Consider the following 57,030-nt stretch of genomic DNA (forward strand, 5'->3'; position numbering starts at 1 on the left):
AGTTGTCCGCGAACGACAACACGTGACCGATGGCATGGCCCAGAGCGATTGGCGAGCGACTGGTTGAACTGAAATGCACATCTGCGCCAGCACGCTCTAAGCGTTCAGCGAGCAGAAATGGACGCCAGACGAATTCACTGGTACCGACCACAAGTACGCGCTCACCTGCTTTGACGTTCAGGTCCAGAGCCAGGGTGTCTTCTACGACGCGAATACCATGACGCCCCCAGTCACTCTCCGCCATCAACGGCCACTCACCAGGCTCGATGGTACCAACGGCCGGCATTTCCGGTAGCGGCGCCTCAGCGTCCTCGTGGAAGGTGTACGAACCCTGCAACAGCGATACCTGATGTGCCGAGTCCCCAATGGTTTTGCGAACAGCATCGCCGGACCAATCCGTCAGTACGCACGTCACCACGCGCTCGACCTGGGTCAGGCCGGCATCGACCAGCGCACGGTGAAGATTGATGAAAGTTTTGCCGGTGGAGGCTTCGTCGTCGACCAGCACCAGCGAACGGGCATTCAACATCATTTCCCGAACATCGGGATCGACAGGCAGATGAATGAGATGAGCGCTGGCGTGGCTATGCTCTTCTTCAAAACGGGCGAACAATTCATTGCCCGTCGGGTGACGTGTGCTGACCATGTAGACGGTGTCAGGGCGGGTCGCGCTGAAGGCACGATGTACGCCGGCACCCAAGCCAACTGCTGTTTCCGCCATGCCGATAACGAGCACAGGCCCTGGCAGATCTTCAGGTATTTGCGCCGCGAGACTGTGAAAGCTCGCGTTCATGATCGAAGGACGCACAGGGATATGGCGGCCCAGTACTTTGGACACGAATAGAAACGCACGCTTGGGATTACGGCGCTCGGCGAAACCGAACAATGAGCCCGGGTCGATCTGTGAGGCATCGACGGTGACATCGAGACGCCCGCGCATCAGTTGTGCGCTTAGCGCTTTTGTTACTGCGTTACTTTCCATGAAACAAATTCCTAGGTTAGCGTGAGGTCGATAACCTAACGTCTCGTCCGCAGCTTTCAAGTCAAAATAGGGGCTAAAAATTCTTGGCTTCGACGCGCCACATAGATGCTTGGGCCGAGCGAGCTAATTCAGCAGTGGTGAACGTCTTGCTGTTGGATGTTTGAGGTGCATCGACGCGGCACGCATCCAGAAAGGAGAGGAGCAACGACGCCTTAACCGCAAAATTCATATTTTGAGCATCAGGCATTGTCGACGTGACCAAACCGACTACGGCACCTGATGAATCAAACAAGGGAGATCCGCTAGAGCCTGGTTGAATGGCCGCGGTAAATTGCAAAAGGCTTGAATCGTTGTGGAGGCCAAACAACGCCGACACACCACCCTGGGTAACGTGCACACCGCCGCCGGCAAAACCTGACAACGGGAAACCCAAAGCAACAACAGATTCGCCTAGGTCACAGCCAAAGCCCTTTTTGAAGGACACTGGTTTCAATGTGGGGGATTCCATGACTCTGAGGAGAGCGATGTCGTTACGCTGATCGATTACGACTGGCTCCGCACGATAACGACCCTCAAAGGAGGAAATAGATATCTCACTCATACCCTCGATTACGTGGGCACAGGTGAGCACATGGTTCTGCGAAACAGCGAAGCCGGTACCGGTTGCTCCCGTGCGCGATCGATCAGGATCACCTGTACGACTGCGCCCTTTGGGATGAGCGTCATTGATATCGATGCCAATCCGACGCCCAAGGGCTGCCAACCCATAAGCCGAACCCTCAGCTAGGGCACGAAACTTCCATTGCTGATTACGGATGTAGAACTCGCCGATGATGATCGCCGCTTCACCGTTATCGTGAAGGTCCAATCGGTATTCGATCTGTTCGTCCACAAGCAAATGCAACGAACGAAGCTCGCTTACCGGGCCGGCTGCGGAAAATGTGTACGCGATAAGAAGCACCCGATCGCTGCCGGGCGGGAGGGCTGACAGGTTCAACTTACAACCAACCTTCGCTTGGTCGCCGCTCCACTCCATCCATGACTGTGTAGTCTGGAATAGTGCAGCCTCACCAGTGGGTTGGCGTTTGTCATTTACCGGCAGTATGGCAATCGCCGCGTACTCCCCGAAAGCCGAGGAGTTTCCGCATTCCAGAGTCCATTCACTCCGTGCACCTGATACCGCGGTGTTTACGCCTGGCGCGAGCACCATCATTCCTTGATTACTCCTTGAGTGCTAAAACCACCGCGCTGCAATGGTACCAAACTTCAGGTTTCTCGATGCCTCAGGATGTCATTTTGGCACTACAGCTGCAACGGTGACCCCTTTCACACGTACGTCTGGCCGCCAAACGGTAGCTGGCTCAGGGAGATTCAGGCGGCGAGTAGCAAATATGCCCGCCAAATTGACGCCAGCCTCCCGGGTATAACCAACGCCACCAGAGTAGCGCGGGTTGATTTCCAACAAGTGGGGTATACCCTGCGCATCATCCTTTGTCTGAACGTTCACAATGCCGTCACACTGGAAATGCTCGGCCGCTTTGAGTGCAAGCTCAACCGCTGCACCATCGTTTTCAAAAATCTGATGGACGCCGGTCTTCCTCCGGGCCACGAACGCGATCGCTCGGCCAGCCTCGCAGACCATATCGACCGAACACTCGCTCCCGGGCATGTAAGGCATCACAAGCATCGCTGGCGGCGTTGCTCTTTCGCTGTAAGCACGCATGTATGTAGCGAAATTCGCAACCCGTGCATCGGGATCAGCAAAGCAGCGAAAGGGATCAGCACCCTCTTTGAAACGCCAAAAGCCTTGGCCATAGATGCCGACTGCAGGTTTTACGCAGACCTCACCCGACGCCGAAAGAGTTTCGTAAGCAGCAAACATATCCTCAGCATTCGTAGCAGTGATCGCCGGCACGCAAGCCAAGCCAGCACGCTCTGCCTCAGCAGTAAACCTGCTCTTGTCATCAACGAGGTCGAAGGTTCGCATCGATGTCCCACCGGTTACCAGCACCAGGCCAGCTTCCTCGAATCGAGCCCGGGCCTGCTCAAATACACCCCCCAATCGACCTGCCAGGATTACTTTGATGCCATAGGTGCGTGCAGTCGAAATCACCCACGAGATCCGCTCTTCAGCACCACGAGGCTCGGTGAAACTAATATCTGCACCGGCCGTGATTTCAGGGCGATCGTCGCGATGCGAGGCGAAAATCTTCACCTCAGGTGGCAGCGCATCACGCGCACCTTGAATAATGTCGCGCTGGCTAGACTGCCCTTCGAGAAACCAAATCATGTTTTAACCTCACTTGTAGATGTGCACTGACAGTCAAACCCGATGACGGGGACTGACAGCATCCGATAAGTTCAACCGGAACATAACGAGTCCGGCCGTAGCGTCAAGGCAATGCAGCGCGTTGTTCCAGGAGAGCGTCATCACGAGACAAGCTCCCATCCACAATTTCGGTTTTCAGCTTTTAAACTGGACCGCTTGCATGCGGTTCCTGCGCTCGTAAAATAATTCGGGACGGTGGTGGTGAGGCAAAACTAGGCGAGGTCAGCCGGAGAAAAACAAACAGCATCGTCATTTTCGAGTCGAGTCCAGTTAAGAATGGGCACCGATCGCAACATTTTTCTAACAATTCTGCAGCGACATCAAGTAAATCGTCCACAGACATTCTATTTCAGCGTATGAAGCTGCAGGGCAACTGAAGCTCACCCCGTACCGTCCTCAAGTTTTGAACCAGTATCGACCCCGGGATAATCTATACCACCACCTGGAGTCCGGCGACTAAAGGGTCAACAACTACGCGATTGGGCAAAATTCCGCGTATCCACATTCCATGAAACGAGGACACCCGTGAAGGTCCATTTCCGCATAAGCCAAAACCCGCTCGCGCGCACCAGATGAGTGGCCGGGGATTAACAAACTCGAAGTAACTGCGTGCGGTAGTGTTGCGAAAAACTAAGCTCGTATGCAGGTCCAATCACGAAGTCTTTAAGGATGGTCTGAAGTAGCCATGTATTTCCCCGGCATACCACCTAGCGCAACTTTTAAACTCGCCAAATGATCAAAAAACAATCAATTCGACGAGTATTTCTTACGTTTTCGCCACCCGGACCCCACTCCGGTGGCCATTTCCCGCATTACAGGCGCACCTCTCCTGCATTCGTCAGTAAATGTCGGCGCGCCATCCACAGGTTCGACAGAGCGAACAGTGTCACCAGTTGCGCCGTGTTTTTGGCCAAGCCGCGAAAGCGCACCTTGGTGTAACCGAACTGGCGCTTGATTACCCGGAACGGATGCTCGACCTTGGCGCGCACCTGAGCCTTGGCCTTTTCAATCTTGCGCTTGGCTTTGTACAGCACGCTGCGCTTATCGAGTTTTTTGTAGGTGCTGCGGCGTGCCGCCACCTGCCAGATAACTTCACGTCCTTCATGCTCGGGCCGCTTTTCGACACCGGTGTAGCCTGCATCGGCGCAGACCACGTTTTCGTCGCCATGCAGCAATTTGTCCACCTGGGTGACATCCGCCACATTGGCCGCCGTGCCCACTACGCTGTGCACCAGACCCGATTCGTCATCGGCGCCGATGTGGGCCTTCATGCCAAAATAATACTGGTTTCCCTTCTTGGTCTGGTGCATTTCCGGGTCGCGCTTGCCGTCCTTGTTCTTGGTCGAACTGGGCGCATTGATCAGCGTTGCATCGACGATGGTGCCCTGGCGCAGCGACAGGCCGCGGTCGCCCAGATAGCCATTGATGACAGCGAGGATGCCGGCCGCCAGCTCGTGTTTCTCCAGCAAGCGGCGGAAGTTGAGAATGGTGGTTTCGTCGGGGATGCGCTCCAGGTTCAGCCCGGCAAACTGGCGCAGGATCGTGGTTTCGTACAGCGCTTCCTCCATCGCTGGATCGCTGTAGCCGAACCAGTTCTGCAGCAGATGCACACGCAGCATCGCCATCAACGGGTAGGCCGGACGGCCACCTTCACCTTTCGGATAATGTGGCTCGATCAAAGCAATCAAGCCCTTCCACGGCACCACCCGATCCATCTCGATCAGGAACAACTCCTTGCGGGTTTGCTTGCGCTTGCCAGCGTACTCGGCGTCGGCGAAGGTCATCTGCTTCATCGGGAAACTCGGTGGGTGGGGTCGCGGTATTTTGCCAAATCAGAAAGTCTTTTTCAGAGTTTCCTTAACAGCGCATCGTGGCCTGCACAGTGATGTATCTCATCAAATACGGCGAATATACGATGCTCATCGAAGAGCCTCCAAAACGCCTCATCCCGATACTCCATACCTTGATAGGTACACACAGCACCCACAGCGCCGATTAACCCATCAAGCCGTCTCCCGAGCACTTCGGCAAACGTCCGACGGAAGCCATCTACCACTTGTCGAGATGGAGCGAAACAAAGGATCAAATCAATTTCATTGCGCTCGAGCAGCACCTTGGCTAGCTCTGCTGCCATTCGCGTTTTTCCCGAACCTGGTGTTGCTTGGCAGAAGAAGTGAGGGTTACCGCGATAGTGCTCAAGCGCGGTTTCTATACATTCCCTTTGCCACTCTCGAAGAGATTTTGTCATGCCGCGGCAATTGCCTTGAGCGAGTTTTCAAGCGCACGAAGATGCCCCAGCAACCGAGAGCTGCGGTCTCGAACCTCATGGTATTCGCCTTGAAGCCGGGCTCTTAAAACAGGGATCTCCTCAAAGAGCTGTTTGTAACGCTCCGTTTCCCCCATTGAGGACAGGAGGTCTAGGCGAGTCTCTTTTAGCATTTCTTGAAGACGGCCTTGGTCGTCCGATTCATTTTGTGCTGATCGTGTTGGCAGCTCGACCAACGGACCTTCAACGCTTTCAGAGTGAAAAGGGGATGAGTTGTCAGGTCTTTGAAATCGGGAAGCAACCAGCACAAGGTTTATATGGGCCGGCATTTCCAACAGATGGAAGAGCTGTCCACGCTTACTGAGTTTCGGCGACTTCACAACCCAGCCGGCACGAATCAGTCGACGGATTTGCTCATAAACGTAAATCCGAACTGCGCCCAGCTCATAGCCAGGGAAGTCTAGAGTCGCTGCATAGGCATCTCGAAGCTGGCGAGTCGTGAACCGCTGATGTATTTCTTGGCAAAGCAAGTCGTACAACTGCCTGTCGAATTCGAATGAATCATGTTTCATGCAGGCACCCAGAGTTCCGCGAACAAAAATACGGATTATAGTCCGTGGCTGATTCGTCCGCAAACGCCCGATAGTGCTGCCTCAAGCAGGTTGAGGCAGCTATGGGGAAATTGGCGAAGGCCTTGGGAACGAAGATACGGGAAGCAAGGAAGGCTAAGGGCTTGTCCCAAGACGTCCTAGCTCTCGTCTGCAAGGTTGATCGTAGCTATATGGGGCGCATCGAACGTGGAGAGGTAAACATAACGGTCGAGAAGCTTTATCAGATTGCTTTGAGCCTAGGGTGTGAACCAGGGTCACTTCTGCCGACAGTGAACGAGCCCCATGAAAGACAGGACACCGTTTCCCCCTTACGATAAGGGATAGGCAAACGGTTATGTTTATGACTAATAGCAACGACAAGAGTGGGGAGCTTTTGGGCCAAGAGCGGCGGCGCCGCTGGAGCCCGGAGCAAAAACTGGCCATGGTTCGCGAGAGTCTTGAGCCAGGGCAAAGCGTTTCGGTGGTCGCTCGACGCAACGGCATCAATGCCAACCAGCTGTTCCTATGGCGCAAGTTATATCAGGACGGCAGTCTGTCGGCGGTCAGTGCCGGTGAAGCCGTTGTGCCCGCCTCGGAGCTGAGCGATGCGCTCAAGCAGATCCGTGAACTGCAACGGATGCTGGGCAAGAAAACGATGGAAGCAGAAATCCTCAAAGAGGCCGTGGAGATCGCCCGGTCGCGAAAATGGATTGCGCACTCACCCTTGTTGCCGGGGGACGACCAGTGAAGCTGGTCAGCGAATGTCTCGGTGTGGCGCGCTCGCAATTAACGGTTCGAATCAAGCAATCGGTATCGCTCAAAGTACGGCGCCGCAGGCCTGTGGACGATGCTGATCTGGTGGTTGAAATCCAGCAACAGATCAGCGAACTGCCCAGCTATGGCTACCGTCGTGTTTGGGGATTGCTGCGTCGTGCCCGTGAAACCCAGTCGCTGCCGGCGATCAATGTGAAACGGGTTTACCGGGTCATGCGCGATCACGACCTGCTGTTGGCGCGGCGCATCAAACAGCCCGGCGTGCCGCGTCGGCACGAGGGTCGTATTGCGGTGCAAACCAGTGATACGCGTTGGTGCTCGGACGGCTTTGAGTTCCGCTGTGAGGACGGCGCCAAACTGAGCGTGACCTTCGCCCTGGATTGCTGTGACCGCGAAGCCATCGGCTGGGTCGCGAGTCCGACCGGGTACAGCGGCGATGACATCCGCGACTTGATGCTGGAGAGCGTAGAGAAACGCTTCGGTGATCAACTGCCTGCAACGCCGGTTCAATGGCTAAGCGACAACGGCTCGGCGTACACCGCCGAACAGACACGCCTGTTTGCTCGACAGATCGGTTTGCAGCCGGTGACCACCCCGGTGCGCAGCCCGCAGAGCAACGGCATGGCCGAGAGCTTCGTGAAGACGATCAAACGTGACTACGTTGCGCACATGCCCAAGCCGGATCGAGAAACGGCGCTGCGCAACCTGGCAATTGCCTTCGAGCATTACAACGAGCAGCATCCGCACAGCGCCTTGAACTATCGCTCACCGAGGGAGTTCAGGCGCTTGGCAGCAGCATCAATTTGACGGGGAGTTGGTGTCCGGTTTTGTAGGGGCAAGTCCAGACAGCCAAAGATGCTAGCGATTGATAAGGTCAGGAATTGCCCCCTAGCAACCTCATTGAGGTAGAGACAAACCTTGACTTTAAGGATGCAACCTAACCTGAAAAGGCTTGATTTGGCGCTCCGCCAACTCTAACTCCCTTACGCGTTCCCATAGCTGTAGATTTTGTGTGAGGACCCGGTCGCGCTGCGCACGAACAGTTGCTAATTCAGTCGCCAAGGCATCAAGCTTATCTTCCAAACTGTCAATTTTTTTAGTGTTTGAATGACTGCCCCCCCGATTTGCCTCTGCACGAAAAGCCTCAATCCTGGCTAATATGGGCAAATGTGCGTTACGAGATTTCTTGAGGTAGCCACGATCAAATCCGGCTTCGAAACTTACAATGCTCGCGGTGATTTTCGAACGAGATAAGCCTACATGCTCCGCCACAACTGGCCTGCCTTCGAGAAGGCGCTGCAACGCCTCTTCACACTCAAGCAAACCACGACCAACTACTTTATTAGAACGCATAGCTACACATCCTTATCAATAAAGCGCGCCTTAAAGCTCAGGAGTCGTTCAAGATCCCCATTGGCTACTTGATATTCTCCCGAACCATAAGAATATAGCGTTAACTCTTCAGTCATAGCCTCAATGGCATGGCCAACTTTTTCAGGCTGTATTATTGCGCCTTCACATATCAAACATTCTGTGAAATCACCAAGCAAAAAATAATCACATCGACCAACCTTAGAACAACCACCTAAAAAAGTTGGCCGATAGCTAATCTCGCAATTCTTCACACGAATCAAAGTGTCTGCCCTAACATCCTCAATGCATACTTCACCATTCTTCAAACGAGCTTTCTGTTTCTCAATATAAGACCCCGTGCCTCCGAACAATGGTGCTTCCCTGAACAGCACATCGGACAGCAGTTGATTCGCAACAGCCATCGGCATCCCCATCTGAAACTCCAACGCAACATGCGAGTTGGGCAAGACAAAGCCATTACTTTTCGGATCGTAGTATCCAAAAATAGTCTTTAGATTTTGAAACCCATTACTGTAATAGCGAGCCATTTCGAGAGTCACTTGTTTGTATTGCGACTTCAAACTGGGCAACGAAATAAATCCACTATTGCTACCATAGAAAGCTAATGAACGGCGAAACTGGTGACCTGTCAGCGGCCAAGAACGACCTACCGCAAACTCTGGCTCACTGTAAAAGTCACGCTTCGTATCAGTTTGCGCCAACTCCTGTATGTCAGAAAGCTCAATCCTGACACCTTCTATTAGAGGAATTTTATTATAAAAATTCCCTAACTTCCCCACACCAACATCGGTATTGCGTTTTCGAAGGACTGCGGGATTTAGAAATAATGGACAGTCATTATCCACATCAATTTTATAGATACTTGCTAGTCCTCGACAAATTGCCTGCGCAATTTTTACAGCCTTGACAACTTCGCTCGGCGCGAACCACGATTCTGATTTTTTGTACCCTGTAAATTTTGTGGTCGTCGACAGAACTGAGACTGATCTCGCCAAGTCGCGAGTCACTCCATTATCATCAACGACCTCCTTTAAATAGATCTCATCAGACAAACAATCATACTGCATGCGCAGCACCTCTTGCTCTCTCATGCCTGTGTATAAGTGAATTACGTTTTTTACAATGTATTGCATTTTCAATAGCGCAGGGCTCAACCCTCTTTTATGAGAACAAGAAAAAACTCCAGAAAAAACCTCATTCAGACAATGAGCCTGAAGCACCTCAGTCATAATTGGTCTGTAATTAGCCTTTCCGCCAGGCAACAGACTTTTCTGAACATCATGAGCGAGCCCATAGAATTCATCGCAAAACTTAGATACAAAGCACTCCAGGCTTTCTACGCCTCGGTGAATCTGATCAAGCATATCTTGGAGAACGTTTATTAGCTCCAAATAGATCCTAGTTGGAATAACCGGATGTTGATTAGGCTCATGTCGACGCAATTCAATATCACGCGAACTAATAACGCGATAACCCAATCGATCATCACCAACAGAAATTAAATTGGCAAGCAAAGCTGATAGCATTTGCGGAAAATGTGGCTGCGCCCTCTCAGCAATAAACGCTGCCAAATAGACCGGGGTACTGAAAAGTTGTTGCAAGGACAACACACCAACTAAAGGCTTTTGGATTTGCTCATAACAAAACAACACCGCGCTCCGCAAAACCACCCAGCGCTGCTCTAATGTCTTTGCACTCAACCGCCCCAGACGACCACCTCCTGCGAAATATGCAAGACAATAGATAATGTATTTCACCTCATCGATCAACGCTTTGTTTTCGGGACCAATCGACTTTAAAATCTTATCAAATCTAAACTTCGTGACCCTCGTCGCTCCAAGTCGATATGGATTAAAGTCCCATATCCACTCTTTATATATTGCCGTTGGCGTACCATGTTTATTTCGACACAGAACAAACTCAGATGAGGGTTTAAAGTTTATATCCAGCATTGCAGCATCAGGAGCAACGGCACCCAAATTACCCATGGCGGCATATAAACCACTTACCGCAGAGGCACTCAAAATACAACCCCCATTGCTTCATAGCGTTGCAGGCGTCGCTCCCAAAATGGCGTTAGCACCCCAAGATTAAATACTTTATTCCTCATGGCAGATACTAACTGCGAAACAGACTCCGAGCGATTTGCAATTGCCTCTAAGATAAACTCGACCCGAATGGATAAGTCCTTATAGAGTACTTCTGCGTGACCACTATCCTGAGCAGTATTGCGTACAGCGTTAACCACATAATGGAGACTTAATAACTTATGAATATCATCTTCATCGGCGTGACAGAAATAATGAGTGCAATACAAACAGCCGTACTGATTACGACAATTCGGCTGAATCACCGGTGCTTCGGTATCGCTGACGGGAACTGGAAACCTGAACGAGTCACAATGACCAACGGCAATTGAGTCAAGTTTATCTGACGCTGTAACACTTCGCTCACGTACCATTTGAGCAGCTTTACGCACTGAATCCCAGTAAGTACCAAACTCACTTTCCTGCTGTTCAACAGTGGCTTCTGAGTACGACGAAATATTCACCCCACTGGAATGATTTAACGCCCGCGCAACTGTTTCCAGGGAGTACTTAGCCGCGTGATGAGCGGAACTTTTATGCTTACGCGCCTTGTTATAGGTTATTTTTGGATATTTGCCATCTACAAAAACGCCCGAAATCGATGAGTAAAACCTAGTTGCCGCAGCCCCGGCATCAAGATCAGAAAATGATAGACAAACAGCGCCTTTAGAAATCTTTATCTTGAAAAACAATCTATCAACATATTCTCCATTGAGAATCCAATCACGCAACTTAAAATACTCTCGAAGCAGTGTTAACCCTTTTTTTCGCCCTAAGACATATCCGGTCATCTTTCCTCTAGCACGAAATTTTACAGCCGTTAATTCTTTCTTCAATACTGACTTATCAATCCCCAGAGCATCCTCATAACTAAACTGTTCCAGTTCAGTAGGTGATGCACCTGTCATCAACATAAAAAGAGAAATATATGCTTTTACAGCAAAGGCGGCCATTTGCAACCGGACATAATTACGAGATTCAGAATTAGCAAATTCTACGCTAGCCTGCGCATCTGCTATAGCACGCTCTGCTTCACAAAGCCTAATTGTCTGACCTCTTCCAGCATATTTGGACATGTATTCTTCGACTGTTGCAACACGTCTTTCTGCCACGTTATAACAATCATGCCCCTGTCGAAAAGGACTATTCATTCCACCATTAGAAGGAAACTTAACAACTTCATAATTTCTTATCCGGACTACGCATGGAAATGGCTCTTGCTCAAGAATAAAATTACTGTAATCACGCGCAATGGCAATACATACGTCCGTAAAAAAGTGTACATCGGATTCTCTAGGCGGCTTTATTGCTTTTCTTTGCCTAGCAATTGGCACGGCACTACGAACTACATAATCCACTACTGATGAAAACTGGAGTCCAATTATGAACTGTAAGGTCTTCTGACATTTAGCGGCATGCTGAGGAGCAAAATCCCCTTTTCTGATTGAATCATTAAGATAAGATGTGTAGTCAGCGTATGCTCTAGATGCACAACTTACATCAGTAAAAACCTCCACATAACCATTGGCATTTAACCAATTCACGACAATGTGCAACACTCTAAACTGGGTTACTATCGAATTATCGCGCAAACCTATTAGAGAATCGAGGAGCTTCACCACTAGCTCACGCCTACTTTCCACAAGAGATGACTCGACAACCGATATAGTACCGGCATTGTCAAACTCCCTCGATCTAGCTTCGCCTCGCGTTGCATATGCGATACTCCCAATATCGATAGGCGACTTATACCCCTTTGCATTGGCAAGCTTTAGACGCAAGCGCTCCGGAAACACATGCTCCTGACTGATTTCATCTACCGTGATGACTTTTGTTTCACGAAATGACCAATCAACATGACTATTCATCTTGAGCACTCAGTATAAAACTTGAATAACTACCTAAAAATAGACTAGCCTCAAACTTTTCCTGCGCGACAGTTTTCTGAGGAAGCATCTTGAATAGTTGAAGGTAATGCTCTGTCATCTCTCGTGTGGCGTGGTGCATTCGCTCCATTATAAAATCAATATCATCTCCTGGACGCATAAGCCCCACAACAATAAGGGCCTGCAATCTTTGATAGAGCTGAAACCCAAAAGTCGCACGCAACCAGTGATACGAAAAGTCCTGAGGGTACTTATCAGATGTCTTTTGCAATATTTTTCGCTTTATTGTGTCTGTGACTTGGCCAATGGGTCTAGATTTGACAATAGGGTAGCGCGGATCATCTTTTGCCATGTAATAACACCCTCCCTGATCAGATAAAAAGACGTACATATCCTCGTCTTTTATCTGTATATTTGGGTAATATAAAGACAGAGCGGTTCTAAACTTATCTCGCCGTTGCCTCATCATCGGACTATCTCCAAGCACCCGTAACTCCTCAGCAAGTTGCTTTGGCACGTGCAAACGTTGGCTTCGGTCTTTCTTGGTATCCATCCCTGTGCCTGGACCGGCATGTAACAGATAGGTGCCATCTAACTGCAGCCTTTCTGAAATGAACCCTTTTAGATGCTTTAACCGCATCGTAAGCACGGTCTGCTTACGGGCGCCAGTCATCAAAGCCGTCAACAGTATAAGACGTTCTAGTGCTGACCACTCCTCACCTTCAATAACCTTCAAAAACTCAGCCAGCTCAACATTAGACAAAGGACGAAGATCTTCGTTGTCCTCTCGCACATACCCTATTGATACCAGCCTTCCTGGAACCGTTGATTTAGTTTGACTACGCTTTTCAGCCGTAATCACCCTAGCGGCCCCGTAAGCATTTTTAATTAAAAATTTTACCTCCTTGACTGTATCTACTCGCTGCAAGTCAATGTCATGCCAATTGGCACAAACAAATCTATAGAAATCAAATACCACGCCTGTGTATTGATTTACGACTGCCGAACTACGCCCACTATGATTTATCAAATGAGCAAAATACTTATATGTAGGTCTCAACACAGGGCGACGCCCCGAAAAGTCGAGCCAGTTAAGTCCTTCGCTTTCACAGTAGATCAAGTAGTCTAATAATTTGCTGGCTCGACGGCGCAGATCATCGGTAGGCCTATTGCTTAACGTTTTATTTTCAATCAAGGATAAAAGGTATGAATTGGCTTCATGCCAAGGCTCACCTTCCTTATGAAACAGAAACGGGAGATTGTAGATATCTCCCGAGGTAAACGAAGAGCCGATTTCCTCAACCTGGTAGAGCTGTTTGGTTTCAGCCCCTTCAAGTACCGATTTAATTGAGTCAACGGGCTGGATACCGACATGCAGGGTCGCGAAGGCGCTCTGCGCGTGAGGGATGAGAACGAGGCGACCTTCGTAACGCCGATTTGAGTAGGACATGACTCACCCTCAAAGGACTGAGTCAACCCTAGATGTTAAGCGCTAAAAATCAAGGCTTCTTGTCAATGTCTTTCTTGTTAAGCGATTCGACCCAAGGGTCTAACTTATGGAATAGCTTCGGATACCGCCCCTTGAGATCCTTTTTCACCTCGGCATAGGTGCTGCGCCAGAAGTTGGCCAGGTCCTGCGTCACCTGCACCGGCCGCCGCGCCGGCGACAGCAGGTGGAGCTTGACCACTTGCCGCCCGCCAGCAATTCGCGGCGTCTCGGCGAGGCCGAACAGCTCTTGCAAACGCACCGCGAGAATCGGTGGAAACTCGCTGTAGTCCAGACGAATCGATGACCCCGACGGCACACTGATGTGATGCGGCGCCAGCTCATCAAGCTTCTGCGGCAATGGCCACGGCAGCAGACTGCGCACGATGCTCGACAGGTCCAGATTGGCGAAATGACTCAGTCGCGAGACTTTGCCCAGATAGGGCATGAGCCATGCCTCCAGGGTTTTGAGCAACGTCGCGTCGCTGACATCCGGCCATTGGCTGTCGGCCTGTGTCGCCAGATCCAATTGCCGCAACAACGCGACTCGCGCCTGCCACTGACGCAGTTCCGGCGTCCACGGCAGCAACTCCAGACCTTTGCGCCGTACCAGATTGACCAGCGCCTGACTGCGCGCCGCTTCGTCAAGCCCGGTCAACGGTTCGCGGCTGAGGATCAGTTCGCCAACCTTGCGCTGACGCTCGGCGCGCAGCACGCCTTCGCGCTCGTCCCAGTCCAGTTGATCGACGGCACGCACTTGCTCGGCGAGCACCGAGTCGAACAGCGTCGGATCGAAATCCGCCGCCAGGTAAATCCGCTCCTCGCGCTGCCCCTGACGACTGCCGAGGTCGGCGATCACGATCCACGCCTCCTTCATCAGGCTGTCGGCTTCGGCGAACAGCGCAGCGCGACCATTGGCCAGCCGATATTCGGCGCCACCGGCACGCCGCTGTTGGGCGACGCGATCCGGATAGGCCAGCGCCAGCAATGCGCCAAGCCAGCGCGGATGATCGGGATCGCTGACGGGCTCGCTGGCCTTGCCGCGCAGGTAACCGCGATATTGCCGCGCCAGTTGCCGCGCACGTTGTACACCGCCCTGAGCACCACGCGATGCGCGCTCCTCGCCAGAGAGCAGCACCAGGCGGCTGTGCAGATCCGCCCCGGCGCCGCGCAAAATATCGCGTTCGCCGAGCAGTGCCGCGACATCGCACGCCATCTGCGCCAGCCCCAGTGCCTGGCCGCGCAGCAACAGATGAGCGATGCGCGGATGTGCCGGCAATTCAGCCATGGCCTGACCGTGGGCAGTCAGCGCCTCGCCTTCAAGTGCGCCCAGGCGCTGCAATAAATCCTGCGCCTGTGCATAGGCTGCTGCCGGCGGCACATCGAGCCAGACCAGTTCGCCCGGGGTGACGCCCCAACGTCCGAGTTGCAGCGCCAGACCCGCCAGATCCGCCGACAGAATTTCCGCACTGCCGTAAGCGGCGAGTTGCTCGTGCTGATCCTGCGACCACAGGCGATAACACACGCCCGGTTCCAGACGTCCGGCCCGGCCCGCACGCTGGGTGGCGCTGGCCCTGGAAATACGCTGCGTATCGAGACGGGTCATGCCGCTGCCCGGGTCGAAACGCGGCACCCGTGCCAGCCCGGCGTCGATCACCACCCGCACGCCGTTGATGGTCAGACTGGTTTCGGCAATGTTGGTCGCCAGCACCACCTTGCGTTGGCCGGCCGGCGCCGGGTCGATGGCGGCGCGTTGGGCATTCAGGTCGAGTTCGCCGTGCAGCGGGCAGAGCAAGACATCTTTACGCTCGCCGATGGCATCGCTCAGTTGCTGATGCACGCGACGGATTTCCGCCTGCCCCGGAAGGAACACCAGCAGGCTGCCGGTTTCATCGTGCAGGGCTTCGAGGACGGTCTGGGTCACGCGCTGGTCGATGTATTCGCCAGGCTGGAACGACCGCCCCCAGCGCATTGTCACCGGGAACATGCGCCCTTCGCTGCGCAGGATCGGCGCGTCATCCAGCAACCCGGCCAGGCGCTCGCCTTCCAGCGTGGCGGACATCAGCAGAATCTTCAGCGGCTGTTCAGCGCGGAACAGTTCACGACCGTTCAAACTCAGAGCCAAAGCCAGATCGGCATCAAGGCTGCGTTCGTGAAATTCGTCGAAGATCAGCAGACCGACGCCTTCCAGCGCCGGATCATCCTGCAGACGCCGGGTGAGAATACCTTCGGTGACCACTTCGATGCGGGTATCGGGGCCGACCTTGCTGTCGAGACGGATGCGATAGCCGACGGTTTCGCCCACCTTCTCGCCCAGTTCGCTGGCCAGACGTTCTGCGGCTGCACGCGCGGCGAGACGCCGTGGTTCGAGCATCAGAATGGTCTGCCCGGCCAGCCAGACTTCATTGAGCAAGGCCAAAGGCACGCGGGTGGTTTTACCGGCGCCGGGCGGTGCTTCGAGCACGGCTTCGTGGCGTGTCGCCAAGGCTTCACGCAGGGCGGGTAAAACTTCATCGATCGGCAAAGAAATCATGCTGGCTCCCAAACAGAGGCGCGAGTATAACGGCGAACTGCCAGGCGTTTGTCAGGGTCTTAATTCCACACAACGCTGCTTCGTTTTTAGATGACTCAGGAGATCCATCACATGCGCTTACCTTCTCGCCTGATCGGCGGTGTACTGGTCGCCACCCTGCTCACTCAACTCACGGCCTGCGGTTCGATTTTCTATCCGGATCGTCGCGGTCAGATCGACGGCAAGATCGACCCGGCGATTGCTGTACTGGACGCCGTCGGCCTGCTGTTCTACGTCATTCCCGGGCTGATCGCTTTCGCGGTCGACTTCACCACGGGCGCGATCTATTTCGAACCGGGCCACACGGCGCAGGTCGATCCGGCGAAACTCAAACAAGCGATCGGCCCGGACGGCCAGGTCGATAACCTCAAGTTGCAGGCTATTCTCGAAACTGAACTGGGCCGCAACCTGCCGCTGGACGATCCACGCCTGATCCAGCACAAGGGCAGCACCCAGCAACTGGCCATGTTCGGCCTGCAACCCGCCGCCTGATCCATAAGGAATTTCTGCACTCATGACCACCAGCCCCGAACACGCCCGCCTGCTGCGGCTGGCAACCCGCGCCTCGGTGGCGGTGGCCTGCACGCTGATCATCGCCAAAGCCATCGCCTGGTGGCTGAGCGGTTCGGTGAGCATGCTCGCCGGCCTCACCGACTCGGCGCTGGATGGCGTCACTTCGCTGCTCAATCTGCTGGCGGTGCATTACGCACTGCGCCCGGCCGATGAAGATCACCGTTACGGCCACGGCAAGGCTGAATCGCTGGCGGGCATGGCGCAGGCGCTGTTCATCGGTGGCAGTGCGGTGCTGATTGCGTTTCAGGCGTATGAGCGCATCAAGCAACCGGAGCCGCTGGGCGCTCCGTGGCTGAGTATCGGCGTGATCGTTTTCTCGCTGTTGCTGACCGCGGCGTTGCTGACGCTGCAACATCGGGTGATCAAGCAGACCGGCTCCAACGCCGTGCGCGCCGACTCGCTGCACTACCGCTCGGACATGCTGCTCAACGGCAGCATTCTGATCGCGCTGGTTCTCGCCGGCATGGGCTTTCATCAGCTCGATGCATGGTTCGGTCTGGGGATTGCCGGGTACATTTTGTGGAGCGCGATCCAGATCGCCCGGGAAAGTTTTTCGGTGCTGATGGATGAAGAGCTGCCGGCGGACGTCAGTCAGCACATGCTCGAACTGGCCTGCGGCGTACCCGGCGTGTTGGGCGCACATGATTTGCGCACGCGGATTTCGGGCAATCACTGGTTCGTGCAGTTGCATCTGGAGTTGCCGGGAGAGCTGACGTTGTCAGTGGCCCACGGCATCAGCGATCAGGCGGCGGATGCGATTCACGCCGCCTACCCGCGAGCCGAAGTGCTGGTGCACGCCGACCCGCAGGAAGTGGTCAGGGCTGAACGGGCGCAGACCCGGCTTCAGTAAGACACCTGATAACCGCGACTGCTCAGGCAATTGCCCTGAGCCTGGCGGTAGGCCTGCACCACTTCGGGCGCCGGTTGGTACGTCGCGGTACGTGGATCGAAACCGCTTTGCTGCACCGCGTACTGGTAGCACTGGTAACCGTCCTGCTGCACCTGTTCCGGCGACTGACCGTTGGCGGGATACGCCTCGACGTCATACCCCTGGGATTGCGGCTGCGGCGGTTGCTGCACCGGTGGCTCGACCACGACGTAATCCTGGGTGGCTTCCTGATACGCATAGTAGGAACCGGCCGCAAGAAACAGCAGCGCACCGCCGATCCACACTTCACGGGCGTAGTCCGGCAGGTACTGAATACGAATCCCGCGTGGCGGCTGCACGACGATGTAGCGCGGACCTTGCGGGCGATACCAGTAGCCGCCGGAATAGAAGTAATCCTGACCGCGATACGGCACGCGATATTCACGATCCGGGAAGCGGTCGATCACATGCCCCGGGCGATATTGCGGGCCAGGGCCCCAACCGTTGCCATGCCCGTCCGGGCGACCCGGCCAGCGATTGTCATCGGGCCGGTTGCCGGTTTGCCATTGCTGGTTGTGGTAACCATTCTGCGGACGCTCGTCGCGGTAGTAGCCCTGACGCGGTTCCTGAGTCTGGCGCACGGTGTCGGGACGTGGCTGGATCGGCAGGTTGTTCGCCGGTGGCGCCTGATGAACCGGTGCAGGCTGATTGGGTGCGCGGTTCTGGTTCTGCCATTGGCCGTTATTGTGCGGCTGGCCGTTGTGCTCGAATTGGCGGCTGTTGTCGCCGCGAATGATGTCGCTGTTCTGCGGCCGCGGCGGATTTTGCGGCGGCGGATTGTTTTGCCCATGGGGCTGACGCTCACCGCCATGCCCCTGATTGCCCTGATGCTCACCGCCGTGCCCGTTATTCTCGGGGCCACGATTCTGTGGCTCGTCGGCCAACGCTTGGGCTCCGACGCTCACACACAGCAAACCAACACCGGCCAGACGCCAGATGCGCGACTTCATGCTTTTCCTCACTGCGGGTATTAAGAGGGCTTGTAGCTAAGACCGGGAATACGCACACCGGGTTCTGCGACAGGTTATCAGTCACGAAACTTATTTATTGAGGGAAGCCGTACATCGAGGCACAAAAATCGCAGACAAGAAAAAGGGAGACCCGTCGGCCTCCCTTTAGAGAACTTCGTCCTGGCTCGACGCTTTTGACGTCGGCTCACCTCACGCCGTCTTCTGGACAGTGTGCAGCTCGGGGGCCGGCACATCCCCGGTGGGGGTGGCGGCCGCGGCGGGCCTGATTGGGCGGGCCGCAGTGGACTGTGTTACCGAGCAGTGATTCTGGTGATAAGAATAGGCCGCAACGCGCGACAGATGATTGCGAAGATTGCTCAAATAAACACCGCTTGCGCAATTTTTAACCCTGGATAGATAATCCGCCGCAATAGTTACAACCAAGGACTGATTCATGAGCAAACTCGACCGTTACGACCTGAGTATTTTGGCGGAATTGCAGCGCGACGCCCGCATCTCCAACCAGGAACTGGCCGAGCGCATCGGTCTGTCGCCCTCGCCCTGCTCGCGCCGGGTCAAACAACTGGAGGATGACGGCTACATCTCGCGCCAGGTCGCCCTGCTCGATCGCAAGATGCTCGGCCTGAGCCTGACCGCCTACGTGCTGATCGGCATGGACCGGCACACCCCGGAACGTTTCGAGAACTTCGAAGCAGCGATCCGCACCTTGCCGCAAGTGCTGGAATGCAGCCTGGTGACGGGCGTGGATGCCGACTATCAGTTGAAAGTGGTGGTGCCGGACATGGATCACTATCAGAAGCTGCTGCTGGGACACCTGACCCGGATTGAAGGGGTGACCAGCGTGCGTTCGAGCTTTGTGCTGAATCAGGTGCTCAACAGCACCGAGTTGCCGCTGACTCATCTGCGCAGCTAATCTGCACTCCCCCTGTAGGAGCTGCCGAAGGCTGCGATCTTTTGATTTTGCTTTTCAAGATCAAAAGATCGCAGCCTTCGGCAGCTCCTACACGGGACGCATGATAGAGGTTCGGCACACCGACGCAGATCAATGCGTCCTCAGCCGCCCCAGGCGTATAATCGCCGAGCCCTTTTTCAGCCCTGTGCGCGCCGGAGATGCCCGATGGATCCTGCAGTATTCGAAGAGTGGATGATGACTGGCCTGGTCAGCATCCTGATCATTTTCATGGGTTTCATCGTCTGGGATCTGGCGAAGAAGTCCAAGGCCGGGCGCTTCGGCTCGTTCATTCTGTTCTTCGTGCTGGGTCTGGGCGTAGCCGCGTTCATCATCAAGAGTGTGGTGATCGGCCTGATCGAATCCGGCGCTCTATAACCGCGCCGGCACTTCCTTCCACTGGCCCTGATCGAGCCCTTCAAGCGTCCAGTCGCCAATCCGCACCCGCACCAGCCGCAACGTCGGCAGCCCCACCGCGGCAGTCATCCGTCGCACCTGACGGTTGCGTCCCTCTCGAATCACCAACTCCAGCCAACGGGTCGGCACGCTTTTGCGAAAGCGTACCGGCGGATTGCGTGGCCACAGTTCAGGCTCATCCAGTTGCCGCGCCTCGGCGGGCAGAGTCATGCCGTCGTTCAGCTCGACACCGTCGCGCAGACGCTGCAGTTGTTCAGCCGTCGGCTCGCCTTCGACCTGCACCCAGTACGTCTTCGGCAACTTGTGTTTCGGGTCGGCGATCCGCGCCTGCAACTGACCGTCATTGGTCAGCAACAACAAACCTTCACTGTCGCGATCCAGGCGCCCCGCCGGATAAATGCCCGGCACATCGATGAAATCCTTGAGCGTCGCCCGCCCGCCTTCATCGCTGAATTGCGTGAGGACATCGAACGGTTTGTTGAACAGGATCAGCTTCGGCTCGGCCGGCGGCGCCTTGGCGACACGACGTGGCGCTGAGGGGGAAGGCTTCGCGCCAGGGCGGCGGGAAGGAGGACGCGGGGGACGGGACATGGCGAAAAGAACATCTGACGGTCAGGGCTGCTAATGCTAGTGCCCCGACCGCCAAATGACCACGACTAACCGTTAACGGAACGGCGGCTCGTCGAAGCTGCGCAGTTTGCGCGAGTGCAGCGAATTGAGTTCGGTGCGCAGCAGATCCACCGCCTCGATGCCGATCTTCAAGTGCTGACTGACCGCACGCTCGTAGAACGCGTTGGCCGAACCCGGCAGCTTGATTTCGCTGTGCAGCGGTTTGTCCGAGACGCACAGCAACGTGCCGTAAGGCACCCGCAGGCGATAGCCCTGGGCGGCGATGGTGCCGCTTTCCATGTCCACCGCCACGGCGCGGGACAGGTTGATCAACGGACGTTCCTGCGCCCAGCGCAATTCCCAGTTACGGTCATCGTAGGTCAGCACGGTGCCGGTGCGCAGACGCTTTTTCAGCTCCTCGCCCTTCTCGCCGGTGATATTGGCCGCGGCTTGTTGCAGCGCCAGTTGCACTTCGGCCAGCGCCGGGATCGGAATATTCGGCGGCACCACACGGTCGAGAATCCCGTCGCGACGCATGTAGGCGTGCGCCAGCACGTAGTCGCCGATGGTCTGCGACTGGCGCAGGCCGCCGCAGTGGCCAATCATCAGCCAGCAATGCGGACGCAGCACCGCCAGGTGGTCGGTGATGTTCTTGGCGTTGGACGGGCCGACGCCGATGTTGACCAGGGTTACGCCATGGCCGTCGTTGGCGATCAGGTGATAGGCCGGCATCTGGTAGCGGTGCCAGACCACGCCAGCGGCAATCGCCGAGGCTTCGCCGTGATCCATGCCCTTCTCGATGATCACATTGCCCGGCAGGACCATACGCACGAAACGCGGGTCTTTGCGCAGTTGTTCCAGGCCATGGACGATGAACTGGTCGACGTAGCGATGGTAGTTGGTCAGCAGTATCCACGGCTGCACATGGCGCCAGTCGCTGCCGGTGTAGTGCACCAGACGACGCAGCGAGAAGTCGACCCGCGCGGCGTCGAACAGCGCCAGTGGCAGCGGATCGGTGTTTTCCCAGTCGTAGAGACCGTCGGCGATGCCATCGGTGGCGGCGGACAGGTCGGTACTCGGAAACACTCGCGCCAGCACCGCAGCGGTGACGCCGGAGCCGGCCAGCTCATCGCCCTGCTCGACCACGTACGGGTACGGAATGTTCTGCTGACTGACGCCGACTTCCACGGTCACGGTGAAGTCGTGCATCAACGGCACCAGTTGTTCCAGCAGGTATTTGCGGAACGCCTTGGGGTGGGTGACGGTGACGCTGTAAGTGCCCGGCAGTTGCACCTTGGCATAGGCGCGGGTGGTCTGCGGGACTTCGCCCTGACACAGGTAGGTCAGACGCAGTTCGGGATAACGAAACAGAGCGCGCTGTTCGGCGTCGGGCTCGACGCGATCCTTGAGGTAACGCTTGAGCGCCGAGTTCAGCGCAGTGGTGGCCCGCTCATGCAGCTCGGCCAGACGATCCACGGCTTGCTCGGCGGTTTGAACGACAATAAACGCTTCGGTCACGATCAGCTTCCTGTGTTCTGACTTGCAGAGCTTCATCTTGCCTGCATCGTGGTCTCACGGGAACAGTGGCATGTTGGCAACCGCACAATATGTCGGTCACACACGGTCTCTTGTAGGAGCTGCCGCAGGCTGCGATCTCTTGATCTTGCTTTTAAAAAGATCAGGATCAAAAGATCGCAGCCTGCGGCAGCTCCTACAGGGGATTTGTGTGGGGTCAGAACCCTTGGGGGGTTGAGCGGGTGACGATGGCTTCGACGTCCAGGCCCCGCGGCAATGCGCCATAGACCCGGCCGCCACCGTTCAGACGGCTGGCAATAAACGCATCACTGACCGCCGCATTACCCGCCTCCAGCAACAACTTGGCTTGCAACCCCAGCGCTATATCTTCAGTCAGTTGCCGCGCGCGGTATTGAATATCGCCGGTGTCCTTGAACTGCGCCTGCAACTGTTGGATATGCGTGGCCAGACGCTTGTCGCCATGGCCGTTGCCCAACTCGCTGAACAGCACATCGAGCACACCCGGCTCTTTCGACAGTGCGCGCAACACGTCGAGGCACTGCACATTCCCCGAGCCTTCCCACGTCGAGTTGACCGGCGCTTCGCGATACAGCCGTGGCAGGATGCTCTCCTCGACATACCCGGCACCGCCCATGCACTCGGCGGCTTCGTTGATCATTGCGGGGGCACGTTTGCAGATCCAGTACTTGCCCACTGCCGTCACCAGCCGGGCGAATTGTGCTTCGTGGCGGTCATCCAGATGATCCAGCGCCTTGCCCATGCGCAGGCTCAGCGCCAGTGCGGCCTCGCTTTCCAGCGCCAGATCGGCCAGCACGTTCTGCATCAACGGTTGCTCGCTGAGCAGCTTGCCGCCGACCGAACGGTGCGCGCAGTGATGGCTGGCCTGAGTCAGCGCCTGACGCATCAGCGAGCTGGAGCCGACCATGCAATCGAAACGGGTCATCGCCACCATCTCGATGATGGTTGGTACGCCGCGCCCCTCCTCGCCGACCATCCATGCCAGCGCGCCGCGAAACTCCACTTCGCTGGAGGCGTTGGACTGGTTGCCGAGTTTGTTTTTCAGGCGCTGGATGTAGAACTGATTGCGCGTGTCGTCCGGACGATGGCGCGGCAGCAGGAAACAGGTCAGACCCTTGTCGGTTTGCGCCAGGGTCAGAAACGCATCGCACATCGGCGCCGAGCAGAACCACTTGTGCCCGACCAGTTCATAGGCCTGGCCCGGGCCACTGGCACCCACCGGGTAAGCCTTGGTGGTATTGGCCCGCACGTCGGTGCCGCCCTGTTTCTCGGTCATCGCCATACCGATGGTCACGCCGGCCTTGTGCGCCATACCGACATTGCGCGGGTCGTACTCGGTGGCAAGGATTTTCGGCAGCCACTGTTCGGCCAGATCCGGCTGCAAACGCAGGGCCGGGACGCTGGCGAACGTCATGGTCAACGGGCAACCGCTACCCGCCTCGGCCTGGCTGTGCAGATAGCTCATCGAGGCGCGGGCAACATGCGCGCCGTCCTGCGGATGAGTCCAGGGTGACGAGGTCAGGCCATGTTCGATCGCGGTGCGCATCAGCTCATGATAGGCCGGATGAAATTCCACCAGATCAATGCGATGGCCGTACCGGTCATGGCTGACGAACACCGGTTTGTTCTGATTGGCGAGGAACCCGGCGGCCATCAGCGGTCCGCCGGCCAGCGCACCGTAGGCATCGATCCGCGACTCGGCCCAACCGGCGCCAAAGCGGCGCGACCACTCCTGCAATGGCAGGTCGATGCGGTACAGGTTGGCGCCATCCAGCGATGGCGGCTGGTTGGTGACTTCGTGGGTTTCGGCGAACTGATGCAGGTTCATGACGCGGCTCCTTTGGTCAGCCAAGGAATCCAGTTAAGCACTGGCCCGTGACTGATCAAAGTGTCATATGCGCCGAACTGTCGGCGCTTTCACCCTGTTACGCGCTGAGCACCCGACGCTCCAGCGCCGTCTGCAGGTCTTCGAATTTCACCGGTTTGTTCAGGTAATCGATGCGCGTACCCGGCGCGCAATGCTCGCGATCCGTGCCCTGCGCCAGCATGAACACCGGCAGACTGGCGCAGCCGGGCAACGCATGAATCTGGCAGCACAGCGACGCGCCTTCGTGGGAGGGCAACTGGCAATCGATCAGCACCGCATCGAAGTTTTCCCGTTGCAGGCAATCGAGTGCCGCCGCGCCGTTGTCCGCCGTGCGCACGCGGAAACCGAGCTTGAGCAGCATGCCGCGCATCACCAGTTGATTGACGCTGTTGTCGTCGACCAGCAATACCGTGCAGTCCTGCGGCGCACGGATCCGCTCCTGCAGCGGGGCCGGGTTCGGCGCCGCTTCGACCGCCGGCAGTTCGAACTCGACGTCCAGCTGAAAACGGCTGCCACGCCCGGGTTCGGAACGATGGGTGAGCTTGCCGCCGAGCAACTCCACCAGTTGCCGACAGATCGCCAGCCCCACGCCCAGGCCACCGTATTCGCGGGTCATCGAGCCGTCGAGCTGGAAGAAGCGCTGATACAGCGTCGCCTCGCCCAGATCGGTGAAACCGATGCCGGTGTCGATCACCGCAAACGACAGCGCCAAGCGGTTTTCCGCCGCCGGCTTGCCGGTGACGCGCAGCGCCAGGCCACCGACCCGGGTGAACTTGATCGCGTTGTCCAGCAGGCACTCCAGGCACTGCGCCAGTTTTGCACTGTCGCCGTGCAAGCGATCCGGCAGGGTCGGCAGCACCTCGACCTTGAAGTCCAGCGACTTGCTCGCCGCGTTGCCGTCGAACTGCACGCGCAAGGCCTCGACCACCGCACGCAGGCTGAAGCTGCCCGGCGTCGCTTTCAGCTTGCCGGCCTGCAATTCGGTGAGGGTGAGGATGCCATTGACCATGCGCATCATGTCCCGCGCAGAACCGGCGGCGGTTTGCTGGTATTGCTCCAGTTCAGGCTCCAGTTCGACGGTCTGCATCAGTTCCAGCGAACCGATCACGCCGTTCATCGGCGTGCGCAATTCGTGGGTCAGGGTCGCGAGGAATTCATCCTTGAGCTTGTTGCTGTGCGCCAGTTGCTGGTTGAGCACTTCGAGTTTCTGCCCGGCATCGAACAGGGTCTGCGCCTGTTGCTCGCGCATCGCGTTGATGCGGTCGGCCAGCGCCAACGACAGCAGCGCAACTTCGATCGCCGAGCCGATCTGACTGGCGTACATGGTCAGGAATACGTTTGGCAGCAAGCCGAGCACCATCAGCGTGTTGACGATACCGCCGAGCAAAAACGCCGACCAGGCAATAATGAAGTAACGCGCTACCCGCAAGCCGCGCCACCAAGCGAGGATCCCGGCAGCGAAAATCACCACGGTGAACACCAGCGCCAACAGGGTCGCCAGGCGCAACGACAGCGCATAGCTGGTCATCAGCGACAGCCCGACCACCAGCGCACCGAACGCGATCAGGGCGATCAGCAAATGGTCGAGCCAGCGGCTGTGGGTTCTGGTCTGCAGGAAACTGCGGGCGAACTGGCTGCCGAACAGCCCGGCGCAACCGATGAAGAACGGCGTGGCGGCGTTGGCCCACCACGGATTGTCCGGCCAGAAATACTCGACCGCCGCGCCGTTCACCGACAGTTGATAGAGGCCGAACGAGGCGATGTAGAAGATGTAGTAAAGGTAGCTGGTGTCGCGCACGCTCAAGTAGATGAACAGGTTGTAGACCAGCATCCCCAGCAGCACGCCATAGATGATCCCCAGCACATACAGGCGCACCGGTTGATCTTCGAGGTACGCGGTGCTCGACCATAACGTCACCGGCGCCTGAATCGAACCTTCACTGGCCAGGCGCAGGTACACGGTTTTTTGCTGGTCAGGGGCGAAGGTCAGGTCGAACAGGTAATTGTTCTGACGGATTTCGCGGCTGGCGAACGGCAAGGCGTCACCGGTTTGCCGGATCAGCCGATAGTCGCCATTGGCATCGGCCATATAAAGGTCGAGGTGATCCAGCGGCGGATACGCCAGCTCCAGCAGCCAGGTGCGCTGCGCGGCCGGATTGTTCGGACGGTAATGCAGATCGATCTTCAGCCAGAACGCCGAGCGCGAGTAACCGGCATTGAGCGTGGCTTTGTCGTGGGGTTTGAAATTGCCCGCCGCCGCTTGAGCGCGAACGTCGGCGATGTTCGCCTGACCGCTTGGGTCTTCGAACACCTGCAAGGAGCGGCCCAGCGGGAGGCTCTGGGTATTTTCGTCGAACTCGACGGCGCTTGCGAGGAGGGGCAAGCAGAACAGCAACATCAGCAAATAGCGCATTGAAGCCCCAGCGTGGCTCGTCCGGTTGTGTCAGGAAGCCCCCCATTCCCTTTGAGTAGACGTAAAACCGGTATTACCTGTTATTGGTTTGGATCCAGACTAGCATAGCCGTTGATGGCCATTGAGCACCATCGAAATTTTTCCTGCAAAGGCTCTAGAACGGGCGTTTCAGAGCAAAGCTGCGGACTAGAGCTGTTGAGTTGGTCAACTCGCTACAACGGCGCATGTTGTGCATACCTCTGTGGCGAGGGGATTTATCCCCGATGGGTCGCGAAGCGGCCCCAAACCATGCAACCAGATTCTTTCAGACACGATTCGTAGAATGGATTTGCGACTGCTTCGCAGCGCATCGGGGATAAATCCCCTCGCCACCATTGCTACCCGACTAATGGCCGCAATGTGTCAGACAATCTCTAGCCAAACGCTTTCAGGACTGAACCCCAAAATCAGGTTTGGTGGTAAGCTCGCGCACCATGAATATCTACAGCTCCCGCCCCGTTGTCCTCTGTCTCTCCGGCCACGACCCCAGTGGTGGCGCCGGCTTGCAGGCAGATATCGAAGCCTTGCTTGCGCAGGGTTGCCATGCGGCTCCGGCCGTCACCGCCCTGACCGTGCAAGACACCGTCAATGTCACTGACTTCCGCGTCCTCGACCGTGAGTGGGTACTGGCCCAGGCCAATGCCGTGCTCAACGACTCCGAAGTCGCAGCGGTCAAACTGGGCATGCTCGGTTCGCTGGAAATGGTCGACACTGTGGTCGAACTGCTTTCTGCGCACCCGCACCTGCCGGTGGTCTGTGACCCGGTGCTGCGTGCCGGCGGCGGCGGACGACTGGGCAAGGATGAAGTCGGTTACGCGATGCGCGAGCGTCTGCTGCCGCTGTCGATCATTGCCACCCCCAACCTTCCCGAAGCGCGGATTCTTGCCGAACTGCCCGAAGGCACCGCGGACGAATGCGCGGAAAAACTCCTGCCGTTCGTCAAAAACCTGCTGATCACCGGCGGCCACGGCGACGAAACTGAAATCCACAATCGCCTGTACGGCCGTGACGGCCTGCGTGAAACCTTCTATTGCCAGCGTCTGCCAGGCAGCTATCACGGCTCCGGTTGTACCCTGGCCAGCGCTATCGCCGGTCGTCTGGCCCAGGGCGAACACCTCGCCAGCGCCGTGCGTACCGCGCTGGATTACACTTGGCGCACCCTGCGCGATGCCGAACAACTGGGCAAAGGCCAGTTTGTGCCGCGTCGTCTGCCGCTGGATTTTTGCTCGTAACGCCGTGAGGTCTGCCTGATGAAACTACGTGGCCTGTACGCCATCACCGACAGCCAGTTGCTGGCGGGCAAGTTTCTGTCGTACGTGGAGGCGGCGCTGGAAGGCGGCGTCACCCTGCTGCAATACCGCGACAAAAGCAGCGACGAGGCCCGCCGCCTGCGCGAGGCCGAAGCTTTGCGTGATCTGTGCGAGCGTTACAAGACGCAGTTGATCATCAACGATGACGCCGAACTGGCCGCGCGCCTGAACGTCGGCGTGCACCTGGGGCAGACCGACGGCCCGCTGTCGCCGACCCGCGCCCTGCTCGGCTCCAAAGCCATCATCGGTTCGACCTGCCACGCGCAACTCGAACTGGCCGAGCAAGCCGCCAAAGAAGGCGCGAGTTATGTCGCCTTCGGTCGCTTCTTCAATTCCAGCACCAAACCCGGCGCGCCAAGCTGCAGCCTCGATCTGCTCGACGAGGCCAAACGCAAGCTGCATCTGCCGGTCTGCGCGATTGGCGGCATCACCCTCGACAACGCCGCGCCGCTGGTGGCCCACGGTGTCGACCTGCTGGCGGTGGTCCACGGCTTGTTCGGTGCCCAGAGCACCGCCGAAGTGACCCGCCGCGCCCGCGCCTTCAACGAACTTCTGAAAATCTGATTTGAGAACCCGAACATGTCTCGTTCCGAAACCCTGTTTGCCAATGCCCAGAAACACATTCCCGGTGGCGTGAACTCGCCGGTTCGCGCGTTCAAGAGCGTGGGCGGCACACCGCTGTTCTTCAAGCATGCCGAAGGCGCCTACGTCACTGACGAAGACGACAAGCGTTATGTGGATTACGTCGGTTCGTGGGGGCCGATGATCCTCGGCCACAGTCACCCGGATGTGCTCGACGCGGTGCGCAATCAACTGCAACACGGCCTGTCCTACGGTGCGCCGACCGCGATGGAAACCGAGATGGCCGATCTGGTCTGCTCGCTGGTGCCGTCGATGGACATGGTGCGCATGGTCAGCTCCGGCACCGAAGCGACCATGAGCGCAATCCGTCTGGCCCGTGGTTACACCGGTCGTGACAGCATCATCAAGTTCGAAGGTTGCTACCACGGTCACTCCGACAGCCTGCTGGTCAAGGCCGGTTCCGGCGCACTGACTCAAGGCGTGCCGAGCTCCGCCGGTGTACCGGCAGCATTTGCCAAACACACCTTGACCCTGCCGTTCAACGACATCGACGCGGTTGAGAAGATGCTCGCCGAAGTCGGTCAGGATGTCGCCTGCATCATCGTCGAGCCAGTGGCGGGCAACATGAACTGCGTACCGCCGGCACCGGGTTTTCTCGAAGGCCTGCGTTCGCTGTGCGACAAGCATGGCGTGGTGCTGATTTTCGACGAAGTGATGACCGGTTTCCGTGTGGCCCTCGGTGGCGCTCAGGCGTACTACGGCGTAACCCCGGATCTGACCACGTTCGGCAAGATCATCGGCGGCGGCATGCCGGTCGGCTGCTTCGGCGGCAAGCGTGAAATCATGCAGCGCATCGCGCCGCTGGGCCCGGTGTATCAGGCCGGCACCCTGTCGGGTAACCCGCTGGCGATGGCCGCCGGTCTGACCACCCTGCGCCTGATCAGCCGTCCGGGCTTCCACGCCGAGCTGACCGATTACACCACGCGCCTGCTCGATGGCCTGCAACAACGCGCCGATGCGGCGGGCATTCCGTTCGTCACCACGCAAGCGGGTGGCATGTTCGGCCTGTACTTCAGCGGTGCCGACGACATCGTCACTTTTGAAGACGTGATGGCCAGCGACGCTGCGCTGTTCGGTCGCTTCTTCCACCTGATGCTCGAAGGTGGCGTGTACCTGGCGCCGAGCGCATTCGAAGCCGGTTTCACCTCGATCGCCCACGGCGAAGCCGAGCTGAAAATCACTCTGGACGCTGCCGAGCGCGCCTTCGCCGCACTGAAGTAATCGCCGTGCCGCTGACGTTGGCCATCGCCAGCGTCAGCTTTTACCTACACCCAAGCCGTTTTTCCCACGCCTCTGCTAAAAATCGGCAAGAAAGTGGGCGATATATTCCCCGCGCAGCAGAAAAACGAGTAAAGACTTTGTAAGGTTGGCCCTGCTTATTTCATAATGCGCGCTTATTGGATCCCTCGATGGGTCCGCGTGCCCTTCAGAGGTAAGTCGATTCCCATGAACCGCACCGGCCGCACCCTTGCCTTGGGCTGCCTGTTGCTCCTTCAGCCCCTGCTCGCGCATGCACAAGCAGGCGGCAACTCGTTGTTGATCCCGGCGATGGGTCGTTGCACCCTCAATACCCAGCCGCAAGACGTCACGCAGGCACTGGCCGCCTGCCAGAAAGCGGCGGACGAAGGGGATGCACAAGCGCAATACGAGTTGGGTGAGTTCTACTACGACGGCAAGAATGCGCCACGCGATCTCAATCAAGCCCTGAGCTATTTCGAAAAGGCCTCGTTGCAAGGCCACGCTCAGGCGCAGTTCAAGCTCGGCACCATGTTCTTCCACGGTGAAGGCGTGCAGGCCAACAACATTCAGGCGTACATCGTGCTGAAGATGGCCGCGGTCAACGGCGCCGAAGATGCGCTGGACACCGCCGACGAAGTCTCCGAAAAAATGTCCCGCGAAGACCTCGAAACCGCGACCCAGGTGCTGGGGCAAATTTTCCGTAAATACCTGATGGAACTGCAGAACGCCGATGGGCGTACGCCGTTTTCGCCATTGCCATAAGAGCTTTCGTGGCGAGGGGATTTATCCCCGATGGGTTGCGTAGCAGCCCCAAAACCCTGCAATCAAGTTCCTTCTGACATACCTTGCTGAATGGACTTGCGACTGCTTCGCAGTCGATCGGGGATAAATCCCCTCGCCACAAATCATTTCAAATCCAGATCCGGGCTTACTTCTCAGGCATCGGCATCGGAAACGGCATCACATTGCCGACCGCGCCGCGGGCTTCGCTGATTTTCGGGGTGCCCAGACGTTCCACCTCGTCGATGCGCACGATCGAATGCATCGGCACAAAGCTGCGCACCACGCCTTCGAACTGCGCCTTGAGCTTCTCTTCGCTCGGATCGACCACCACTTGCGTGCGCTCGCCAAAGACGAACTCTTCCACTTCCAGAAAACCCCACAAATCACTTTGATAGATCTGCTTGGCGTACATTTCGAACACCTGGCCCTGGTTGAGGAAAATCACCTTATAGATTGGAGCTTCGCGTTTGGTCATGGCGGGGGGATAACATCGGGGATAAAAATGAGGGCGCAAACTATAGCATAGCCACCGGACGCGCAGCGGTAGGAACCTGAGGGCTTGTTCCCTATAATGCCGGGTTCTTTGAATCACGTGACGACCCTACTCCATGGCCAAGAAGCTTTACATCGAAACCCACGGTTGCCAGATGAACGAGTACGACAGCTCGCGCATGGTCGATCTGCTGGGCGAACATCAGGCCCTGGAAGTCACCGCGCGCGCTGAAGATGCCGACGTGATTCTGCTCAATACCTGCTCGATCCGCGAGCGCGCCCAGGATCGGGTGTACTCGCAGCTCGGCCGCTGGCGCGAACTGAAACTGGCCAACCCGGACATGGTGATCGCCGTCGGCGGTTGCGTGGCCAGCCAGGAAGGCGCGGCGATCCGTGATCGCGCCCCGTACGTCGACGTGGTGTTCGGCCCGCAGACCTTGCACCGCCTGCCAGAAATGATCGACGCCGCGCGCAGCAGCAAGCTGCCGCAAGTCGACGTCTCGTTTCCGGAAATCGAGAAATTCGACCACTTGCCCGAGCCGCGCATCGATGGCCCGAGCGCCTACGTGTCGGTGATGGAAGGCTGCAGCAAATACTGCACGTTCTGCGTGGTGCCTTACACCCGTGGTGAAGAAGTCAGCCGGCCGTTCGATGACGTGATCGCCGAGATCATCCACCTCGCCGAACACGGCGTGCGTGAAGTGACCCTGTTGGGGCAAAACGTCAACGGCTATCGCGGCCTGACCCACGATGGGCGTCTGGCCGATCTGGCCGAGCTGATCCGCGTGGTCGCCGCCGTCGACGGTATCGACCGTATCCGCTACACCACCTCGCACCCGCTGGAGTTCTCCGACAGCCTGATCCAGGCCCACGCCGAAGTGCCGGAACTGGTCAAACACCTGCACTTGCCGGTGCAGTCGGGCTCGGATCGAATTCTGGCCGCAATGAAGCGCAACCACACCGCACTGGAGTACAAGTCCAAGCTGCGCAAATTGCGCGCTGCCGTGCCGGGCATCTGCATCAGTTCGGATTTCATCGTTGGTTTCCCGGGCGAGACCGAAAAAGACTTCGAACAAACCATGAAGCTGATTGCCGATGTCGGCTTCGACTTCTCCTATTCGTTCGTCTACAGCCAGCGTCCGGGCACGCCGGCGGCCGATCTGGCCGATGACACCCCGGAAGAGCTGAAGAAAGAACGCCTGAACGCCTTGCAGCATCGCTTGAATCAGCAAGGGTTCGAGATCAGCCGACAAATGGTCGGTTCGATCCAGCGCATTCTGGTTACTGACTATTCGAAGAAAGACCCGGGCGAGCTGCAAGGGCGCACCGAGAATAATCGTATCGTCAACTTCCGCTGCGATAATCCGACCCTGATCGGCCAGTTCGCCGACGTGCACATCGACGCGGCGCAACCGCACTCGCTGCGCGGCTCGCTGGTCCAATAACATCGCGCGCCTTCTGTAGTAGGACTGTTGTGGTGAGGGGATTTATCCCCGATGGTTGGCGCAGCCGACCCAACGCTGAAGTTGCGGTGAATCTGCCATACCAAGAGCTCTGGCTTTGGGGCCGCTCCGCGGCCCATCGGGGATGAATCCCCTCGCCACAGAGAACTCCACCCGCCACAGAAAGGCGCTCCAAACTCGCATCGATATTTAAGAGCTTTCGCACCCACGCCACTGGCGTTATCCTTGATTTCATCTTAATTGCCCCAGGGCGGCTAAATACGACCTTGAACGCACCCATAGAACCACATCGTTTTATCCTCGAGCCCTTTGAGGCTCGCCGCTTCGCCAATCTGTGCGGGCAGTTCGACGAGCATCTGCGCTTGATCGAACAGCGCCTGGCCATCGAGATCCGCAATCGCGGAAACCAGTTCGAATTGATCGGCGACCCTAAGCACACCACGTCTGCGGAAAACCTGCTGCGCCGCCTGTACCGCGAAACCAAGGGTACCGAGCTGTCGCCGGACATGGTGCACCTGTTCCTCCAGGAATCGGCCGTCGTCGAACTGGACAATCACGCTCCCGCTGAAGCCTCCGTCGCCCTGCGCACCAAGAAAGGCATGATTCGCCCCCGTGGCTTGAATCAGCTGCGCTACGTGAAGGAAATCCTCGGCAACGACATCAACTTCGGCATCGGCCCGGCCGGTACCGGCAAGACTTATCTGGCTGTGGCTTGCGCCGTTGATGCCTTGGAGCGCGAGCAGATCCGCCGCATCCTGCTGGTACGTCCGGCGGTTGAAGCCGGTGAGAAGCTCGGCTTCCTGCCCGGTGACCTGGCGCAGAAGATCGACCCGTACCTGCGCCCGCTCTATGACGCGCTCTACGAGATGCTCGGCTTCGAATACGTGGCCAAGCTGATCGAGCGTCAGGTGATCGAAGTCGCGCCACTGGCGTACATGCGCGGTCGTACGTTGAACAACAGCTTCATCATTCTCGACGAAAGCCAGAACACCACCGTCGAGCAGATGAAAATGTTCCTGACCCGGATCGGCTTTGGCTCCACCGCCGTGATCACCGGTGACATCACCCAGGTCGACCTGCCGCGCGGCACCAAGTCCGGCCTGCATCATGTGATCGAAGTACTCAAGGATGTTCCGGGCATCAGCTTCACCCACTTCCAGCCCAAAGACGTCGTGCGCCACCCGTTGGTGCAGCGGATCGTCGAGGCCTACGAACGCTTCGAGACCCGTGCCGAAGCCGCCAGGGAAACCTCGCGCGATGCTTGAGCTGGATCTGCAAATCGCCACCGAAGCGAGCGCCCCGAGTGAAACCGAGTTCCGCCAATGGTGCGAACTGGCTCTGCGCCAGCGCAGCGCCGACTCGGAAATGACCATTCGCCTGGTCGACGAGGAAGAAGGCCGCGAACTCAATCACACCTGGCGCCACAAGGATTACGCGACCAACGTCCTGTCGTTCCCGGCGGAAGTCCCGGACGAATTCCTCGACATACCGCTGCTCGGCGATCTGGTGATCTGCGTGGCGGTGGTCGAACGCGAAGCTGCCGAACAAGGCAAGGAACTCAAGGCCCATTGGGCACATCTAGTCATTCACGGCTGCTTGCATCTGCTCGGTTACGACCATATAGATGACGACGAAGCTGAAGAAATGGAAGCACTGGAACGCGAGTTGCTTGCCGAACTGGGCTACCCCGATCCGTACGCGGACGACGAAACCGAAACATCCCCTATCGTTACAACAAAGGATTCAGAGTAATCGCTATGAGCGAAGATCGATCGAGCAACGGGCAGAAGTCATGGCTGGGTAAACTGACCCAGGCTTTTGCCCACGAGCCGAAGAACCGTCAGGAGCTGCTTGAGCTGCTGCGTGATGCACATCAGAACAAACTGCTGGACAGCGAAGCGCTGGCCATCGTCGAAGGCGCCATTCAGGTGGCTGACCTGCAAGTACGCGACATCATGGTCCCGCGTTCGCAGATGATCAGCATCAAGGCGACCCAGACCCCTCGTGAATTCCTTCCGGCCGTGCTCGACTCGGCGCACTCTCGCTACCCGGTCATTGGCGAAAGCCACGACGACGTGATGGGCGTGTTGCTGGCCAAGGACCTGCTGCCGCTGATCCTCAAGGAGAACGGCGACAGCTTCAACATCAAGGACCTGCTGCGCCCGGCCACCTTCGTACCGGAGTCCAAGCGTCTGAACGTGTTGCTGCGTGAATTCCGCGCCAATCACAACCACATGGCTATCGTCATTGACGAATACGGCGGCGTGGCTGGTCTGGTCACGATCGAAGACGTGCTGGAACAGATCGTCGGCGACATCGAAGACGAGCACGACGTCGAAGAAGACAGCTACATCAAGCCGCTGCCCAGCGGTGACTTCCTGATCAAGGCCCTGACGCCGATCGAGAACTTCAACGAGTTCTTCGACAGCGAATTCTCCGACGACGAGTTCGACACCGTCGGCGGTCTGGTGATGAGCGCGTTCGGGCACTTGCCAAAACGTAACGAAATCACTGAAATCGGCGCCTATCGTTTCCGCATCCTGAACGCCGACAGCCGTCGGATTCATTTGCTGCGACTTACGCCAATCGCTCGTTAAATCTAAGGACTGAAATGCGCTGGACAACCCGCCCCGGCTGGCCCGGTAACCTGCTGGCCGTGGCGGCCGGTGCAATCACTACCTTCGCCCTGGCCCCGTTCAACATCTGGCCGCTGGCTTTGCTCGCGGTCGGCCTGTTTTACGCCGGCCTGCGTGAGCTGAAACCGCGTCAGGCGCTGGGGCGTGGCTGGTGCTTCGGTTTCGGCCTGTTCGGTGCCGGCACCAGCTGGATCTACTACAGCATCCACCATTTCGGTGGCGCATCGGTGCTGCTGGCCGGGTTCCTGATGCTGCTGTTCACCGCAGCGATCGCGTTCTTCTTCGCCCTGCCCGCCTGGGTCTGGGCGCGCTGGTTGCGCCGCAATGAAGCACCGCTGGCCGATGCCTTGGCGTTTGCTGCGTTGTGGGTCGGCCAGGAAGCCTTTCGCGGCTGGTTCCTCACCGGTTTCCCGTGGCTCTACTCCGGCTACAGCCAACTCGAAGGCCCGTTGGCCGGGCTCGCGCCGGTCGGCGGCATGTGGCTGGTATCGTTCGCTCTGGCGCTGACTGCAGCGCTGATCTACAACACGCCCCGTTTGTTGCAATCCGGTCGCAAGGGCTTTATCGCGGCTGGCCTGGTGTTGCTGGTCGGGCCATGGGTGGCGGGCATTGCGCTCAAGGGCCACGCCTGGACCAGTCCGTCCGGTCCGGCACTGAGCGTTGCTGCGATTCAGGGCAACGTCGAACAAAGCATGAAGTGGGACCCGGCGCAGCTCAATGCGCAACTGGCGCTGTACCGCGACCTGAGTTTCCGCTCCAAACCGGTGGACCTGCTGATCTGGCCGGAAACCGCAGTGCCGGTGCTCAAGGAGTCCGCCGAGGGCTACCTGAACATGATGGGTAACTTCGCCGCCGAGCGTAAATCGGCGTTGATCACCGGCGTACCGATCCGCGAGACGGTTCGTCACGAAAAACGCTTCTTCAACGGCATTACCGTGGTCGGCGAAGGCGATGGTACCTACCTCAAGCAGAAATTGGTGCCGTTCGGCGAATACGTGCCGTTGCAGGATCTGCTGCGCGGCTTGATCGCGTTCTTTGACTTGCCGATGTCCGACTTCGCTCGCGGTCCGGCGGATCAGCCGCTGCTGCAGGCCAAGGGTTATCAGATTGCGCCATTCATCTGCTACGAAGTGGTGTACCCGGAGTTCGCTGCAGGTCTGTCGGCACGCAGCGACTTGCTGCTGACGATCAGCAACGACACCTGGTTCGGCACCTCGATTGGGCCGTTGCAGCACCTGCAAATGGCGCAGATGCGCGCACTTGAAGCGGGCCGTTGGATGATCCGTGCTACGAACAATGGCGTGACCGGACTGATCAACCCGTTCGGGCAGATCACCGAGCAGATCCCGCAGTTCGAGCAGGGCATTTTGTATGGCGAAGTGGTGCCGATGCACAACCTGACGCCGTACCTGCAATGGCGCTCGTGGCCGCTGATCATCGTCTGTGTGCTGCTGTTTGGCTGGGCGCTGATGGCAAGCCGGATGTCGAAAACCCTTTAAAAGCAGTCCATAAACACTGTGGTGAGGGGATTTATCCCCGATCGATGACGCAGTCATCGCAAATCCATTGCACTCGATTTACCTGAAAGACCGAGATGCAGGTTTTGGGGCGGCTTCGCCACCCATCGGGGATAAATCCCCTCGCCACGGAAGCCCTCTCAAAACAGTGCTCTTAGCGGTAAAACAACGAATACCCCACCTGCCCCACCGCCTCATTCAGCAACTGTCCGCTCTGCCAGATCGACTTGAATTCCGGCAGCCAGCCACCAAACGGTCGCGCATTATCGGTCCCGAGAAACCCTACGGGCGCCGGCACCACCTCAAATCCTGCCTGCTGAAAACACCACACGGCGCGCGGCATATGCCAGGCCTGGGTGACCACGACCACGCGTTTTATGCCTTGGGGCAGCAAGATGTCGGCGCTGAATTTGGCGTTTTCCCAGGTTGTGCGACTCTCACCTTCCTGCCAGCGCGTGGTCACGCCGAAATCATCGCGCAGTGAATCGGCCATCAGCTTCGCCTCGGTCGGCGGCGTGCCGTAATGCAGGCCACCGCTGGTCAGAATCGGCAGCCCGGAGGCCTTGGCCAGTCGCGCCGCATAGCGCTGACGCTCCAGCCCCACGCCAGTCGGCTGATCCTCACCCCAGGCCAGATCACCGCGCTCGCGCCCGGAACCCAGCACCACAATGGCATCGGCCCGCTGCGCCAGGATTGACCAGGCATCACGGGGCAGCGGCGGCTCACGTTCCAGTGCCTTGGCGCCCCACTGCACGACCACCGGCAGGCTCATCAGCCAGAAACCACCCAACCCCAGGGCAAAGCACAGGCCGGCCAGTCGCGGCCGGGAACGGCGCAGCCACCAGGCGACCAGCAACAGCAGCAAAAGAATGCCGGGCGGCAACAGAAGTTGTTTGATGAAGTAACGAAAAGGCATCGGGGCATCTCCAGAGATGCCCGAAGCCTAAGAGTGTTAATGATGCGTTACAACCGACAGGCAGGATCCTGTTGGAAAAGATCCGTTATTTGACCTGCCATGCGTTTACTTGGCCTGTACAGAACGAACCTTGACGGTGTCTCTGCCGGGCGCCTTGTCCTTGAGCCAGATGACCTTGGCTGAATGTGCTGTATCGAGCTGTTTCACTGCCTGCGACAGGTATCCATGCGCTTCACGCTCACTGCGATCCAGATAGGCCTTGACCAGTTTGAACTCGGCGGGGCTCAAGCCACGCAATTCCAGTTCCACGGGGCGCTCGTCGCGCAGCCGGCCAGCGGTTTTGGCAGCGTCGAGCGCCATGCCCAGACGATCCATCAACCGTTCGTACAACTCGGGTTTCGTCACGTTTTTTTGCCGTTGCTCCACCATCCCTCACCTCATTGAAGATAAGACTCACTCCCCAATAAGAGCTTAGCTTCGCTGCACAAACCGGCTGAACGCCGCGACCAACGGCCCTCGCCACGGTTTTCGGGGGCCAGACAGCTGTAATCAGGGTTTCCCTAGGCCAAGCGCGGTCATGTATGCTACGGCGCTTCCTGTCATTCCACTTCCAGCCTGTCCGGAGCATCCCCCGGAGGGCGCGTTGAAGAGGATTAGGCCACCCCTATCCAGTACAAAAGTAGCCATGCACGAACAATATCAGCCCCGTGAAATCGAAGCCGCCGCCCAGTCGTTCTGGGACGAGCAAAAGTCCTTTGAAGTCAGTGAACAGCCAGGCAAGGAAACCTACTACTGCCTGTCGATGTTCCCTTACCCCAGCGGCAAGCTACACATGGGGCATGTGCGCAACTACACCATCGGCGACGTGATCTCCCGCTACCAGCGCATGCAAGGCAAGAACGTTCTGCAACCGATGGGTTGGGACGCCTTCGGCATGCCGGCGGAAAACGCCGCGATGAAGAACAACGTGGCGCCCGCCAAGTGGACCTACGAAAACATCGCCTACATGAAATCCCAGCTGCGCAGCCTGGGCCTGGCGGTGGACTGGTCCCGTGAAGTGACCACCTGCAAGCCGGACTACTACCGCTGGGAACAATGGCTGTTCACTCGCCTGTTCGAAAAAGGCGTGATCTACCGCAAGAACGGCACCGTGAACTGGGACCCGGTCGACCAGACCGTGCTGGCCAACGAACAGGTGATCGACGGTCGCGGCTGGCGCTCCGGCGCGCTGATCGAAAAGCGCGAAATCCCGATGTACTACTTCAAGATCACCGCTTACGCGGATGAGCTGCTGGAGAGCCTCGACGAACTGACGGGCTGGCCGGAACAGGTCAAGACAATGCAGCGCAACTGGATCGGCAAATCCCGCGGCATGGAAGTGCAGTTCCCGTACAACGTCGACTCGATCGGCGAAGCCGGCACCCTCAAGGTCTTCACCACCCGTCCGGACACCCTGATGGGCGCGACCTACGTTGCCGTGGCTGCCGAGCACCCGCTGGCCACCCAGGCCGCGCAGAACAATCCTGAGCTGCAAGCGTTCATCGCCGAATGCAAGGGCGGCAGCGTCGCTGAAGCCGACGTCGCCACTCAAGAGAAGAAAGGCCTGCCGACCGGCCTGTTCGTCGAGCACCCGCTGACCGGTGAAAAACTCCCGGTATGGGTCGCCAACTACGTGCTGATGCATTACGGCGACGGCGCCGTGATGGCGGTCCCGGCGCACGACGAGCGCGATTTCGAATTCGCCCACAAGTACAACCTGCCGGTGAAATCGGTGGTGCGCACCAGCTCCGGCGACACCAACCCGGCTCCGTGGCAAGACGCCTACGGTGAGCACGGCACGCTGATCAACTCCGGCGAGTTCGACGGTCTGGACTTCACCGGCGCCTTCGACGCCATGGAAGTCGCCCTGATCAAGAAAAACCTCGGCGCCTCGCGTACCCAGTTCCGCCTGCGCGACTGGGGCATCAGCCGTCAGCGCTATTGGGGCTGCCCAATCCCGATCATCCACTGCGCCACCTGCGGTGACGTGCCGGTGCCGGAAGACCAGTTGCCGGTGGTGCTGCCGGAAGACGTGGTGCCGGACGGCGCCGGTTCGCCGCTGGCGCGCATGCCGGAATTCTACGAGTGCAGCTGCCCGAAATGCGGCCAGCCTGCCAAGCGTGAAACCGACACCATGGACACCTTCGTCGAGTCCTCGTGGTACTACGCCCGTTACGCCTCGCCGCACTTTGAAGGTGGCCTGGTGGAAAAATCCGCGGCCGACCACTGGTTGCCGGTGGATCAGTACATCGGCGGTATCGAACACGCCATTCTTCACCTGCTGTACGCGCGCTTCTTCCACAAGCTGATGCGTGACGAAGGTCTGGTCAGCTCCAACGAGCCGTTCAAGAACCTGCTGACCCAGGGCATGGTAATCGCCGAGACTTACTATCGTCGCGAAGCCAACGGTGCCTACACCTGGTTCAACCCGGCGGACGTGGAACTGGAGCGCGACAGCAAAGCCAAGGTCATCAGCGCCAAACTGAAATCCGACGGCTTGCCGGTGGAAATCGGTGGCACCGAGAAAATGGCCAAGTCGAAGAACAACGGCGTCGACCCACAGTCGATGATCGATCAGTTCGGCGCCGACACCTGCCGCCTGTTCATGATGTTCGCTTCGCCGCCGGACATGAGCGCCGAATGGTCGGACTCCGGCGTTGAAGGCTCGCACCGCTTCCTCAAGCGCGTCTGGCGTCTGGCGCAGGCCCATGTGACCCAGGGCCTGCCGGGCAAGCTGGACATCGCCGGCCTGAACGACGAGCAGAAAGCCGTGCGCCGCGCCATCCACCTGGCCATCAAGCAGGCCAGTCACGACGTCGGCCAAAACCACAAATTCAACACCGCCATCGCTCAGGTGATGACGCTGATGAACGTGCTGGAAAAAGCCGCGCAAGGCACCGAACAGGACCGCGCGCTGATTCACGAAGGTCTGGAAGCCGTGACGTTGTTGCTGGCTCCGATCACGCCGCACATCAGCCATGAGCTGTGGAATCAACTGGGCCACGCTGACCCGGTGATCGATGCCGGCTGGCCTGCGGTCGATGAAAGCGCACTGGTGCAGGACAGCCTGCAACTGGTCATTCAAGTGAACGGCAAGCTGCGTGGCCAGATCGAAATGCCGGCCAGCGCCACCCGCGAAGAAGTTGAAGCGGCGGCCCGCGCCAACGAAAACGTGCTGCGTTTCGTCGACGGTCTGACCATTCGCAAAGTGATCGTTGTACCAGGGAAACTGGTTAACATCGTCGCCAGCTAAATTGGATTGGGCGTCAGGCTCGCCTGACGCACTGTAAAACCTTTCGGGCCGCAGGGTCGGCCCACATGGTTTCAAGGGGAGCAACACAATGATCAAACGCAATCTGCTGGTGATGGGCCTCGCCGTTCTGCTGAGCGCCTGCGGTTTCCAGCTGCGTGGCACCGGCACCAACGAACTGTCGATCAAGGAGCTCGATCTGAGCGCCCGTAACGCTTATGGCGAGACCGTCACCCAGCTGCGTCAGGTGCTCGAGTCCAGCGGCGTCAAGGTCTACAGCGGCGCACCGTACAAGCTGTATCTGGCTGACGAACAGGAAAACCAGCGCATCCTCAGCTACGCCGGGGCCGGCCGTACGGGCGAATACCAGGTCAGCACCGTGCTGAACTACGACATCGTTGGCGAACACAATCTGAACCTGCTGAGCGACAAGCTCGAAGTGCAGAAAGTGTTCATTCACGACGGCAACAACCTCGTCGGCTCCGATCAGGAAGCCAACGACGCCCGTCGCGAAACCCGTCGCGAATTGGTTCAGCGCATGATGCTGCGCCTGCAACAGCTGACGCCGGGCCAACTGCAGCAATTGCAGCAAGCGGCCAACGACCGTGCCCGGGCTGAAGCCGATGCACTGAAGGCGGCACAGAAGGCTGAAGCGGAAACCCCGCGTCAGTCGCCGCTCGAACTGCCGCAGCAGTAAGACGTACGGGGCGCTGAGGCGCCCCGTTCGCCCTCTCTTATGAAGCTCGCTCCCGCTCAACTCGGCAAACACCTGCAAGGCGCGCTCGCGCCCGTCTATATCATCAGCGGCGATGACCCGCTGTTGTGTCAGGAAGCCGCCGACGCCATCCGCAGTGCTGCCCGCCAACAAGGTTTCGACGAACGCCAGGTGTTCGCCGCCGACGCCAATTTCGATTGGGGGAGCTTGTTGCAGGCCGGCGCCAGCATGTCGCTGTTCGCCGAAAAACGCCTGCTGGAACTGCGCCTGCCTTCGGGCAAGCCCGGTGACAAGGGCGCTGCCGCACTGATCGAATACTGCTCACGCCCCGCTGAAGACACCGTGCTGCTGATCAGCTTGCCCAAGCTCGACGGCAGTGCGCAGAAGACCAAGTGGGGCAAGGCGCTGGTCGAAGGTCAGCAGACCCAGTTCATTCAGATCTGGCCGGTGGATGCCAATCAGCTGCCGAGCTGGATTCGCCAGCGTCTGTCGCAAGCCGGTTTGTCGGCCAGTCAGGACGCGGTCGAACTGATTGCCGCACGCGTGGAGGGCAACCTGCTCGCCGCCGCGCAGGAAATCGAAAAGCTCAAGCTGATGGCCGAAGGTGGGCAGATCACCGTCGAAACCGTGCAGGCCGCGGTGGCCGACAGTGCGCGCTTCGACGTGTTCGGCCTGACCGATGCCGTACTCAACGGCGAACCGGCCCACGCCCTGCGCATGCTCGAAGGCCTGCGCGGTGAAGGCGTCGAGCCACCGGTGATTCTCTGGGCGCTGGCACGGGAGTTGCGCCTGCTGGCCAATATCTCGCTGCAGTACAGCCAGGGCACGCCGCTGGACAAGTGTTTCAGTCAGGCGAAACCGCCGGTCTGGGACAAACGCAAACCGCTGATGAGCAAAGCCCTGCAACGCTACTCGGCGCCACGCTGGGCGCAGTTGCTGCTGGAGGCCCAGCGCATTGACGCGCAAATCAAGGGTCAGGCCGCTGGTTCGCCATGGATGAGCCTGAGCCGATTGGCGTTGTTGATGGCGGGCCAACGCCTTTCGCTGCCCGCCGAATAATCTGTCATACCGCAAACGACCCTTCGCGAGCAGGCTCGCTCCCACATTGAAAATCATTCCAAATGTGGGAGCGAGCCTGCTCGCGAAAGCGTGAGAACACTCCTACCTATCAGGGACTGGACAGACGTCCAACATCGGCAGATTATTTGCTCTGCAAAACCACTCACTCGAGAGAACCCTCATGAGCAAAAAGCCATCGAAACATGGCCCGAACAAGGCCAAATCCATTATTGCCCAACCCCTGTTCCGCAGCCGCCAGGAACGACCGACCAAGGGCAAAGGCAGCTACCGCCGCGAAGCCTTCCAGTCTGACAGCTGGGAGGCTTCTTACTTTCTGGCTGCCTGAAGCGCAGTGCCCCCCGGTCATGTTAAGGTCTGTACCTGAATCGTATCCCCTGGAACCGTGCATGCCCTTTCGTCTTTCCCGTCGTTGGCCCGTTCGCCAACTGATCGCTGCCTCCAGCTTCATTCTGCTTGTCGCCTGCGCGGAAAAACCTACCGCCGCCGATGCGCAACCTCTCCAAGCCGCCCCTGTCGCAACAGCCCCGGCAATCATTCCGCCGGTAGTGCCGTCCGCCGACCCTCTTGATCTTCAGCCCACTCAGACCTTTGCCGAATGGCAGGCCGGTTTCCGCAAGGATGCCCTGGCGGCCGGGATCCGCGCCGAGCTGTTCGATCGCGCGTTTGCCAATGTCAGCTTCGATGCCAGCGTGATCAAGGCCGACCGCAGCCAGCCGGAATTCTCACGTCCGGTGTGGGAATACCTCGATGGCGCCCTCTCGCCACTGCGAGTGCGCAAGGGCCAGGCGCTGATCAGTCAGTACGCCGACATCCTGCAAAGCATCGAACAGCGATATGGCGTCGATCGTCAGGCACTGGTGTCGGTGTGGGGCATGGAAAGCAATTTCGGCCAGTTCCAGGGCACCAAGTCAGTGATCAACTCGCTGGCGACCCTGGCCTACGAAGGTCGTCGTCCGGGCTTTGCCCATGCGCAACTGATTGCGGCGCTGCAGATCCTGCAACAGGGCGATATCACTCCAGAGAAGATGTTGGGCTCGTGGGCCGGTGCGATGGGCCAGACCCAGTTCATTCCGACCACCTACAATACCCACGCGGTGGATTTCGACGGTGACGGTCGCCGCGACATCTGGGGCAGCCCGGCCGATGCGCTGGCCTCCACCGCGCACTACCTGCAAAGCTCCGGCTGGCAGCGTGGTCAACCGTGGGGCTTCGAAGTGCAATTGCCGAACAGCTTCAACTACACCCTGGCCGATGGCGCGATTCGCAAAACTGTCGCTGAATGGCGTCAACTGGGCGTGAGCCTGCCCAATGGCATTCAGGCACCGGCCGGCTCGGAACAGTTGTCCGCCGCCCTGCTGCTACCCGCCGGTTATCGTGGCCCGGCGTTTCTGATCCTCGACAACTTCCGGGCGATCCTCAAGTACAACAACTCGTCATCCTATGCACTGGCGGTGAGCCTGTTGTCCGAGCGCTTCAATGGCGCTGGCCTGATCAACGGCACGTGGCCGAAAGATGACCTGCCACTGAGCCGCACCGAGCGTATCGAATTGCAGACCCTGCTGAGCGCGCGTAATTACGATGCAGGCACGGCTGACGGGATTATCGGCGCCAATACGCGCAAGGCGATCCGCAGTGCCCAGCAGGCGTTTGGCTGGCCGGCGGACGGGTATCCGACGCATAAGTTGCTTGAGAGCCTGCGTACTCAATAAAGCAAAATCAAAAGATCGCAGCCTTCGGCAGCTCCTACAGGGTAAACACTAATCCAATGTAGGAGCTGCCGAAGGCTGCGATCTTTTTGCGTCACCCGAGCATTATCGGGTGACCACATCCTGCTCCAGCATCAATTCCTTCTTCCCTGCGTCCAAGCGAACCAGCGCCCCCATCGGCAGCGTCAGGTTCGGATCACAATGCCCGCTGCGCCACCCCGACAGCACCGGAATCCGTAGCGGTTCGAAGGTCTGCTTGAGCAAGCGATTCAGCGCCTCGACATCGACACCAGCGACATCACCGACCAGCACCCCGCGCAATCGGGCCAGCTTCCCGGCCAGGCGCATCTGCGTGAGCAAGCGGTCGATCCTGTACAGCGGCTCGTTGACGTCCTCGATCAGCAGAATCACCCCTTCCACGTCGATTTCATAAGGCGTCCCCAGCGTCGAGGCAATCATCGCCAGATTGCCGCCGAGCAAGCGCCCGTGAGCGAGGCCCGGTTCGACCGTGGTCAACGGATAAGCCACTGGATGGCTCAGCACACTGCCCGCCTTCAACTGACCGCGCAGCATGGCGAAGAATGAGGTGACGGTCGGTGGTTCCTTGTCGCCCAACAGATCGGCGTTGAGCAGCGGGCCGTGGAAGGTCACGAACCCGGCGTAGCGACTGATTGCCAGATGCAGCGCGGTGATGTCGCTGTAGCCGACAAACGGCTTGGCGTGACGACTCAGCAGATCGTAATCGATCCGGTCCAGCAGGCGCGGCGTACCGTAGCCGCCGCGCAGGCAGATGATCGCGTCGACTTCGGGATCGGCGAAAGCGGCATGCAGGTCGTTGAGGCGTACGTCATCGCTGCCGGCCAGATAGCCATCCTTTTCGTAGACACCGGGGAACACCTTCAGCGCATAACCGCGGGTGCGCATCCACTGCATAGCCTTTTGCGTGTCCAGCGCGCCGGGGCCGGCGGGGGCAATCACGCCGATCAGCCCTTCGGATGGCAGCGCCGGTACGGGTGTATGCGGAAAAAGGCTGTGGGTCGGTCGAACGGTCATCCATGGTCTCCCTGTGAACTCATGCACACACAGTAGTCAGGTCCAGAGACAAACAAAAGGGTGCGTGGCAGGCGCAAACAAAAATACCCGCCGAGGCGGGTATTTTCGCAAAGCGCTCAGCGCCGGATCAGGAACCGAGCAGCTCGGCCTTGACCAGTTTCGCCTGCTCGTCGGCGTGATACGAGGAACGTACCAGCGGGCCGGAAGCAACGTTCTTGAAGCCCATTTTGTAGCCTTCTTCGGCGAACCAGGCAAAGGTGTCCGGGTGCACGAAACGCTGCACCGGCAAGTGGCTGCGCGACGGTTGCAGGTACTGCCCGAGGGTCAGCATGTCGATGTCGTGTTCGCGCATGCGCTTCATGACTTCGATGACTTCTTCGTCGGTCTCGCCCAGACCCAGCATCAGGCCGGATTTGGTCGGAATGTGCGGCATCATCTGCTTGAAACGCTGCAGCAGGGTCAACGACCACTGGTAGTCCGAACCCGGACGCGCGGCCTTGTACAGGCGCGGCACGGTTTCCAGGTTGTGGTTGAACACATCCGGCGGCTCGGCAGCGGTGATTTCCAGGGCGATGTCCATGCGACCACGGTAGTCCGGGACCAGGGTTTCCAGCTGCACGTTCGGCGACAGCTTGCGGATTTCGCGGATGCAGTCGGCAAAGTGCTGGGCACCGCCGTCACGCAGGTCGTCGCGGTCAACCGAGGTGATCACCACGTACTTGAGTTTCAGGTCGGCGATGGCGATGGCCAGGCTTTCCGGCTCGTTGACGTCCAGTGGCTTCGGACGACCATGACCCACGTCGCAGAACGGGCAGCGACGGGTGCAGATGTCACCCATGATCATGAAGGTCGCAGTGCCGCCGGAGAAGCACTCGCCCAGGTTCGGGCAGGACGCTTCTTCACAGACGCTGTGCAATTTGTGTTTGCGCAGCAGGCTCTTGATCCGGTCGACTTCCGGCGAAACCGGGATGCGTACGCGAATCCAGTCGGGCTTCTTCGGCAGTTCGGTGGTCGGAATGATCTTTACCGGGATGCGTGCAACCTTCTCGGCGCCGCGCAGCTTGACGCCGGCTTCAACCTTGGGACGCGGGGCCGGGCGCTCGGTCACGTCGAGCGTCGGGATCATGGTTTGCACTGCATCAGTAGTCATATCAGTCGATTCCGCCCGTCAGGGTCGTCTGCTCAGCATAGTCGAGGTGTTTGACGAGCTGCGCGCGCAGCCGGGCACTTACCTCGGCAAATTCAATCGATCCTGCGTGATCGCTCAGCTGGGTCATCGCCAGCCCGGCATAGCCGCAGGGATTAATCCGTCGAAACGGTTCCAGGTTCATATCCACGTTCAAGGCCAGGCCATGAAAGGAGCAACCGTGGCGAATCCGCAAACCCAGAGAAGCGATTTTCGCTCCGTCGACGTAGACGCCGGGAGCATCTGGCTTGGCGGCGGCGGTGACGCCGTAGCTGGCCAGCAGTTCGATCAGGCACTGTTCCATGCGCGTGACCAGATCACGTACGCCGAAACCCAGCTTGCGCACATCCAGCAACAGGTAGGCAACCAACTGGCCCGGGCCATGATAAGTCACCTGCCCGCCGCGATCGACCTGTACTACCGGGATATCACCCGGCAGCAGCAGGTGTTCGGCCTTGCCGGCCTGGCCCTGGGTGAACACCGGTGGGTGCTCGACCAGCCAGATTTCGTCGGCGGCATTGCTGCCGCGTTCGTTGGTGAAGCGTTGCATGGCATGCCAGACCGGCTCGTAAGCCATCTGGCCAAGTTCGCGAAAGCCCAGCGTGCCCGGCATCACAACACCATGTGCACGAAACCGGAAGCCCGCAGCTCGCTGTTGATGTTGTACAGCTGATCCTGGTCTGTCGCGACGATGTGCAACTGGATGGTGGTGTACTTGCCGTTGCTGCTTTGACGCTCGTCGATGCGCTCATCATTGATGGTCGCGTGTTTCTTGACGATGTCGATGATCTTGTCTTTGTTGCCGACGCCCGTATCGCTGATCACCTTAATCGGATAATCAGTTTGCGGAAATTCGATCTTTGGCGCCTTTACTTCGGTATCGGTCATGGCGTAACGGCCTCTAGAGCGCAAGCCGTGGTAACGCACATGGCCCCGCACCGGATCGGGGCGGGGCCATGCAGGTCAACACAAATCAGTTGAACAAGCCGTAGAAGAATAGACGGATGCTATCCCACATGCGGCGGAAGATACCACCCTCCTCGACAGCGTCCAGAGCGATCAGGTCGGCGCTGTGCACCACCTTGTCGTCCAGTTTCACTTCGACTTTACCGATCACGTCGCCCTTGGCGATTGGCGCGGTCAGTTGCGGGTTCATGGTCATGCTGGCAGCGAGTTTTTTCAGCTGGCCTTTTGGCAGGGTCATGGTCAGGTCTTCAGCCAGGCCGGCCTTGACCTGGCTGGTGGTGCCTTTCCACACCGGGGCCTGAGCCAGTTCGGTGCCCTTCTGATAGAAGGTCTGGGTTTCGAAGAAGCGGAAGCCGTAGGTCAGCAGCTTCTGGGTTTCAGCAGCACGAGCCACTTCGCTGTTGGTGCCGAACACCACAGCAATCAGACGCTGGCCGTCACGTACAGCCGAGGACACCATGCAGTAACCGGCTTCGTCGGTGTGACCGGTTTTCAGACCGTCAACGGTCTTGTCGCGCCACAGCAGCAGGTTGCGGTTAGGCTGCTTGATGCCGTTCCAGAAGAACTCTTTCTGCGAGTAGATCGCGTAGTGAGCTGGGTCTTCGTGGATGATCGCGCGCGCCAGGATCGCCATGTCGTGAGCCGACGAGTAGTGCTCAGGGTTCGGCAGACCGGTCGGGTTCATGAAGTGCGAGTTGGTCATGCCCAGATCGGCGACCGTCTTGTTCATCAGGTCGGCGAACGCGTCTTCGCTGCCGGCGATGTGCTCGGACAGCGCAACGCTGGCGTCGTTGCCGGACTGGATGATGATGCCGTGCAGCAGGTCGCTGACGGTCACTTGCGAGCCGACTTTGATGAACATCCGCGAACCGCCGGTACGCCAGGCGTTTTCGCTGACGGTCACCGGGTCGTTCTCACCGATCTGGCCACGACGGATTTCCAGCGTAGCGATGTACGCGGTCATCAGTTTGGTCAGGCTGGCTGGCGGCAGACGCTGGTCACCGTTGTTCTCCACCAGCACGTTGCCGCTGCTGGCGTCCATGAGCACGTAGGCTTTTGCAGCCAGTTGAGGTGGCGACGGCATCATCTCGGCCGCGAAGGCGGCTGGCGAGAGGAGCAGCGGGACTAGCAGACACAGGCGTTTGGCAAAGGTGGTGATGTTCATCCGTCTCTCGAAATCGCTAATGGAAACTTGCCCGAAGGCAAAACTATTCAGACAGCCTTCTAACGGGCCATCGCGTGTTCAGTTGCTCACTCCAGTCACCCTTGCCGGGCTTTTGTTCTTCGACGAGCCAACAACCTGGTCCACCCCCCAAAACCGCAAGTGAACCGTCAATCAAGTGCTACGTTTCTTACTCGGTGACCACGCTCGGCGAACCGAGGTTGGCCAGGCGCACACTGTTCTGCACCTGAGCGATTTCACCCGGCGATCCGATCGGCCCTAGGCGTACCCGGTGCAGGGTCTGCTGATTGCGCACGATCGAGCTGATGAACACCGGAGCGCTCACCATCCCGCTGAGCTTCGACCTCAGGAGTTCTGCAGCGTCCGGGTTGGCGAACGCGCCCACCTGCAGATACTGGCCAGACGCTGGTGCAGAAGCGTTTTTTTTTGCGCTGATCTGTACAGGGACAGTATCAGAGGCATGTTGCTGCGGCGGCGGGGTCCACTGCTCGATGGTACCGGCCGAAGCCGTGATCACCGGGGCGCTATTCTGCGCGACTTGCGGTTCGTTAAGCATCAGCGGCGCCGGACGGCCCTTCGCGGCCCACCATTGCTGCGGATCGATACCCTCGACCTTGACCCGCGCGGTGCCGATTTCGGCATAACCGAGCTTCTTCGCGGCTGCGTAGGACAAGTCGATGATCCGGTCCGAATAGAACGGCCCGCGATCGTTGACCCGCAGGATCACGCTCCGGTTGTTGTCCAGGTTGGTCACCCGCACGTAACTGGGCAGTGGCAGAGTCTTGTGGGCGGCACTCATGCCGTACAGGTCATACACTTCGCCGTTGGCGGTGTTCTGCCCGTGAAACTTGGTGCCGTACCAGGAAGCGGTACCCGAGGCGACGTAGGTCTTGGATTCCTGCAACGGGAAATAGGTCTTGCCCAGCACGGTGTACGGGTTGGCCTTGTACGGACCGGTGTGCAGGGTCGGCGTGGCGTCCGGGATGCGCGAAACATCGACATCCCACCACGGCGCGCCGTCTTTGTGCGCGCGGTTGATGTCCAGCCCCGGCTGTGCACGCACGGCGGTGGACGAGGTCTTCTGGGTTGGCGCGCGGCTGGTCGAACAGCTGGCGACCAGCACCGCCAACGCGGCGAATGCCACCAGCTTCAGGGGTTTATTGATAGGCAATGCCCGCATTACTTGACGCCCCGTGCTTTTACCAGCTCTTCAGACAGTTGATGTACGGCCATGGCGTACATCACGCTGCGGTTATAACGCGTGATCGCGTAGAAATTCTTCAGGCCCATCCAGTATTCAGGGCCGTTGTCGCCTTCGAGGCGAAATGCAGTAACCGGCATATCATCGCGCAGCGCATCATGACTTGACCAGCCCAGCGCCCGCAACTCTCCGACGGTTTTCGTCGGCTCGATGCCGGTGGTCAGACCTTCGTCGACCTGCTCGCCGCGCACGTCAGCGCGGCTCACCACCGGTTCCCCGGCGACCCAGCCGTGACGCTTGAAATAGCTGGCCACACTGCCGATCGCATCGTCCGGATTGGTCCAGATATTGATGTGACCGTCACCGTCAAAATCCACCGCGTAGGCGCGAAAGCTGCTCGGCATGAATTGCGGCAAGCCCATCGCTCCGGCGTACGAGCCCTTGAGGGTCAATGGATCGACCTGCTCTTCACGGGCCAGCAGCAGGAACTCACGCAATTCCTTGCGGAAAAATTCGGCACGGGGAGGATAGTCGAATCCGAGCGTGGACAACGCATCAATCACCCGGTAATTGCCGGTATTACGTCCGAAAAAGGTCTCGACGCCGATGATCGACACGATGACTTGTGCCGGTACGCCGTATTCCTGCTCGGCACGGGCCAGCACGGCTTCGTGCTGGCGCCAGAAGTCCACACCACGGGCGATGCGCGCGTCGGTGATGAACATCGGGCGATATTCTTTCCACTGCTTGACCCGCTCGGCGGGCTTGGAGATGGCGTCGAGAATCGCCTGTTTGCGCTGAGCCTCGCGAAACACGGCCATCAGTTGCTCGCCGGCAAAACCGTAGTCGCGGGTCATTTCGCCGACGAATTCGGCCACCTGTGGCGAGCCTTCGTAATCGCCGGCCAGCGCTTGCTGCACGCCGCCAAGGATGCCGACCAGGCCGACCCACGGCGCGTAACGAGTCGCCCAGCTGCGCATGACTTGCATTGAACTCTTCACCTTATTCAAACCTGTGCGATCCACTTGCGATGCGTATGAATCGACATCAAAACCCCAAACGCTGACAGCAGTGTCACCAGCGAAGTTCCTCCGTAGCTAATGAAGGGCAACGGCACCCCCACCACCGGCAACAGGCCACTGACCATACCGATGTTGACGAAAACATAAACAAAAAACGTCATGGTCAACGCACCGGCGAGCAATTTGCCGAACAGCGTCTGCGCCTGGGCGGTAATCACCAGGCCGCGACCGATCAGCAACAGATAGATCAGCAGCAGCGCGCAGATGCCGACCAGACCGAACTCTTCGCCGAGTACCGCGATGATGAAGTCGGTGTGGCTCTCCGGCAGAAAGTCCAGATGCGACTGGGTACCCAGCAGCCAACCCTTGCCGAACACGCCGCCGGAACCGATCGCGGCTTTCGACTGGATGATGTTCCAGCCAGTGCCCAGCGGATCGCTTTCCGGGTCGAGGAACGTGAGGATCCGCTGCTTCTGGTAGTCGTGCATGATGAAGAACCACATGGCGATCGCCACCGGCACCGCCGCAGCCAGCACGCTGAGGATCCAGCGCCAGCGCAGCCCGCCCATGAACAGCACGAACGCGCCGCCGGCCAGAATCAGCAGCGACGTCCCGAGGTCAGGCTGGCGCACGATCAGAATGAACGGCACACCGATCAGCATCAGACTGATACCAACGTGCTTGAGCTGCGGCGGCAGCGTGCGCTTGGACAGATACCAGGCAATCGTCGCCGGCATCAGGATCTTCATGAACTCCGAGGGCTGGAAGCGGATCACCCCGGGGATGTTGATCCAGCGCGTCGCGCCCATGGCGTTGTGGCCCATGATGTCCACCACCATCAGCAGCACCACGCCGACCACATAACCGAGTGGTACCCAACGCGCCATGAACCGCGGTTCGAACTGGGCGATGACGATCATCGACACCAGGCCGATACCGAACGAAGTGGCTTGTTTGCCCAGCAGATCCCAGCTCTTGCCGCTCGCCGAATACAGCACGAACAGACTGCCCGCGGCGAGAATCAGCAGCAGGATCAACAGCGGGCCATCGATATGCAGACGTTGCAGCAGCGTCGCACGACGACGCATCACATCCTCACTGGAGAGCATGCGATCAAAATTATTCATCACGGGCCGTAGCCTCCGCACTGATAGGACCGGCGTATTCGGCCTTCAATCGACCCTCCTGATCCAGAAGCCAGGCATCCATGACCTGACGCACGACGGGCGCGGCGACACCGGAGCCGGACTCACCGTTCTCGACCATCACCGAAACAACGATTTTCGGGTTGTCGGCCGGGGCGAAACCGACGAACAAGGCGTGGTCGCGGTGGCGTTCCTGAACCTTGGAACGGTCGTACTTTTCACCTTGTTTGATCGCGACGACCTGAGCGGTACCGGACTTGCCGGCGATGCGGTATTGCGCACCGATTGCCGCCTTGCGCGCGGTCCCTCTGGCGCCGTGCATCACTTGCTGCATGCCGTGATTGACCTTGGTCCAGTCCGACGGATCGCGCAGGACGATGTCCGGCATCGGGTTTTCATCTACCGGTTTGGCACCTTCGATGGTCTTGGCCAGGTGCGGCCGGTTCCAGATGCCTTTGTTGGCCACCAGCGCCGTGGCCTGCGCCAGTTGCAAGGGTGTGGACTGCATGTAGCCCTGGCCGATCCCCAGAATCAGGGTTTCGCCCGGGAACCACGCCTGTTTGCGCGTCGCACGCTTCCACTCGCGGGACGGCATCAGGCCGGGAGATTCTTCGAACATGTCCAGCGAGACCTTCTGGCCGATGCCGAATTTGTTCATGTAGGCCGACAACCGATCAATGCCCAGCTTGTGCGCCAGGTCATAGAAGTAGGTGTCGTTGGAACGCATGATCGCCGTGTCGAGGTCGACGAAGCCGTCACCGGTGCGGTTCCAGTTGCGGTACTTGTGATCGTAGTTGGGCAGCATGTAGTAACCGGGGTCGAACACCCGGCTCGACGCCGTCACCACACCGGCATCGAGACCGGCAATCGCCACCGCTGGCTTGATCGTCGAACCCGGCGGGTACAGACCGCGCAGCACCCGGTTGAACAGCGGCCGGTCGATGGAGTCGCGCAGCTCGGCATAAGCCTTGAAGCTGATGCCGGTGACGAACAGGTTCGGGTCGAAACTCGGCTGACTGACCATTGCCAATACTTCGCCCGTGTTCGGATCGAGCGCCACCACTGCGCCGCGCCGCCCGCCCAGTGCAGCTTCCGCCGCTTCCTGCAGTTTGATGTCCAGACTCAGGACGATGTCCTTGCCGGGAATCGGATCGGTCCGCTTGAGCACGCGCAGCACGCGGCCGCGGGCGTTGGTCTCGACTTCCTCGTAACCCACCTGCCCGTGCAGCTCCGGCTCGTAGAAACGCTCGATGCCGGTCTTGCCGATGTGGTGGGTGCCGCTGTAGTTGACCGGGTCGAGGGTCTTCAGCTCTTTCTCGTTGATCCGCCCCATGTAACCCACCGAGTGCGCAAAATGCGCGCCCTGCGGGTAATGACGCACCAACTGCGCGACCACTTCCACCCCGGGCAGGCGGAACTGGTTCACCGCGATCCGGGCGATCTGCTCTTCGGTCAGCTCGAACAGAATCGGCACCGGCTCGAACGGCCGGCGCCCCTGGCGCATGCGTTTTTCGAAGATCACCCGGTCCTCGGGCGTCAGCTGCAGCACTTCGACGATCACGTCGAGCACTTGCTGCCAGTCGCCGGAGCGCTCGCGGGTCATGCTCAGGCTGAAGCTCGGACGGTTGTCCGCCACCACCACGCCGTTGCGGTCGAAGATCAACCCACGGGTCGGCGGAATCGGCTGCACATGGACGCGGTTGTTTTCCGAGAGTGTCGAGTGATACTCGTACTGGATCACCTGCAAGTAGTACAGCCGCGCAATCAATACGCCGATCAACAGCATGACCGCAACAGCCCCGAACACGACGCGGCTACGCACCAGGCGGGCGTCCTTTTCGTGGTCCTTGATGCGGATCGGCTGAGACATGAGGGCAGGACTACTTGTGGTAAGGGTGACCGGACAGCACGGTCCAGGCACGGTACAGCTGTTCGCCGATCAGGATCCGCACCAGCGGGTGCGGCAAGGTCAGCGGCGACAACGACCAGCGCTGGTCGGCGCGGGCGCAGACTTCCGGCGCCAGCCCTTCGGGGCCACCGACCATGAAGTTGACCGTGCGCGAATCCAGCCGCCAACGGTCGAGTTCGACCGCCAGTTGCTCGGTGCTCCAGGGCTTGCCGTGCACTTCCAGCGTGACGATCCGCTCGTTCGGCCCGACCTTGGCCAGCATGGCTTCGCCTTCCTGGCGGATGAAACGGGCCACGTCGGCGTTCTTGCCACGGGTATTGAGCGGAATTTCCACCAGTTCCAGCGCCAGTTCGGACGGAAGACGCTTGGCATACTCATGCCAGCCTTCTTCCACCCACTTGGGCATGCGTGAACCGACGGCGATCAGTCGCAGTCGCACAGCAATCCCTTACAGCTGGTCTTTGTTGAGCTTGGTGAAATGCTCGTGGGTGTTTTCCGGGCTGTGGTGCTTGGCATCTGCCGCACGGCTTTGCTCGGCACCGGCCCACAGGCGCTCCAGGTCGTAGAACTGACGCGCCGAGGCAGTCATCATGTGCACGATCACCAGGTCGAGGTCGAGCAGCACCCAGTCGCTGTCGCCCTTGCCTTCTTCGCCCAGCGGCCTGGCGCCCTGCTTTTTGACTTCTTCACGGACCTTGTCCAGCATCGCGTTGATCTGGCGATTGGACGTACCAGTGGCGATGATCATGTAGTCGGTGATGCTCTGCTTGTCGCGCACATCGATGATCTGGATGTCTTGTGCCTTGACGTCTTCCAGAGCTGCCACGGCAACCTTGACCAGCTCGTCGCCCTTGAGCGGCTCGTTGGTGTTGGCGACTTCCGGCAGCGGTGCGCTCTTGAACGTGCCTTTGCGCTTAACTTTGCTTACGTCTTTGTCAGTCATATAAAACTCGTTTTGCTCGTATATTCGGCGGCTTGGCGATACGTGGATTCGTATCAGTGAAGCACGCCTTGTTCAGTTCGACGCACGGTAAAGACCGTGCGCATCGATGTAGGCCAGGACCGCGTCGGGCACCAGGAAACGTACCGACTTACCGCTGGCCAGCAGTTGACGGATCTGGGTGGCGGAAACCGCGAGCGGTGTCTGCCAGACGAATGCAATCTGTCCGCTCGGCCCTTTCAGGGCCAGCGGGTCGCTCACCGAACGCGCTGCCAGCAGGTTGCGCAAGGCATCCGGCGGTTCGCTGTCGGCGTCCGGGCGCTGTAGCACCAGGATGTGGCAATGCTGGAGCAACTCCTCCCAGCGGTGCCAAGTGGGCAGGCCGCAAAATGCGTCCCAGCCCAAAAGCAGAAAAACCTGGGTCTCGGCGGCCATTTCGGCACGCATCAACTCCAGGGTATCGATGGTCCAGGACGGTTTGTCCCGCTGCAATTCGCGGGCGTCCACCACCAGCGGCGGCACTCCGGCCACCGCGCACTCAACCATGGCCAGCCGATCCTGCGCCGACACTTGCGGCGTATCACGATGCGGCGGCCGGGCGCTGGGCATCATGCGCAGCTCGTCGAGCCCAAGCGCTTCAGCGACTTCCAGCGCACCGCGCAAATGGCCGATGTGCACCGGGTCGAACGTGCCGCCCAGTACGCCAATGCGTTGCGGGCGAGACTCGCTGCCGGTTTGCGGCGCTGTCAGGTCGAGGTCGGTCAAGTCAGACCGTCGCCTGGCCGCGCAACTGGCCATCACCGACCACGATGTACTTCTCGCAGGTCAGCCCTTCGAGACCCACCGGGCCGCGGGCGTGCAGCTTATCAGTAGAAATGCCGATCTCGGCACCCAATCCGTATTCGAATCCATCGGCGAAGCACGTCGGGGTGTTGATCATCACCGACGCCGAGTCGACTTCCGCGACGAAACGCCGGGTGTCGGCGAGGTTTTCGCTGACGATCGAGTCGGTGTGGTGCGAGCCGTAATGGTTGATGTGTTCGATGGCCTGGTCCAGCCCGTCGACCACGCGGATCGACAGGATCGGTGCCAGATACTCGGTGTTCCAGTCGTCTTCACTGGCCGCTATCGCGTCGATGATCGCCCGGGTGCGTTCGCAGCCACGCAGCTCGACGCCTTTCTGGCGGAACTGGGCAGCCATCGCCGGCAGGAAATCCTTCGCAACACTTTGATCGACGAGCAGCGTCTCCATCGCGCCACAGATGCCATAACGGTAAGTCTTGGCATTGAAGGCGATGCGCTGGGCTTTGGCCAGATCGGCGTGGGCACTGACATAAACGTGGCAGATGCCGTCCAGGTGCTTGATCACCGGCACGCGGGCGTCACGGCTGATGCGCTCGATCAGGCCACGGCCACCGCGCGGCACGATCACGTCGACGTACTCGGGCATGGTGATCATCGCGCCGACGGCAGCGCGGTCGGTGGTTTCGACCACTTGCACCACGGCTGCCGGCAATTCGGCCTCGGCCAGACCGCGCTGGATGCACGCGGCAATCGCCCGGTTGGAATGAATCGCCTCGGAACCACCGCGCAGGATGGTTGCGTTACCGGACTTCAGGCACAGGCTGGCGGCATCGATGGTCACGTTGGGCCGGGATTCGTAGATGATCCCGATCACACCCAGCGGCACGCGCATCTTGCCGACTTGAATGCCGGACGGGCGGAAGCTCATGTCACGGATCGCACCGACCGGATCCGGCAGTGCTGCCACTTGGCGCAGGCCGACGATCATCCCGTCGATGCGCGCGGGAGTCAGTTCCAGACGTTCCAGCAAGGCTGGCTCCAGACCATTGGCGCGACCGGCGGCCAGATCCTGTTCATTGGCTGCGGCCAGCTCGGCGCGAGCAGCGTCCAGCGCATTGGCAGCAGCCTGCAAGGCGCGGTTTTTCTGCGCGGTGCTGGCACGGCCGA

51 protein-coding genes and 1 pseudogene (2 of these 52 running past the window's edge) are annotated in these 57,030 nt (G+C 58.8%); 20 read left to right on the top strand and 32 right to left on the bottom strand.

What is annotated here, in order from left to right:
• The 6 genes and pseudogenes from ACYZUM_RS22535 to ACYZUM_RS22560 all read right to left on the bottom strand — a co-directional run.
• A protein-coding gene (locus tag ACYZUM_RS22535; RefSeq protein ID WP_042561216.1) for a phosphoribosyltransferase domain-containing protein crosses the window boundary here: on the bottom strand, positions 1 to 982 show its 5' portion. It extends 146 nt beyond the left edge of the window; 982 of the gene's 1,128 nt are visible here — the first part of the coding sequence; the start codon lies at positions 980 to 982; the stop codon falls past the left edge of the window.
• Positions 983 to 1,055: 73 nt separating this feature from the next.
• Positions 1,056 to 2,195, bottom strand: a complete 1,140-nt coding sequence (locus ACYZUM_RS22540) for a trypsin-like peptidase domain-containing protein (protein WP_042561217.1) — start codon at positions 2,193 to 2,195, stop codon at positions 1,056 to 1,058.
• A gap of 78 nt (positions 2,196 to 2,273) precedes the next feature.
• Positions 2,274 to 3,272, bottom strand: coding sequence for an ATP-grasp domain-containing protein (locus ACYZUM_RS22545; RefSeq protein ID WP_033896469.1), 999 nt, complete (start codon positions 3,270 to 3,272; stop codon positions 2,274 to 2,276).
• A gap of 851 nt (positions 3,273 to 4,123) precedes the next feature.
• The gene (locus ACYZUM_RS22550) at positions 4,124 to 5,104 is read right to left on the bottom strand and encodes an IS5-like element IS1384 family transposase (protein ID WP_010466230.1); all 981 of its coding nucleotides are present in this window, start codon (positions 5,102 to 5,104) and stop codon (positions 4,124 to 4,126) included.
• A gap of 65 nt (positions 5,105 to 5,169) precedes the next feature.
• Positions 5,170 to 5,559 (bottom strand): annotated as a pseudogene (locus ACYZUM_RS22555) (DEAD/DEAH box helicase); the annotation flags it as partial.
• Positions 5,556 to 6,149 (bottom strand): hypothetical protein, encoded by a 594-nt coding sequence (locus ACYZUM_RS22560; protein ID WP_033896466.1) that lies wholly within the window; start codon positions 6,147 to 6,149, stop codon positions 5,556 to 5,558. The gene ACYZUM_RS22560 and the pseudogene ACYZUM_RS22555, both read right to left, overlap by 4 nt.
• Positions 6,150 to 6,250: 101 nt before the next feature.
• Between ACYZUM_RS22560 and ACYZUM_RS22565 the strand changes: the two genes are divergently transcribed.
• Both ACYZUM_RS22565 and ACYZUM_RS22570 read left to right on the top strand, forming a co-directional pair.
• Complete coding sequence (locus ACYZUM_RS22565; RefSeq protein WP_095669281.1) at positions 6,251 to 6,505, top strand: helix-turn-helix domain-containing protein; 255 nt, start codon at positions 6,251 to 6,253, stop codon at positions 6,503 to 6,505.
• Between the two features lie 23 nt (positions 6,506 to 6,528).
• Positions 6,529 to 7,748, top strand: a protein-coding gene (locus ACYZUM_RS22570) for an IS3 family transposase (RefSeq protein ID WP_370467938.1) whose coding sequence is annotated in 2 segments (ribosomal slippage) — positions 6,529 to 6,874 and positions 6,874 to 7,748 — 1,221 coding nt in all. Because the reading frame shifts where the segments join, the coding sequence is not laid out codon by codon here.
• Between the two features lie 117 nt (positions 7,749 to 7,865).
• Here the strand turns inward: ACYZUM_RS22570 and ACYZUM_RS22575 are convergent.
• Genes ACYZUM_RS22575 through hrpB form a run of 5 tightly spaced genes read right to left on the bottom strand, consistent with a single transcriptional unit; the run spans position 7,866 to position 16,307 of the window.
• Positions 7,866 to 8,294: a hypothetical protein gene (locus tag ACYZUM_RS22575; protein WP_033896464.1), complete on the bottom strand. Its 429-nt coding sequence runs from the start codon at positions 8,292 to 8,294 to the stop codon at positions 7,866 to 7,868.
• A gap of 2 nt (positions 8,295 to 8,296) precedes the next feature.
• Positions 8,297 to 10,339 (bottom strand): integrase, encoded by a 2,043-nt coding sequence (locus tag ACYZUM_RS22580; RefSeq protein WP_235378426.1) that lies wholly within the window; start codon positions 10,337 to 10,339, stop codon positions 8,297 to 8,299.
• Positions 10,336 to 12,270, bottom strand: a complete 1,935-nt coding sequence (locus tag ACYZUM_RS22585) for a hypothetical protein (protein ID WP_143519838.1) — start codon at positions 12,268 to 12,270, stop codon at positions 10,336 to 10,338. The genes ACYZUM_RS22580 and ACYZUM_RS22585 overlap by 4 nt, the downstream gene beginning before the upstream one ends.
• Positions 12,263 to 13,738, bottom strand: a complete 1,476-nt coding sequence (locus tag ACYZUM_RS22590) for a site-specific integrase (protein WP_033896462.1) — start codon at positions 13,736 to 13,738, stop codon at positions 12,263 to 12,265. Before ACYZUM_RS22590 ends, ACYZUM_RS22585 begins: the two co-directional genes overlap by 8 nt.
• Positions 13,739 to 13,787: 49 nt before the next feature.
• A complete protein-coding gene (gene hrpB, locus ACYZUM_RS22595) occupies positions 13,788 to 16,307 on the bottom strand; it encodes an ATP-dependent helicase HrpB (RefSeq protein ID WP_108183894.1) in 2,520 nt (839 codons plus the stop codon).
• Positions 16,308 to 16,418: 111 nt separating this feature from the next.
• On the opposite strand from hrpB, the gene ACYZUM_RS22600 reads away from it, so the two are divergent.
• A complete protein-coding gene (locus ACYZUM_RS22600; RefSeq protein WP_025108718.1) occupies positions 16,419 to 16,838 on the top strand; it encodes a hypothetical protein in 420 nt (139 codons plus the stop codon).
• Between the two features lie 22 nt (positions 16,839 to 16,860).
• Positions 16,861 to 17,769, top strand: a complete 909-nt coding sequence (locus ACYZUM_RS22605) for a cation diffusion facilitator family transporter (protein WP_108183895.1) — start codon at positions 16,861 to 16,863, stop codon at positions 17,767 to 17,769.
• Here ACYZUM_RS22605 and ACYZUM_RS22610 read toward each other — a convergent pair.
• Positions 17,763 to 18,797: a DUF6515 family protein gene (locus ACYZUM_RS22610; protein ID WP_108183896.1), complete on the bottom strand. Its 1,035-nt coding sequence runs from the start codon at positions 18,795 to 18,797 to the stop codon at positions 17,763 to 17,765. The genes ACYZUM_RS22605 and ACYZUM_RS22610 overlap by 7 nt on opposite strands.
• A 454-nt stretch (positions 18,798 to 19,251) precedes the next feature.
• Between ACYZUM_RS22610 and ACYZUM_RS22615 the strand changes: the two genes are divergently transcribed.
• Both ACYZUM_RS22615 and ACYZUM_RS22620 read left to right on the top strand, forming a co-directional pair.
• Positions 19,252 to 19,731, top strand: coding sequence for an Lrp/AsnC family transcriptional regulator (locus ACYZUM_RS22615; protein ID WP_007909658.1), 480 nt, complete (start codon positions 19,252 to 19,254; stop codon positions 19,729 to 19,731).
• 204 nt (positions 19,732 to 19,935) lie between these two features.
• The gene (locus ACYZUM_RS22620; RefSeq protein ID WP_003228500.1) at positions 19,936 to 20,145 is read left to right on the top strand and encodes a DUF2788 domain-containing protein; all 210 of its coding nucleotides are present in this window, start codon (positions 19,936 to 19,938) and stop codon (positions 20,143 to 20,145) included.
• Here the strand turns inward: ACYZUM_RS22620 and ACYZUM_RS22625 are convergent.
• The 4 genes from ACYZUM_RS22625 to ACYZUM_RS22640 all read right to left on the bottom strand — a co-directional run bounded on the left by ACYZUM_RS22625 (position 20,140) and on the right by ACYZUM_RS22640 (position 26,627).
• Positions 20,140 to 20,775, bottom strand: a complete 636-nt coding sequence (locus ACYZUM_RS22625) for a pseudouridine synthase (protein ID WP_041065061.1) — start codon at positions 20,773 to 20,775, stop codon at positions 20,140 to 20,142. The genes ACYZUM_RS22620 and ACYZUM_RS22625 overlap by 6 nt on opposite strands.
• Before the next feature lie 72 nt (positions 20,776 to 20,847).
• The gene (gene amn / locus ACYZUM_RS22630) at positions 20,848 to 22,347 is read right to left on the bottom strand and encodes an AMP nucleosidase (RefSeq protein WP_161794895.1); all 1,500 of its coding nucleotides are present in this window, start codon (positions 22,345 to 22,347) and stop codon (positions 20,848 to 20,850) included.
• A 178-nt stretch (positions 22,348 to 22,525) separates the two neighbouring features.
• Positions 22,526 to 24,175, bottom strand: coding sequence for an acyl-CoA dehydrogenase family protein (locus tag ACYZUM_RS22635; protein WP_108183897.1), 1,650 nt, complete (start codon positions 24,173 to 24,175; stop codon positions 22,526 to 22,528).
• Between the two features lie 97 nt (positions 24,176 to 24,272).
• On the bottom strand, positions 24,273 to 26,627 hold the full coding sequence (locus ACYZUM_RS22640) for a hybrid sensor histidine kinase/response regulator (protein ID WP_142579974.1): 2,355 nt from the start codon (positions 26,625 to 26,627) through the stop codon (positions 24,273 to 24,275).
• Between the two features lie 473 nt (positions 26,628 to 27,100).
• Here ACYZUM_RS22640 and ACYZUM_RS22645 point away from each other — a divergent pair, with 473 nt between their 5' ends.
• The 4 genes from ACYZUM_RS22645 to ACYZUM_RS22660 all read left to right on the top strand — a co-directional run bounded on the left by ACYZUM_RS22645 (position 27,101) and on the right by ACYZUM_RS22660 (position 30,619).
• Positions 27,101 to 27,898 (top strand): hydroxymethylpyrimidine/phosphomethylpyrimidine kinase, encoded by a 798-nt coding sequence (locus ACYZUM_RS22645; RefSeq protein ID WP_108183899.1) that lies wholly within the window; start codon positions 27,101 to 27,103, stop codon positions 27,896 to 27,898.
• A gap of 18 nt (positions 27,899 to 27,916) precedes the next feature.
• Positions 27,917 to 28,540 (top strand): thiamine phosphate synthase, encoded by a 624-nt coding sequence (thiE, locus tag ACYZUM_RS22650; RefSeq protein ID WP_041065048.1) that lies wholly within the window; start codon positions 27,917 to 27,919, stop codon positions 28,538 to 28,540.
• A 15-nt stretch (positions 28,541 to 28,555) separates the two neighbouring features.
• Positions 28,556 to 29,839: a glutamate-1-semialdehyde 2,1-aminomutase gene (gene hemL, locus ACYZUM_RS22655; RefSeq protein ID WP_086793045.1), complete on the top strand. Its 1,284-nt coding sequence runs from the start codon at positions 28,556 to 28,558 to the stop codon at positions 29,837 to 29,839.
• Between the two features lie 225 nt (positions 29,840 to 30,064).
• Positions 30,065 to 30,619, top strand: a complete 555-nt coding sequence (locus ACYZUM_RS22660) for a tetratricopeptide repeat protein (protein WP_047296791.1) — start codon at positions 30,065 to 30,067, stop codon at positions 30,617 to 30,619.
• Between the two features lie 166 nt (positions 30,620 to 30,785).
• On the opposite strand, the gene ACYZUM_RS22665 is transcribed toward ACYZUM_RS22660, so the two are convergent.
• On the bottom strand, positions 30,786 to 31,115 hold the full coding sequence (locus tag ACYZUM_RS22665; RefSeq protein WP_003185742.1) for a DUF1820 family protein: 330 nt from the start codon (positions 31,113 to 31,115) through the stop codon (positions 30,786 to 30,788).
• Positions 31,116 to 31,248: 133 nt separating this feature from the next.
• Between ACYZUM_RS22665 and miaB the strand changes: the two genes are divergently transcribed.
• The 5 genes from miaB (at position 31,249) to lnt (ending at position 36,730) form a co-directional block, all read left to right on the top strand.
• Complete coding sequence (miaB, locus tag ACYZUM_RS22670; protein WP_108183900.1) at positions 31,249 to 32,577, top strand: tRNA (N6-isopentenyl adenosine(37)-C2)-methylthiotransferase MiaB; 1,329 nt, start codon at positions 31,249 to 31,251, stop codon at positions 32,575 to 32,577.
• A gap of 284 nt (positions 32,578 to 32,861) precedes the next feature.
• Positions 32,862 to 33,860 (top strand): PhoH family protein, encoded by a 999-nt coding sequence (locus ACYZUM_RS22675; RefSeq protein ID WP_097089326.1) that lies wholly within the window; start codon positions 32,862 to 32,864, stop codon positions 33,858 to 33,860.
• A complete protein-coding gene (gene ybeY, locus ACYZUM_RS22680; protein ID WP_041065031.1) occupies positions 33,853 to 34,347 on the top strand; it encodes an rRNA maturation RNase YbeY in 495 nt (164 codons plus the stop codon). Before ACYZUM_RS22675 ends, ybeY begins: the two co-directional genes overlap by 8 nt.
• Before the next feature lie 5 nt (positions 34,348 to 34,352).
• Complete coding sequence (locus tag ACYZUM_RS22685; RefSeq protein ID WP_003228526.1) at positions 34,353 to 35,192, top strand: HlyC/CorC family transporter; 840 nt, start codon at positions 34,353 to 34,355, stop codon at positions 35,190 to 35,192.
• A 14-nt stretch (positions 35,193 to 35,206) separates the two neighbouring features.
• The gene (gene lnt, locus ACYZUM_RS22690) at positions 35,207 to 36,730 is read left to right on the top strand and encodes an apolipoprotein N-acyltransferase (RefSeq protein WP_108183901.1); all 1,524 of its coding nucleotides are present in this window, start codon (positions 35,207 to 35,209) and stop codon (positions 36,728 to 36,730) included.
• A gap of 172 nt (positions 36,731 to 36,902) precedes the next feature.
• Here lnt and ACYZUM_RS22695 read toward each other — a convergent pair whose 3' ends face one another.
• On the bottom strand, positions 36,903 to 37,664 hold the full coding sequence (locus ACYZUM_RS22695; RefSeq protein ID WP_108183902.1) for a YdcF family protein: 762 nt from the start codon (positions 37,662 to 37,664) through the stop codon (positions 36,903 to 36,905).
• A 105-nt stretch (positions 37,665 to 37,769) separates the two neighbouring features.
• Complete coding sequence (locus tag ACYZUM_RS22700; protein WP_047296802.1) at positions 37,770 to 38,093, bottom strand: hypothetical protein; 324 nt, start codon at positions 38,091 to 38,093, stop codon at positions 37,770 to 37,772.
• Between the two features lie 256 nt (positions 38,094 to 38,349).
• Here ACYZUM_RS22700 and leuS point away from each other — a divergent pair, with 256 nt between their 5' ends.
• From leuS to ACYZUM_RS22725, 5 genes are all read left to right on the top strand, one after another.
• Complete coding sequence (gene leuS, locus ACYZUM_RS22705; protein ID WP_108183903.1) at positions 38,350 to 40,956, top strand: leucine--tRNA ligase; 2,607 nt, start codon at positions 38,350 to 38,352, stop codon at positions 40,954 to 40,956.
• An 88-nt stretch (positions 40,957 to 41,044) separates the two neighbouring features.
• Positions 41,045 to 41,650, top strand: a complete 606-nt coding sequence (locus ACYZUM_RS22710) for an LPS-assembly lipoprotein LptE (RefSeq protein WP_108183904.1) — start codon at positions 41,045 to 41,047, stop codon at positions 41,648 to 41,650.
• A gap of 39 nt (positions 41,651 to 41,689) precedes the next feature.
• Positions 41,690 to 42,727, top strand: a complete 1,038-nt coding sequence (holA, locus tag ACYZUM_RS22715; protein ID WP_108183905.1) for a DNA polymerase III subunit delta — start codon at positions 41,690 to 41,692, stop codon at positions 42,725 to 42,727.
• 181 nt (positions 42,728 to 42,908) lie between these two features.
• Positions 42,909 to 43,073: an alternative ribosome rescue factor ArfA gene (gene arfA, locus ACYZUM_RS22720; RefSeq protein WP_003228536.1), complete on the top strand. Its 165-nt coding sequence runs from the start codon at positions 42,909 to 42,911 to the stop codon at positions 43,071 to 43,073.
• A 61-nt stretch (positions 43,074 to 43,134) separates the two neighbouring features.
• On the top strand, positions 43,135 to 44,457 hold the full coding sequence (locus ACYZUM_RS22725) for a lytic murein transglycosylase (protein ID WP_108183906.1): 1,323 nt from the start codon (positions 43,135 to 43,137) through the stop codon (positions 44,455 to 44,457).
• 102 nt (positions 44,458 to 44,559) lie between these two features.
• Here ACYZUM_RS22725 and ACYZUM_RS22730 read toward each other — a convergent pair whose 3' ends face one another.
• From ACYZUM_RS22730 to ACYZUM_RS22790, 13 genes are all read right to left on the bottom strand, one after another.
• Positions 44,560 to 45,507, bottom strand: a complete 948-nt coding sequence (locus tag ACYZUM_RS22730) for a S66 peptidase family protein (RefSeq protein WP_108183907.1) — start codon at positions 45,505 to 45,507, stop codon at positions 44,560 to 44,562.
• 127 nt (positions 45,508 to 45,634) lie between these two features.
• Entirely contained in the window at positions 45,635 to 46,633 is a 999-nt protein-coding gene (gene lipA, locus ACYZUM_RS22735) for a lipoyl synthase (protein ID WP_160768663.1), read from the bottom strand.
• Between the two features lie 25 nt (positions 46,634 to 46,658).
• The gene (gene lipB / locus ACYZUM_RS22740) at positions 46,659 to 47,306 is read right to left on the bottom strand and encodes a lipoyl(octanoyl) transferase LipB (protein ID WP_025108695.1); all 648 of its coding nucleotides are present in this window, start codon (positions 47,304 to 47,306) and stop codon (positions 46,659 to 46,661) included.
• Positions 47,306 to 47,581 carry a DUF493 domain-containing protein gene (locus ACYZUM_RS22745; protein ID WP_027612895.1) on the bottom strand — a complete coding sequence of 92 codons (276 nt, stop codon included), beginning with the start codon at positions 47,579 to 47,581 and terminating at the stop codon, positions 47,306 to 47,308. Before ACYZUM_RS22745 ends, lipB begins: the two co-directional genes overlap by 1 nt.
• A gap of 85 nt (positions 47,582 to 47,666) precedes the next feature.
• Entirely contained in the window at positions 47,667 to 48,824 is a 1,158-nt protein-coding gene (locus ACYZUM_RS22750; protein WP_003228546.1) for a D-alanyl-D-alanine carboxypeptidase family protein, read from the bottom strand.
• 187 nt (positions 48,825 to 49,011) lie between these two features.
• Complete coding sequence (locus ACYZUM_RS22755) at positions 49,012 to 50,022, bottom strand: septal ring lytic transglycosylase RlpA family protein (RefSeq protein ID WP_041065003.1); 1,011 nt, start codon at positions 50,020 to 50,022, stop codon at positions 49,012 to 49,014.
• Positions 50,022 to 51,032 carry a lytic murein transglycosylase B gene (gene mltB, locus ACYZUM_RS22760; protein WP_041064999.1) on the bottom strand — a complete coding sequence of 337 codons (1,011 nt, stop codon included), beginning with the start codon at positions 51,030 to 51,032 and terminating at the stop codon, positions 50,022 to 50,024. The genes ACYZUM_RS22755 and mltB overlap by 1 nt, the downstream gene beginning before the upstream one ends.
• 17 nt (positions 51,033 to 51,049) lie before the next feature.
• Positions 51,050 to 52,153 (bottom strand): rod shape-determining protein RodA, encoded by a 1,104-nt coding sequence (gene rodA / locus ACYZUM_RS22765; protein WP_047296919.1) that lies wholly within the window; start codon positions 52,151 to 52,153, stop codon positions 51,050 to 51,052.
• A gap of 31 nt (positions 52,154 to 52,184) precedes the next feature.
• Positions 52,185 to 54,080 (bottom strand): penicillin-binding protein 2, encoded by a 1,896-nt coding sequence (gene mrdA, locus ACYZUM_RS22770; protein WP_041064994.1) that lies wholly within the window; start codon positions 54,078 to 54,080, stop codon positions 52,185 to 52,187.
• Positions 54,081 to 54,090: 10 nt separating this feature from the next.
• On the bottom strand, positions 54,091 to 54,558 hold the full coding sequence (gene rlmH, locus ACYZUM_RS22775; RefSeq protein WP_003185785.1) for a 23S rRNA (pseudouridine(1915)-N(3))-methyltransferase RlmH: 468 nt from the start codon (positions 54,556 to 54,558) through the stop codon (positions 54,091 to 54,093).
• A 9-nt stretch (positions 54,559 to 54,567) separates the two neighbouring features.
• Positions 54,568 to 55,062, bottom strand: a complete 495-nt coding sequence (gene rsfS, locus ACYZUM_RS22780) for a ribosome silencing factor (RefSeq protein ID WP_047296815.1) — start codon at positions 55,060 to 55,062, stop codon at positions 54,568 to 54,570.
• A 72-nt stretch (positions 55,063 to 55,134) separates the two neighbouring features.
• Positions 55,135 to 55,857 (bottom strand): nicotinate-nucleotide adenylyltransferase, encoded by a 723-nt coding sequence (gene nadD, locus ACYZUM_RS22785; RefSeq protein WP_108183909.1) that lies wholly within the window; start codon positions 55,855 to 55,857, stop codon positions 55,135 to 55,137.
• Positions 55,826 to 57,030 carry the 3' portion of a glutamate-5-semialdehyde dehydrogenase gene (locus tag ACYZUM_RS22790; RefSeq protein WP_108183910.1) on the bottom strand. Its footprint extends 67 nt past the window's final position, so 1,205 of the gene's 1,272 nt are visible here — the last part of the coding sequence; its start codon lies off the right edge, out of view; the stop codon is at positions 55,826 to 55,828. The genes nadD and ACYZUM_RS22790 overlap by 32 nt, the downstream gene beginning before the upstream one ends.

It is taken from the genome of Pseudomonas sp. m6p (assembly GCF_055760375.1).

What these genes read in the sequence shown, in the direction of transcription:
- ACYZUM_RS22610 (WP_108183896.1), bottom strand. Translation starts at nt 18,797, where the DNA reads ATGAAGTCGCGCATCTGGCGTCTGGCCGGTGTTGGTTTGCTGTGTGTG.
- ACYZUM_RS22625 (WP_041065061.1), bottom strand. Translation starts at nt 20,775, where the DNA reads ATGTCCCGTCCCCCGCGTCCTCCTTCCCGCCGCCCTGGCGCGAAGCCT.
- ACYZUM_RS22550 (WP_010466230.1), bottom strand. Translation starts at nt 5,104, where the DNA reads ATGAAGCAGATGACCTTCGCCGACGCCGAGTACGCTGGCAAGCGCAAG.
- ACYZUM_RS22585 (WP_143519838.1), bottom strand. Translation starts at nt 12,270, where the DNA reads ATGAATAGTCATGTTGATTGGTCATTTCGTGAAACAAAAGTCATCACG.
- ACYZUM_RS22575 (WP_033896464.1), bottom strand. Translation starts at nt 8,294, where the DNA reads ATGCGTTCTAATAAAGTAGTTGGTCGTGGTTTGCTTGAGTGTGAAGAG.
- ACYZUM_RS22750 (WP_003228546.1), bottom strand. Translation starts at nt 48,824, where the DNA reads ATGAACATCACCACCTTTGCCAAACGCCTGTGTCTGCTAGTCCCGCTG.
- ACYZUM_RS22560 (WP_033896466.1), bottom strand. Translation starts at nt 6,149, where the DNA reads ATGAAACATGATTCATTCGAATTCGACAGGCAGTTGTACGACTTGCTT.
- ACYZUM_RS22730 (WP_108183907.1), bottom strand. Translation starts at nt 45,507, where the DNA reads ATGACCGTTCGACCGACCCACAGCCTTTTTCCGCATACACCCGTACCG.
- ACYZUM_RS22645 (WP_108183899.1), top strand. Translation starts at nt 27,101, where the DNA reads ATGAATATCTACAGCTCCCGCCCCGTTGTCCTCTGTCTCTCCGGCCAC.
- arfA (WP_003228536.1), top strand. Translation starts at nt 42,909, where the DNA reads ATGAGCAAAAAGCCATCGAAACATGGCCCGAACAAGGCCAAATCCATT.
- ACYZUM_RS22620 (WP_003228500.1), top strand. Translation starts at nt 19,936, where the DNA reads ATGGATCCTGCAGTATTCGAAGAGTGGATGATGACTGGCCTGGTCAGC.
- ACYZUM_RS22745 (WP_027612895.1), bottom strand. Translation starts at nt 47,581, where the DNA reads ATGACCGATACCGAAGTAAAGGCGCCAAAGATCGAATTTCCGCAAACT.
- lipA (WP_160768663.1), bottom strand. Translation starts at nt 46,633, where the DNA reads ATGATCCCGACGCTCGACGTGACCGAGCGCCCGGCCCCGCGTCCCAAG.
- ACYZUM_RS22600 (WP_025108718.1), top strand. Translation starts at nt 16,419, where the DNA reads ATGCGCTTACCTTCTCGCCTGATCGGCGGTGTACTGGTCGCCACCCTG.
- ACYZUM_RS22545 (WP_033896469.1), bottom strand. Translation starts at nt 3,272, where the DNA reads ATGATTTGGTTTCTCGAAGGGCAGTCTAGCCAGCGCGACATTATTCAA.
- ACYZUM_RS22755 (WP_041065003.1), bottom strand. Translation starts at nt 50,022, where the DNA reads ATGCGGGCATTGCCTATCAATAAACCCCTGAAGCTGGTGGCATTCGCC.
- ACYZUM_RS22590 (WP_033896462.1), bottom strand. Translation starts at nt 13,738, where the DNA reads ATGTCCTACTCAAATCGGCGTTACGAAGGTCGCCTCGTTCTCATCCCT.
- ACYZUM_RS22540 (WP_042561217.1), bottom strand. Translation starts at nt 2,195, where the DNA reads ATGATGGTGCTCGCGCCAGGCGTAAACACCGCGGTATCAGGTGCACGG.
- ACYZUM_RS22725 (WP_108183906.1), top strand. Translation starts at nt 43,135, where the DNA reads ATGCCCTTTCGTCTTTCCCGTCGTTGGCCCGTTCGCCAACTGATCGCT.
- rodA (WP_047296919.1), bottom strand. Translation starts at nt 52,153, where the DNA reads ATGCGTCGTCGTGCGACGCTGCTGCAACGTCTGCATATCGATGGCCCG.
- ACYZUM_RS22565 (WP_095669281.1), top strand. Translation starts at nt 6,251, where the DNA reads ATGGGGAAATTGGCGAAGGCCTTGGGAACGAAGATACGGGAAGCAAGG.
- amn (WP_161794895.1), bottom strand. Translation starts at nt 22,347, where the DNA reads ATGAAGCTCTGCAAGTCAGAACACAGGAAGCTGATCGTGACCGAAGCG.
- ybeY (WP_041065031.1), top strand. Translation starts at nt 33,853, where the DNA reads ATGCTTGAGCTGGATCTGCAAATCGCCACCGAAGCGAGCGCCCCGAGT.
- ACYZUM_RS22665 (WP_003185742.1), bottom strand. Translation starts at nt 31,115, where the DNA reads ATGACCAAACGCGAAGCTCCAATCTATAAGGTGATTTTCCTCAACCAG.
- rsfS (WP_047296815.1), bottom strand. Translation starts at nt 55,062, where the DNA reads ATGACTGACAAAGACGTAAGCAAAGTTAAGCGCAAAGGCACGTTCAAG.
- ACYZUM_RS22605 (WP_108183895.1), top strand. Translation starts at nt 16,861, where the DNA reads ATGACCACCAGCCCCGAACACGCCCGCCTGCTGCGGCTGGCAACCCGC.
- thiE (WP_041065048.1), top strand. Translation starts at nt 27,917, where the DNA reads ATGAAACTACGTGGCCTGTACGCCATCACCGACAGCCAGTTGCTGGCG.
- ACYZUM_RS22640 (WP_142579974.1), bottom strand. Translation starts at nt 26,627, where the DNA reads ATGCGCTATTTGCTGATGTTGCTGTTCTGCTTGCCCCTCCTCGCAAGC.
- ACYZUM_RS22660 (WP_047296791.1), top strand. Translation starts at nt 30,065, where the DNA reads ATGAACCGCACCGGCCGCACCCTTGCCTTGGGCTGCCTGTTGCTCCTT.
- lipB (WP_025108695.1), bottom strand. Translation starts at nt 47,306, where the DNA reads ATGCCGGGCACGCTGGGCTTTCGCGAACTTGGCCAGATGGCTTACGAG.
- ACYZUM_RS22695 (WP_108183902.1), bottom strand. Translation starts at nt 37,664, where the DNA reads ATGCCTTTTCGTTACTTCATCAAACAACTTCTGTTGCCGCCCGGCATT.
- holA (WP_108183905.1), top strand. Translation starts at nt 41,690, where the DNA reads ATGAAGCTCGCTCCCGCTCAACTCGGCAAACACCTGCAAGGCGCGCTC.
- lnt (WP_108183901.1), top strand. Translation starts at nt 35,207, where the DNA reads ATGCGCTGGACAACCCGCCCCGGCTGGCCCGGTAACCTGCTGGCCGTG.
- ACYZUM_RS22685 (WP_003228526.1), top strand. Translation starts at nt 34,353, where the DNA reads ATGAGCGAAGATCGATCGAGCAACGGGCAGAAGTCATGGCTGGGTAAA.
- nadD (WP_108183909.1), bottom strand. Translation starts at nt 55,857, where the DNA reads ATGGCCAGTTGCGCGGCCAGGCGACGGTCTGACTTGACCGACCTCGAC.
- ACYZUM_RS22710 (WP_108183904.1), top strand. Translation starts at nt 41,045, where the DNA reads ATGATCAAACGCAATCTGCTGGTGATGGGCCTCGCCGTTCTGCTGAGC.
- ACYZUM_RS22635 (WP_108183897.1), bottom strand. Translation starts at nt 24,175, where the DNA reads ATGAACCTGCATCAGTTCGCCGAAACCCACGAAGTCACCAACCAGCCG.
- leuS (WP_108183903.1), top strand. Translation starts at nt 38,350, where the DNA reads ATGCACGAACAATATCAGCCCCGTGAAATCGAAGCCGCCGCCCAGTCG.
- miaB (WP_108183900.1), top strand. Translation starts at nt 31,249, where the DNA reads ATGGCCAAGAAGCTTTACATCGAAACCCACGGTTGCCAGATGAACGAG.
- ACYZUM_RS22615 (WP_007909658.1), top strand. Translation starts at nt 19,252, where the DNA reads ATGAGCAAACTCGACCGTTACGACCTGAGTATTTTGGCGGAATTGCAG.
- mltB (WP_041064999.1), bottom strand. Translation starts at nt 51,032, where the DNA reads ATGCAAGTCATGCGCAGCTGGGCGACTCGTTACGCGCCGTGGGTCGGC.
- hrpB (WP_108183894.1), bottom strand. Translation starts at nt 16,307, where the DNA reads ATGATTTCTTTGCCGATCGATGAAGTTTTACCCGCCCTGCGTGAAGCC.
- mrdA (WP_041064994.1), bottom strand. Translation starts at nt 54,080, where the DNA reads ATGTCTCAGCCGATCCGCATCAAGGACCACGAAAAGGACGCCCGCCTG.
- hemL (WP_086793045.1), top strand. Translation starts at nt 28,556, where the DNA reads ATGTCTCGTTCCGAAACCCTGTTTGCCAATGCCCAGAAACACATTCCC.
- ACYZUM_RS22700 (WP_047296802.1), bottom strand. Translation starts at nt 38,093, where the DNA reads ATGGTGGAGCAACGGCAAAAAAACGTGACGAAACCCGAGTTGTACGAA.